This is a genomic window from Allobosea sp. GW823-FHT01F03 (assembly GCF_058798075.1).
Window position 1 is genome coordinate 2762061 of record NZ_CM179505.1, and the last position, 54576, is coordinate 2816636.

At 67.8% G+C, this 54576-nt stretch carries 56 protein-coding genes and 1 tRNA gene (2 of these 57 running past the window's edge); 35 read left to right on the forward strand and 22 right to left on the reverse strand.

Annotated elements, in window-relative coordinates:
• A protein-coding gene (locus tag AC3RCC_RS13315; protein ID WP_492258671.1) for a DMT family transporter crosses the window boundary here: on the forward strand, positions 1-587 show its 3' portion. Its footprint begins 292 nt before the window's first position; the window shows 587 of its 879 coding nt (coding positions 293-879); its start codon lies beyond the left edge, outside the window; the stop codon is at positions 585-587.
• 9 nt (positions 588-596) lie between these two features.
• On the opposite strand, the gene AC3RCC_RS13320 is transcribed toward AC3RCC_RS13315, so the two are convergent.
• Positions 597-1928: a hypothetical protein gene (locus tag AC3RCC_RS13320; protein ID WP_492258672.1), complete on the reverse strand. Its 1332-nt coding sequence runs from the start codon at positions 1926-1928 to the stop codon at positions 597-599.
• A gap of 156 nt (positions 1929-2084) precedes the next feature.
• Here AC3RCC_RS13320 and crcB point away from each other — a divergent pair, with 156 nt between their 5' ends.
• The 9 genes from crcB (at position 2085) to AC3RCC_RS13365 (ending at position 10553) form a co-directional block, all read left to right on the forward strand.
• On the forward strand, positions 2085-2468 hold the full coding sequence (gene crcB, locus AC3RCC_RS13325) for a fluoride efflux transporter CrcB (protein ID WP_452119854.1): 384 nt from the start codon (positions 2085-2087) through the stop codon (positions 2466-2468).
• Complete coding sequence (locus AC3RCC_RS13330) at positions 2465-3727, forward strand: RluA family pseudouridine synthase (protein WP_492258673.1); 1263 nt, start codon at positions 2465-2467, stop codon at positions 3725-3727. Before crcB ends, AC3RCC_RS13330 begins: the two co-directional genes overlap by 4 nt.
• Positions 3728-3833: 106 nt before the next feature.
• A complete protein-coding gene (locus AC3RCC_RS13335) occupies positions 3834-4340 on the forward strand; it encodes a hypothetical protein (RefSeq protein ID WP_492258674.1) in 507 nt (168 codons plus the stop codon).
• Between the two features lie 90 nt (positions 4341-4430).
• Positions 4431-5093 (forward strand): HAD-IA family hydrolase, encoded by a 663-nt coding sequence (locus AC3RCC_RS13340; protein ID WP_492258675.1) that lies wholly within the window; start codon positions 4431-4433, stop codon positions 5091-5093.
• 428 nt (positions 5094-5521) lie between these two features.
• Entirely contained in the window at positions 5522-5926 is a 405-nt protein-coding gene (locus AC3RCC_RS13345) for a hypothetical protein (RefSeq protein WP_492258676.1), read from the forward strand.
• A gap of 138 nt (positions 5927-6064) precedes the next feature.
• Positions 6065-8065: an acetyl-CoA carboxylase biotin carboxylase subunit gene (locus AC3RCC_RS13350; RefSeq protein WP_492258677.1), complete on the forward strand. Its 2001-nt coding sequence runs from the start codon at positions 6065-6067 to the stop codon at positions 8063-8065.
• Between the two features lie 210 nt (positions 8066-8275).
• On the forward strand, positions 8276-8896 hold the full coding sequence (locus AC3RCC_RS13355) for a glutathione S-transferase family protein (protein WP_492258678.1): 621 nt from the start codon (positions 8276-8278) through the stop codon (positions 8894-8896).
• 47 nt (positions 8897-8943) lie between these two features.
• Positions 8944-9456, forward strand: coding sequence for a hypothetical protein (locus tag AC3RCC_RS13360; protein ID WP_492258679.1), 513 nt, complete (start codon positions 8944-8946; stop codon positions 9454-9456).
• Positions 9457-9764: 308 nt separating this feature from the next.
• Complete coding sequence (locus tag AC3RCC_RS13365; protein ID WP_291640786.1) at positions 9765-10553, forward strand: YdcF family protein; 789 nt, start codon at positions 9765-9767, stop codon at positions 10551-10553.
• On the opposite strand, the gene AC3RCC_RS13370 is transcribed toward AC3RCC_RS13365, so the two are convergent.
• Both AC3RCC_RS13370 and AC3RCC_RS13375 read right to left on the reverse strand, forming a co-directional pair.
• Positions 10523-10831, reverse strand: coding sequence for a DUF3253 domain-containing protein (locus tag AC3RCC_RS13370; protein WP_492258680.1), 309 nt, complete (start codon positions 10829-10831; stop codon positions 10523-10525). The two genes, AC3RCC_RS13365 and AC3RCC_RS13370, sit on opposite strands and share 31 nt — an antisense overlap.
• Positions 10828-11547, reverse strand: a complete 720-nt coding sequence (locus AC3RCC_RS13375) for a DUF599 domain-containing protein (protein ID WP_492258681.1) — start codon at positions 11545-11547, stop codon at positions 10828-10830. The genes AC3RCC_RS13370 and AC3RCC_RS13375 overlap by 4 nt, the downstream gene beginning before the upstream one ends.
• A gap of 224 nt (positions 11548-11771) precedes the next feature.
• Here AC3RCC_RS13375 and AC3RCC_RS13380 point away from each other — a divergent pair, with 224 nt between their 5' ends.
• The 3 genes from AC3RCC_RS13380 (at position 11772) to AC3RCC_RS13390 (ending at position 14519) form a co-directional block, all read left to right on the forward strand.
• On the forward strand, positions 11772-12182 hold the full coding sequence (locus tag AC3RCC_RS13380; RefSeq protein ID WP_291640792.1) for a rhodanese-like domain-containing protein: 411 nt from the start codon (positions 11772-11774) through the stop codon (positions 12180-12182).
• Between the two features lie 19 nt (positions 12183-12201).
• Positions 12202-12378 carry a hypothetical protein gene (locus tag AC3RCC_RS13385; RefSeq protein WP_291640793.1) on the forward strand — a complete coding sequence of 59 codons (177 nt, stop codon included), beginning with the start codon at positions 12202-12204 and terminating at the stop codon, positions 12376-12378.
• 344 nt (positions 12379-12722) lie between these two features.
• Positions 12723-14519: an ABC transporter ATP-binding protein gene (locus AC3RCC_RS13390; RefSeq protein WP_492258682.1), complete on the forward strand. Its 1797-nt coding sequence runs from the start codon at positions 12723-12725 to the stop codon at positions 14517-14519.
• Positions 14520-14696: 177 nt separating this feature from the next.
• On the opposite strand, the gene AC3RCC_RS13395 is transcribed toward AC3RCC_RS13390, so the two are convergent.
• Together AC3RCC_RS13395 and AC3RCC_RS13400 are read right to left on the reverse strand one after the other, a co-directional pair.
• The gene (locus AC3RCC_RS13395; RefSeq protein WP_492258683.1) at positions 14697-15215 is read right to left on the reverse strand and encodes a gamma-glutamylcyclotransferase family protein; all 519 of its coding nucleotides are present in this window, start codon (positions 15213-15215) and stop codon (positions 14697-14699) included.
• Between the two features lie 177 nt (positions 15216-15392).
• Positions 15393-16565, reverse strand: coding sequence for an isovaleryl-CoA dehydrogenase (locus AC3RCC_RS13400; RefSeq protein ID WP_492258684.1), 1173 nt, complete (start codon positions 16563-16565; stop codon positions 15393-15395).
• Between the two features lie 214 nt (positions 16566-16779).
• Here AC3RCC_RS13400 and AC3RCC_RS13405 point away from each other — a divergent pair, with 214 nt between their 5' ends.
• Positions 16780-17787 (forward strand): hypothetical protein, encoded by a 1008-nt coding sequence (locus tag AC3RCC_RS13405; RefSeq protein WP_492258685.1) that lies wholly within the window; start codon positions 16780-16782, stop codon positions 17785-17787.
• A 296-nt stretch (positions 17788-18083) separates the two neighbouring features.
• Here AC3RCC_RS13405 and AC3RCC_RS13410 read toward each other — a convergent pair whose 3' ends face one another.
• Complete coding sequence (locus tag AC3RCC_RS13410; RefSeq protein ID WP_492258686.1) at positions 18084-19085, reverse strand: helix-turn-helix transcriptional regulator; 1002 nt, start codon at positions 19083-19085, stop codon at positions 18084-18086.
• Between the two features lie 244 nt (positions 19086-19329).
• On the opposite strand from AC3RCC_RS13410, the gene AC3RCC_RS13415 reads away from it, so the two are divergent.
• Positions 19330-20217: an acid phosphatase gene (locus AC3RCC_RS13415; RefSeq protein WP_492258687.1), complete on the forward strand. Its 888-nt coding sequence runs from the start codon at positions 19330-19332 to the stop codon at positions 20215-20217.
• Positions 20218-20292: 75 nt separating this feature from the next.
• Positions 20293-21327, forward strand: a complete 1035-nt coding sequence (locus AC3RCC_RS13420; RefSeq protein WP_492258688.1) for a DUF1254 domain-containing protein — start codon at positions 20293-20295, stop codon at positions 21325-21327.
• Between the two features lie 75 nt (positions 21328-21402).
• On the opposite strand, the gene AC3RCC_RS13425 is transcribed toward AC3RCC_RS13420, so the two are convergent.
• From AC3RCC_RS13425 to AC3RCC_RS13455, 7 genes are all read right to left on the reverse strand, one after another.
• The gene (locus AC3RCC_RS13425; protein WP_492258689.1) at positions 21403-22272 is read right to left on the reverse strand and encodes an SDR family oxidoreductase; all 870 of its coding nucleotides are present in this window, start codon (positions 22270-22272) and stop codon (positions 21403-21405) included.
• 92 nt (positions 22273-22364) lie between these two features.
• Positions 22365-23366, reverse strand: a complete 1002-nt coding sequence (locus AC3RCC_RS13430) for a CorA family divalent cation transporter (protein ID WP_291640813.1) — start codon at positions 23364-23366, stop codon at positions 22365-22367.
• A 248-nt stretch (positions 23367-23614) separates the two neighbouring features.
• On the reverse strand, positions 23615-24556 hold the full coding sequence (locus AC3RCC_RS13435; RefSeq protein WP_492258690.1) for a glycoside hydrolase family 25 protein: 942 nt from the start codon (positions 24554-24556) through the stop codon (positions 23615-23617).
• A gap of 151 nt (positions 24557-24707) precedes the next feature.
• Positions 24708-25640, reverse strand: coding sequence for a glycoside hydrolase family 25 protein (locus AC3RCC_RS13440; RefSeq protein ID WP_492258691.1), 933 nt, complete (start codon positions 25638-25640; stop codon positions 24708-24710).
• A gap of 94 nt (positions 25641-25734) precedes the next feature.
• Positions 25735-27141 (reverse strand): magnesium transporter, encoded by a 1407-nt coding sequence (gene mgtE, locus AC3RCC_RS13445; RefSeq protein ID WP_291640817.1) that lies wholly within the window; start codon positions 27139-27141, stop codon positions 25735-25737.
• A 176-nt stretch (positions 27142-27317) separates the two neighbouring features.
• Positions 27318-27402: transfer RNA gene (locus AC3RCC_RS13450), tRNA-Leu, on the reverse strand.
• Between the two features lie 274 nt (positions 27403-27676).
• Positions 27677-27946: a FliM/FliN family flagellar motor switch protein gene (locus AC3RCC_RS13455; protein WP_291640819.1), complete on the reverse strand. Its 270-nt coding sequence runs from the start codon at positions 27944-27946 to the stop codon at positions 27677-27679.
• 129 nt (positions 27947-28075) lie between these two features.
• Here AC3RCC_RS13455 and lipB point away from each other — a divergent pair, with 129 nt between their 5' ends.
• Both lipB and AC3RCC_RS13465 read left to right on the forward strand, forming a co-directional pair.
• Complete coding sequence (lipB, locus tag AC3RCC_RS13460) at positions 28076-28780, forward strand: lipoyl(octanoyl) transferase LipB (RefSeq protein WP_291640822.1); 705 nt, start codon at positions 28076-28078, stop codon at positions 28778-28780.
• 87 nt (positions 28781-28867) lie between these two features.
• Entirely contained in the window at positions 28868-29068 is a 201-nt protein-coding gene (locus AC3RCC_RS13465) for a hypothetical protein (RefSeq protein ID WP_492258692.1), read from the forward strand.
• A gap of 66 nt (positions 29069-29134) precedes the next feature.
• Here AC3RCC_RS13465 and AC3RCC_RS13470 read toward each other — a convergent pair whose 3' ends face one another.
• Complete coding sequence (locus AC3RCC_RS13470; protein ID WP_492258693.1) at positions 29135-29452, reverse strand: YciI family protein; 318 nt, start codon at positions 29450-29452, stop codon at positions 29135-29137.
• Positions 29453-29494: 42 nt separating this feature from the next.
• Entirely contained in the window at positions 29495-30076 is a 582-nt protein-coding gene (locus AC3RCC_RS13475; RefSeq protein ID WP_492258785.1) for a TetR/AcrR family transcriptional regulator, read from the reverse strand.
• 211 nt (positions 30077-30287) lie between these two features.
• Here AC3RCC_RS13475 and AC3RCC_RS13480 point away from each other — a divergent pair, with 211 nt between their 5' ends.
• Positions 30288-31895, forward strand: coding sequence for a carboxyl transferase domain-containing protein (locus AC3RCC_RS13480; protein ID WP_492258694.1), 1608 nt, complete (start codon positions 30288-30290; stop codon positions 31893-31895).
• A gap of 52 nt (positions 31896-31947) precedes the next feature.
• On the opposite strand, the gene AC3RCC_RS13485 is transcribed toward AC3RCC_RS13480, so the two are convergent.
• The gene (locus AC3RCC_RS13485; protein ID WP_492258695.1) at positions 31948-32913 is read right to left on the reverse strand and encodes a tripartite tricarboxylate transporter substrate binding protein; all 966 of its coding nucleotides are present in this window, start codon (positions 32911-32913) and stop codon (positions 31948-31950) included.
• Positions 32914-33275: 362 nt separating this feature from the next.
• Complete coding sequence (locus AC3RCC_RS13490) at positions 33276-34361, reverse strand: Kelch repeat-containing protein (protein ID WP_492258696.1); 1086 nt, start codon at positions 34359-34361, stop codon at positions 33276-33278.
• A gap of 157 nt (positions 34362-34518) precedes the next feature.
• Here AC3RCC_RS13490 and AC3RCC_RS13495 point away from each other — a divergent pair, with 157 nt between their 5' ends.
• The 5 genes from AC3RCC_RS13495 to AC3RCC_RS13515 all read left to right on the forward strand — a co-directional run bounded on the left by AC3RCC_RS13495 (position 34519) and on the right by AC3RCC_RS13515 (position 40729).
• The gene (locus tag AC3RCC_RS13495) at positions 34519-35280 is read left to right on the forward strand and encodes an SDR family oxidoreductase (protein ID WP_492258697.1); all 762 of its coding nucleotides are present in this window, start codon (positions 34519-34521) and stop codon (positions 35278-35280) included.
• A gap of 111 nt (positions 35281-35391) precedes the next feature.
• Positions 35392-36108 carry a cation efflux transmembrane domain-containing protein gene (locus AC3RCC_RS13500; RefSeq protein WP_492258698.1) on the forward strand — a complete coding sequence of 239 codons (717 nt, stop codon included), beginning with the start codon at positions 35392-35394 and terminating at the stop codon, positions 36106-36108.
• A gap of 167 nt (positions 36109-36275) precedes the next feature.
• Complete coding sequence (locus AC3RCC_RS13505) at positions 36276-37211, forward strand: sulfurtransferase (protein WP_492258699.1); 936 nt, start codon at positions 36276-36278, stop codon at positions 37209-37211.
• A gap of 19 nt (positions 37212-37230) precedes the next feature.
• A complete protein-coding gene (locus AC3RCC_RS13510) occupies positions 37231-38484 on the forward strand; it encodes a YeeE/YedE family protein (RefSeq protein WP_492258700.1) in 1254 nt (417 codons plus the stop codon).
• 259 nt (positions 38485-38743) lie between these two features.
• Positions 38744-40729: an acetyl/propionyl/methylcrotonyl-CoA carboxylase subunit alpha gene (locus AC3RCC_RS13515; protein WP_492258701.1), complete on the forward strand. Its 1986-nt coding sequence runs from the start codon at positions 38744-38746 to the stop codon at positions 40727-40729.
• A gap of 117 nt (positions 40730-40846) precedes the next feature.
• Here AC3RCC_RS13515 and AC3RCC_RS13520 read toward each other — a convergent pair whose 3' ends face one another.
• On the reverse strand, positions 40847-41692 hold the full coding sequence (locus AC3RCC_RS13520; RefSeq protein ID WP_492258702.1) for an aminoglycoside phosphotransferase family protein: 846 nt from the start codon (positions 41690-41692) through the stop codon (positions 40847-40849).
• A 3-nt stretch (positions 41693-41695) separates the two neighbouring features.
• Complete coding sequence (locus AC3RCC_RS13525) at positions 41696-42478, reverse strand: SDR family oxidoreductase (protein ID WP_492258703.1); 783 nt, start codon at positions 42476-42478, stop codon at positions 41696-41698.
• Positions 42479-42683: 205 nt separating this feature from the next.
• On the opposite strand from AC3RCC_RS13525, the gene AC3RCC_RS13530 reads away from it, so the two are divergent.
• Together AC3RCC_RS13530 and AC3RCC_RS13535 are read left to right on the forward strand one after the other, a co-directional pair.
• Positions 42684-43121 (forward strand): DUF1489 family protein, encoded by a 438-nt coding sequence (locus AC3RCC_RS13530; RefSeq protein ID WP_492258704.1) that lies wholly within the window; start codon positions 42684-42686, stop codon positions 43119-43121.
• A gap of 142 nt (positions 43122-43263) precedes the next feature.
• Complete coding sequence (locus tag AC3RCC_RS13535) at positions 43264-43746, forward strand: hypothetical protein (RefSeq protein ID WP_492258705.1); 483 nt, start codon at positions 43264-43266, stop codon at positions 43744-43746.
• A gap of 52 nt (positions 43747-43798) precedes the next feature.
• Here the strand turns inward: AC3RCC_RS13535 and panC are convergent, their stop codons facing one another.
• The gene (panC, locus tag AC3RCC_RS13540) at positions 43799-44647 is read right to left on the reverse strand and encodes a pantoate--beta-alanine ligase (protein ID WP_492258706.1); all 849 of its coding nucleotides are present in this window, start codon (positions 44645-44647) and stop codon (positions 43799-43801) included.
• 276 nt (positions 44648-44923) lie between these two features.
• Here panC and AC3RCC_RS13545 point away from each other — a divergent pair, with 276 nt between their 5' ends.
• Positions 44924-45673, forward strand: coding sequence for a VWA domain-containing protein (locus tag AC3RCC_RS13545; RefSeq protein WP_291648852.1), 750 nt, complete (start codon positions 44924-44926; stop codon positions 45671-45673).
• Positions 45670-46398, forward strand: coding sequence for a J domain-containing protein (locus AC3RCC_RS13550; RefSeq protein ID WP_452115940.1), 729 nt, complete (start codon positions 45670-45672; stop codon positions 46396-46398). Before AC3RCC_RS13545 ends, AC3RCC_RS13550 begins: the two co-directional genes overlap by 4 nt.
• Positions 46399-46416: 18 nt before the next feature.
• On the opposite strand, the gene AC3RCC_RS13555 is transcribed toward AC3RCC_RS13550, so the two are convergent.
• Complete coding sequence (locus tag AC3RCC_RS13555) at positions 46417-48081, reverse strand: SPOR domain-containing protein (RefSeq protein WP_452115941.1); 1665 nt, start codon at positions 48079-48081, stop codon at positions 46417-46419.
• A gap of 327 nt (positions 48082-48408) precedes the next feature.
• Here AC3RCC_RS13555 and AC3RCC_RS13560 point away from each other — a divergent pair, with 327 nt between their 5' ends.
• The 7 genes from AC3RCC_RS13560 (at position 48409) to rpiB (ending at position 54105) form a co-directional block, all read left to right on the forward strand.
• Positions 48409-48753 (forward strand): phasin family protein, encoded by a 345-nt coding sequence (locus AC3RCC_RS13560; protein WP_291639296.1) that lies wholly within the window; start codon positions 48409-48411, stop codon positions 48751-48753.
• Between the two features lie 217 nt (positions 48754-48970).
• The gene (gene clpS / locus AC3RCC_RS13565; protein WP_291639370.1) at positions 48971-49387 is read left to right on the forward strand and encodes an ATP-dependent Clp protease adapter ClpS; all 417 of its coding nucleotides are present in this window, start codon (positions 48971-48973) and stop codon (positions 49385-49387) included.
• Positions 49388-49433: 46 nt separating this feature from the next.
• On the forward strand, positions 49434-51950 hold the full coding sequence (clpA, locus tag AC3RCC_RS13570; protein WP_492258707.1) for an ATP-dependent Clp protease ATP-binding subunit ClpA: 2517 nt from the start codon (positions 49434-49436) through the stop codon (positions 51948-51950).
• A gap of 67 nt (positions 51951-52017) precedes the next feature.
• Positions 52018-52233, forward strand: a complete 216-nt coding sequence (locus tag AC3RCC_RS13575) for a hypothetical protein (RefSeq protein WP_291639300.1) — start codon at positions 52018-52020, stop codon at positions 52231-52233.
• Between the two features lie 210 nt (positions 52234-52443).
• Positions 52444-53190, forward strand: a complete 747-nt coding sequence (locus AC3RCC_RS13580; protein ID WP_492258708.1) for an AzlC family ABC transporter permease — start codon at positions 52444-52446, stop codon at positions 53188-53190.
• Positions 53187-53543 carry an AzlD domain-containing protein gene (locus AC3RCC_RS13585; protein ID WP_291639305.1) on the forward strand — a complete coding sequence of 119 codons (357 nt, stop codon included), beginning with the start codon at positions 53187-53189 and terminating at the stop codon, positions 53541-53543. The genes AC3RCC_RS13580 and AC3RCC_RS13585 overlap by 4 nt, the downstream gene beginning before the upstream one ends.
• A gap of 112 nt (positions 53544-53655) precedes the next feature.
• Positions 53656-54105, forward strand: coding sequence for a ribose 5-phosphate isomerase B (gene rpiB, locus AC3RCC_RS13590; protein WP_291639307.1), 450 nt, complete (start codon positions 53656-53658; stop codon positions 54103-54105).
• Positions 54106-54154: 49 nt separating this feature from the next.
• Here rpiB and AC3RCC_RS13595 read toward each other — a convergent pair whose 3' ends face one another.
• Positions 54155-54576, reverse strand: partial view of a sigma-70 family RNA polymerase sigma factor gene (locus tag AC3RCC_RS13595; RefSeq protein WP_492258709.1) — the final stretch only. It continues 469 nt past the right edge of the window; only the last 422 of its 891 coding nucleotides appear in the window; the start codon falls outside the window, past its right edge; the stop codon is at positions 54155-54157.

Sequence of the window (54576 nt, forward strand, 5' to 3'; positions counted from 1 at the left end):
CGTTGGCCCAGGCGACGGCGGTGTTCTTCGTGGCGCCGCTGCTGGTGATCCTGCTGTCGGTGCCGCTGCTCGGCGAGGTCGCGCGTGCCCGGCAATGGGCGGCCGTCTGCCTTGGCCTGCTCGGCGTGCTGATCATCGTTCGGCCCGGCTCGGCGGGCTTCCACCCGGCGCTGATCTTCCCGGTGATCTCGGCGGCGTCCTGGGCCTTCGCCTTCGTGATGGCCCGGAAGATGCGGGCCGACAGCCCGTTGCTGACGCTGGCCTACACCGCCGTCGTCGGGCTGATCGTCTGCACGGCGCTGCTGCCGTTCTCCGTCGTGCCGCTCGGCTGGCGCGAGATCGGCATCGGCCTGGTGACGGCGAGCTTCTTCGCTGCGGCTCAGTTGCTGCTCATCCTGGCCGTGCGCTTCGCTTCGGCCAACGAGCTCGCGCCCTTTGCCTATAGCCAGCTGATCTGGGCGGCCCTGTTCGGCCTGCTGATCTTCGGCAACCTGCCCGATGCCTGGACACTGGTCGGCGCAGTCGTCATCGTGCTGAGCGGGCTTGCGGCGACGAGCGGGGCCAAGCGCGCAACGATCTCGGCGTGAGCGAGGCCGTCAAAAGCTCCGCTCGAGGAAAATCTGCGTCGAGATCTGCCGCCCGGCCAGCCCGGCCTGGATCTCGCGGCCGCTGATCGCGATCTTTGCCCAGGCAATGGAGCTCTCGATCCCGGCCTTGAAGCCCTCGACCGGCGTCCAGACGATGTTCGCGGCGACGCGGTCGATCCTGATCTCGCCCTTCGTCTGCCCGGCGAGCGGCACCGCCAGCCAGTAGCGGCTGAGATAGGCGTTGGTCGCGATCTCATCGGTCCATTCGCGTCGCGTCGAGACCAGGGCCGAGAAGCCGCGCGTCGGATCGCTGCCGAGCAGCACGCGGTTGACCAGGCGCCCGTCGAGCTGCGAGCCGATATAGGGCGCGGCGTCGATGCCGCCGGCGATCTGGGCGGTCAGGCTGCTCGTCGCGCCGAAGAGTTCGCTTTCATAGGTCGCGCCGAGAATGCCGGCGCGGCCCGGCCGCGCCGAGCCGCTGGGCGCCTCGCGCAAGGCGAGCGCGCCGTGCACGGTCCAGTCCCCGGCTTCGTAGACCAGGCGCGCGACGCCGTCGGGCACGGAACGGCCGGGGGCGAGGGAGGTGACGGAAGTGGGGGGCTCGGCTCCGCTGGTCGTGCTGGTCGCGGAGCCGTTGCCCAGCGCCGTGTCCTCGAGGGAGAGCGTCGCCGTCCAGTTCTCGGTGAGCGGCAGCTCCAGGGCGATCAGACCGACGGTGCGGGAGGGTGCACGCGTCGAGAAGATGAACTCGTCGCCGGTCCAGAAGGAAAAGCGCGAGGTGTCGAGCCCGAAGGTCCAGGGGCCGATCAGGATCGTCGCCTCGTCGAGCGTGGTCTCGCTGACGCCGGAGACCGGGCTGTTGATCGTGAAGCCGAAGGCGGAGGCGACGCGCAGGCCCGAGGCGAGCTCGTGCGAAGTCGCGATCCGGAAGGCGGCGCTGGTCAGCATCGAGGTATTGGCGGAAGGCGGCGCGGGGACGGAGAGCGAGGCCTTGAAGCTGTCGTTCTGCAGGCCGGCGGTAACCGTGCCGCTGATCGAGAGGCAGGTACCGCTCTCCGGCAGGATCAGCCCGCGCTCCGGCGGATCGTCATCGTCGTCGTCGTCATCATCATCGTCATCCGAGTCGTCGGAACCGTTCTCGTCGTCATCAGCCGCGGCTGCCGCGGCGGCGAAGATCGGCTGTGTCTCGGGCAATGCGATGGTGCAGGCGCGGGCGAAGCTGGCCGCGAGCGGCGGGCGGGCGGGCAGGCGCGCCGGAGCGGCGACGGCAGTCGAAGCCAGGACGAGGCAAAGCCCGCCGAGCGGCAGGAACCCTGGCCGCGGCCGCATCGCGCCAGCCATGGCGGTGCCTGGGAATCGCTCGGTCACTGTCGTTGCCGTTCACCCGTTCCGGCAATTTCTGCGGCGGTGCCGGTGCCGAAGTCAATCGGGGGGCGGGCCGGGCATGCCCAGGTGATTTCGTTTGTGCCGACCGGCTGCGCTGGCTATTGCATGGTGATGACCTCCACGCTTCTCGTCTTCCTTGGCGCCGGCATCGGCGGCGTGCTGCGGCACGGCGTCAACCTCGCCACGCTGAGATGGCTCGGTCCCGGATTTCCGTTCGGGACGATGGCGATCAACATCCTCGGTTCCGGCCTGATGGGGCTGCTCGTCGGCTGGCTCGCCTTCCGGGCCGGAGAGGGCTGGACGCAGCATGGCAGGCTCTTCTTCGCCACCGGCGTCCTCGGTGGCTTCACCACTTTCTCCGCCTTCTCGCTCGATGCGGTTCTGCTCTGGCAGCGCGGCGATCTCGCCATGGCGGCATTCTATGTACTCGGCTCGGTCGTTCTGTCGCTCATCGCGCTGTTCACCGGGCTCGCTCTGGTCAGGGGACTGTCATGAGGTCGGGCGGCAAGGGCACCGGGGGCAAAGGCGCGCGCGGCAGCGGCACGGGCGGCAAGCCCGCCGGCGGCAAGGGCGAGGGCTCCCGTCCGCCGGCGCGGGCGGGCAAGCGGCCGAGCCATGATGCACGGCGCCAGGCGCAGGCTGCGGCGCGCAGCCGGCCGGAAGGCCTCCCGGCTGCGACCAGGCCGGCCCCGCGCCGGCCGGTGGCAGCGGCGCAGACCCGCGCCGAGGTCAAGGCCGAGACCGCCCAGGTGCTCTCGACCGGCGTGCAGCAGCTCGTGGTGACGCCGGACGAGAACGAGATGCGGATCGACCGCTTCCTCGAGGCGCGGTTTCCGCAACTCTCCTTCAGCCATATCCAGCGCATCGTCCGGAAGGGCGAATTGCGGGTGGACGGCAAGCGCGCCGACAGCAAGGACCGGCTCGAGGCCGGCCAGACCGTGCGCATCCCGCCGCTCAAGCTAGAACAGCAGGCCGAGCGGCCGCGCTCGGCCAAGGCCGATGCCGACACGATCGGCTTCCTGCGCTCGATCACGCTCTATGAGGACGACGACGTCATGGTCCTCAACAAGCCGGCGGGCCTCGCCGTGCAGGGCGGCTCGGGCACGACGCGCCATGTCGACGGCATGCTCGAGGCGCTGACCGGCAAGGACGGGCAGAAGCCGCGCCTCGTCCACCGGCTCGACAAGGATACGGCCGGCTGCCTCGTCATCGCCAAATCGCGCTTTGCTGCCGCGACGCTGGCCAAGACCTTCCGCTCGCGCTCGGCGCGAAAAGTCTACTGGGCGCTGGTCGCTGGCGTGCCGCGCGTGCGCCAGGGCCGGATCTCGACCTATCTCGCCCGCGAGGAGGCCTATGATGGCGACCAGCGCATGGCGGTGGCCCAGCATGGCGAAGACGGCGCCATGCATGCCGTGACTTATTACGCGGTGGTCGAGACCGCGGCACAGAAGCTCGCCTGGCTCTCGCTGAAGCCGGTGACCGGCCGCACCCACCAATTGCGCGCCCACACCACCCATATCGGCCATCCGATCGTCGGCGATCCCAAATATTTCAACATCCAGAACTGGGAACTGCCCGGCGGCATCCAGAACAAGCTGCATCTGCTGGCGCGGCGCATCGTGCTGCCGCATCCGCGCGGCAAGGGCACGATCGACGTCAGCGCACCATTGCCGCCGCATATGCGCCAGAGCTGGAACCTGCTCGGCTTCGAGGATGCACCCTACGACCCGATCGTCGATGCGCCCGACGAGTAGGGCTTCGCACCAATGGGTTGTGTGACCTAGCGTAAGAACACTTGCGGAACAAAGCGCGTTATGTTCTAAGTTTGTTCCTGTGAGGGTTCATCACGGGAGGCTTTCCATGTCGCGCACCGCCTTGTTCGCCGCCGGTCTCGTTCTCGCATTCTCCTCCGCCGGCCTGGCCCAGACACAGCCGACCCCGGGTTCGGCGGCTGCCGGGCCGCAGACCGCTACCGTTTCCGACGATCCGATTCCGCGCGCCGCCCGGGCCGAGGCGCGGCGTGACTGCTATGCCGAGAACATCGCGCTCTCGGGCGAGGATCTGCGCCGGGCGATGCGCGCCTGCATGCAGGAGCGTTTTCCGGGCGTGCAGCTCTATGCCGCCGACGGGCTGACCCGCGACGGCAGGCCGACCGCGGCGACCGCCCGCGCCCTCTGCAAGCAGCAGGCCGATGGGCGCAAGCTTGCGGGCAGCGAGCGGACCGCGGCGCTGGTCGCCTGCTTCAACGAGAAGCGGCCCGACCTCGCCCAGCGCGCCGAGTGCCGCAAGGAGGCGCGCGGCAAGGGGCTGGAGGCGCAGGCTCTGCGCGCCGCGATCGCCGAATGCGCCAGAGGCGGCCAGGGCTGAGAGGCCGGGGCGGGCCTGTCAAGGTGCAAGCATGAGGCCTCTGCGCCGGCGACGCTGGCGCAGGGGCGTCAAGCCGGCTAAAGCGCCGGCATGAACCTCGTGATCTTCGACCTCGACGGCACCCTGATCAATTCCGAAGCGATCATTCTCGAAGCCCAGTTCGAGACATTCGCGCGCTGCGGGCTCACGCATCCCGGCCGCGAGGCCGGACTCGGCATCGTCGGCCTGAGCCTGGATATCGCGCTGATGCGCCTCGCCGGACTCGAGCGGCCGGATGATGTGCTGACCGAGACCTATCGCCAGGTCTTCGGCGCGATGCGCCTTCAGGCGGAGAGCGATCCAAAGCTGGCCGAGCCGCTGTTTCCGGGCGTCGCCGAGATGCTGGCGGCGCTGGCGCAGCGGCCTGACACGGTGCTCGGCATCGCCACCGGAAAGTCGCGGCGCGGCGCCGACTATATCATCGAGCGCCATGGCTGGCGCGACCTGTTCGCGACGACCCAGACCGCCGACGACGCCGCCTCCAAGCCGCATCCGGAGATGATCCTGCGGGCGATGCGCGAGACCGGCGCTCGGCCCGAGGCGACCCTGATGATCGGCGACAGCAATTTCGACATGGAGATGGCGGTCGCTGCCGGGGTGGCGCCGGTCGCGGTGTCATGGGGCTTTCAGTCGGTTCCGGCGTTGAAGGCGGCCGGAGCTGCGCATGTGATCGAGGACTGGGCGGCGCTGCCGGGGTTGATCGGCAAGCCCTAGCACGCGGCCCGGGTGGACGGGCGCCGCTCGCCGTCATGCTCGGGCTTGATCCGAGCTCCCCGCGCGGAAGAGGCGCTGGTCGGCGCTGCCTCGTCACGCGCTTCTCGGATCGCCGCGGAGCTTGTCTTCGGGCCGTCCCAAGGTCGGATCCGAGGACCCCGTCCGAGCATGACGCGAGCGAGGACGCGATGGCCTTGCCGTGGTGAAGCGGCGCGCCGCAGGCCTTCAGTGGTTTTGGTAATAACCGCGCAACCACATCGACTCAGACCCGTTTAACCTGAACAGGCGTTCAGATTCTCGAATTAACCACCTGATCAGAAGCGTGGCTGCATCGTCTCCTCACAACAGGGACGTACCGGCACAAAACAACGCCGGACAGGGGTCGAACAATGATCAGCCATGAACTTCGTGAATTCGTCGATCGTGTGATGGACAGGCATGCGATCGACGACGAAGACGTCAAGATGCTTCAGCGCGAGATCTTGAGCGATGCTGTGATCAGCCGCGAAACGCTCGACATTCTTATCGCGCTCGACCGCGCCATTCTGGTCAAGGCCGCGTCCTTCGCCGATTATCTGGTGGCGCTGACCGTCGACTTCGCGGTCTGGGAATGCCGCCCGACCGGGGTGATCGATCGCGACAAGGCGCATTGGCTGGTGACCACGCTCTCGGCCGGCGAAGGGCCGACACAGACCGCCCAGCGGATCGGCTTCGAGATCGTCCGCGAGGCGCAGAGCTGCGACGAGGCGCTGGTCAGCTTCGCGCTGCGCAAGGGCGATGCCCGGATGCGCGGCGTCAGCTTCCAGCCGGAGCGCCTGTTCCTGGCGAGCTGAGCCGGAACTGGTACGAGGGCGGGTGTTCGAGCGCTGGCTGCTGCAGCCCGCCGGCCCGGCCGATCAGTGGACGGAAAGGTCCCACTCCCGTAAATCCGGCTATGCGCCATCAAGGCCGCCGGGCGGGGGAAACCAGCGATGTTCACGAAGATCCTGATCGCGAACCGCGGCGAGATCGCCTGCCGAGTGATCAAGACGGCGCGGCGGATGGGGATCGCGACGGTCGCGGTGTATTCGGATGCGGACCGCGAGGCGCTGCATGTCGAGATGGCCGACGAGGCCGTTCATATCGGGGCGGCGCCGGCCGCCGAATCCTATCTCCAGATCGAGAAGATCATCGCCGCCTGCAAGGCGACCGGCGCCGAAGCGGTGCATCCCGGCTATGGCTTCCTCTCCGAGCGCGAGGCCTTCGCCAGGGCGTTGAAGGAGAACGGCATCGTCTTCATCGGGCCGAACCCCGGCGCGATCGCGGCGATGGGCGACAAGATCGAGTCGAAGAAGGCGGCGGCGGCGGCCAAGGTCTCGACCGTGCCCGGGCATCTCGGCGTGATCGAGGACCCCGACCATGCCGTCAGGATCGCCGACGAGATCGGCTATCCCGTGATGATCAAGGCCTCGGCCGGCGGCGGTGGCAAGGGCATGCGCATCGCCCATTCCTCCGGCGAGGTCGCCGAGGGTTTCGCCCGGGCGCGCTCGGAAGCGGCCTCGTCCTTCGGCGACGACCGGGTCTTCATCGAAAAATTCATCGTCGATCCCCGGCATATCGAGATCCAGGTGCTCGGCGACAAGCATGGCACCGTGATCCATCTCGGCGAGCGCGAATGCTCGATCCAGCGCCGCAACCAGAAGGTCGTCGAGGAGGCGCCGTCGCCTCTGCTCGACGAGGCGACCCGGCGCAGGATGGGCGAGCAGGCGGTCGCGCTGGCAAGGGCGGTGAACTATGACAGCGCCGGTACGGTCGAGTTCGTCGCCGGCCAGGACAAGTCCTTCTACTTCCTCGAGATGAACACGCGCCTGCAGGTCGAGCATCCGGTCACCGAGATGGTCACCGGCATCGACCTCGTCGAGCAGATGATCCGCGTCGCCTATGGCGAGAGGCTGGCGATCAGCCAGGAGGATGTGAAGCTGAACGGCTGGGCGGTCGAATCCCGCGTCTATGCCGAGGATCCGACCCGCAACTTCCTGCCCTCGACCGGGCGGCTGGTGACCTATCGCCCGCCCGCCGAGGGGCGCGACGGCGAGGCCACGGTGCGCAACGACACCGGCGTCTATGAGGGCGGCGAGATCTCGATCTATTACGACCCGATGATCGCCAAGCTGGTGACGCATGCGCCGACGCGCGAGGCGGCGATCAGGGCGCAGGCGCGGGCGCTCGACGCCTTCGCGATCGACGGCATCCGCCACAACATCCCCTTCGTCTCGGCGCTGATGCAGCATCCGCGCTGGATCGCCGGCGAGCTCTCGACCGGCTTCATCGCCGAGGAGTTCCCGGAGGGGTTTGCGCTGCCGCAGCCGCAGGGCGAGGTCGCCTTGCGCATGGCGGCGATCGCGATCGCCTGCGACCACCGGATGAACCAGCGCAAGCGCAACGTCTCGGCGCAGATGCAGGGCTGGCGCAAGGTCGAGTTCGAGCGCGCCCGCATCGTCGAGCTCGGGGGCGAGCGTTTCGCGGGCGAGGTCTCCGAAGAAGGCGGGGCGATCGTGATCGCCTTCGGCGAACGTCGCGTCAGCCTCGCCAGCGACTGGCGCCCGGGCGAGCCGGTCTGGCAGGGCACGCAGGGCGGGATCGCCATCGCGGCGCAGGTCCGGCCGATCCTCAACGGCTTCGCCCTCGGCCATGCCGGCGCCTATGCCAATGCTCATGTCTACACCGCCCGCGAGGCGCAGCTTGCGGCGCTGATGCCGGAAAAGGCTGACGCCGATACCGGAAAATTCCTGCTCTGCCCGATGCCCGGGCTGGTCAAGGCGCTCTTCGTCAGCCTCGGCCAGGAGGTCAAGGCCGGCGAGCCGCTCGCCATGGTCGAGGCGATGAAGATGGAAAACGTCCTGCGCGCCGAAAAGGACGTCACCATCGCAAAGATCCTCGCCGAAGAAGGCGACTCACTCGCCGTCGACGCCGTCATCATCGAATTCAAGTGAGCGCTTCGTCATTGCGAGCCCCCGGGTCTTACCTTCGGCAAGCCCGAGGACAGGCTCCGCGAAGCAACCCAGAAGCATGGAGCTCTGCCGCCCCTGGATTGCTTCGTCGGCTGACGCCTCCTCGCAATGGCGGGGGCGCCTGACCGCGCCGCTTGCCTTCGTTCGTTCGCCGTCTGATTGTCGCGCCCCCATGAGGCGAAGGTGACGAACATGCTGACGATCTTCGGGCGGATCAGCTCGATCAATGTGCAGAAGACGGTGTGGGCGGCGGGCGAGGTCGGCCAGCCCTTCGAGCGGATCGATATCGGCGGGGCGTTCGGCGGCAACAAGGAAGCGGCCTATCTCGCCAGGAACCCGAACGGCCAGATCCCGACCCTGGAGGATGGCGAGGTCTGCATCTGGGAATCGAACAGCATCGTGCGCTATCTCGCCGCCCGCTACGGCGCCGGCTGGATCTGGGAGGAGGACCCGGCCCGCCGCGCCGATGCCGATCGCTGGATGGACTGGATGCTGGCCGAATTGCAGCCGGCGATGACGCCGGCCTTCTGGGGGCTGATCCGCAAGACGCCGGGCTATACCGAGGCGGCGGTGATCGAGGCCGCGATCGGCCGGACCGAAGCCAAGCTCGACATCCTCGAAGCGCATCTGGCGGGCCGCACCTATCTCGCCGGCGAGCGCTTCGGCATGGCCGACATCACGGTCGCGCCGGGCGCGCATCGCTGGCTGCATATGCCGGTGCCGCAGCGGGAACGACCCAATCTGGCGCGCTGGTATGCCCAGGTCGCGGCGCGTCCGGCCGCGCGCCCGGCGCTGCCGCTGCCGGTCACGTGAAGTGTCGCGGCCTTGACCGCGCCGCGCCGCCCGTCATGATCGTGACGATGCGTCAGACGACACTCCTCGCCACCGCGTTCCTGCTGGTTTCCGCTGTGCCGGTCCTGGCGCAGGCTCCGGGCAACACTGTGCAGCCGGCCGACCGGCTGCAGATCGCTTCCTGCATGCGCCGAGGCGCGGCAACGACCGCCGCCTGCATCGGTTCGATCGCCGTGCCTTGCGTGCGCGCCGCCAGCGGCGATCGTCGCGATGCCGAGATCGTCTGCGCGAGGCGCGAGGAGGCGGTCTGGCGCGAGCGTCTGACGCTGGCTACGCAGATGCTGGGCCGCTCGCTCGACGCCGGCGGGCGCAGCCAGTTCACAGCACTGCAGCTCGTCTGGGAAGGCTTTGCCGTGCAGAAATGCGCCTTCTATGGCAGCGCCCAGCCGGCGGCCCGCTCGGCCGGGCTGCAGGCCGGCTGCGAATTGCGCGAGGTCGCCCAGCGGGCCCTCGAAGTCGAGCGCTTTGCAGCCGGACGCGGGCGCCGCGCCCCGGCGAGCCCACCGCAGATCATCCGATAGGCCCCCTGCGGAGGGCGGCTACCGTGCCCGCGGAAGCAAGAAATCCCGTAGGCGTCGCTGCCAATGCTCCCTGGTCGTCCCGGGCGTAGCGCAGCGGAGACCCGGGACCCGTGCCAGAACCTTCATGGCCAAGTGCTCCGGCATGGATGCTGGAGCAGCGCGGCTTTGCCGCTCGTCCGGGATGACGCCGTTTCAGGTGTGAACGGCGTTGCCATGCGGTCAAGGCGAGGGGGGCGAATATTGGCGCATCGCCATAACCTCCCGTCAGCTTTCATCGGCTATGGAAAGGCCCGCGCAGAAAGGCCGCCATGTTCTTCGCTCTCTCCAAGATCGTCTGGTTCCTGGCTTCGCCGGTGAACCTCGCCATTGGCGGGCTCGCACTCGCTAGCCTGCTCGCCTTCACGCGTTTCGCCCGGCCGGCGCGCTGGCTCGGGCTGTTCTGCGCCGCGGTCCTGGTCGCGCTCGCCTTCAGCCCGCTGCCGCGCATCCTGATGCGGCCGCTGGAGGACCGCTTCCCGCAGCAGGCGGTGCATTCCGGCAAGGTCGACGGCATCATCGTGCTCGGCGGGGCGATCGGCGTCGCGCGCGAGGACATCGTGCTCAACAATGCTGCGGCGCGGATGACCAAGGCGGTGGAGCTGGCCCGCGCGCATCCCGAGGCGAAACTGGTCTTCACCGGCGGCGGCGCCAATCTGCTCTCCCCGGTGGTCCGGACCGAGGCCGATGGGGCGCGCCTGCTCTTCCTGGCGCTCGGGCTGCCGGAGACCCGCCTCGTCCTCGAGGACAAGTCGCGCAACACGCTGGAGAACGCGGTCTTCACGCGCAGGCTCGTCGATCCCAAGCCCGGGGAGCGCTGGCTGCTGGTGACCTCGGCCTGGCACATGCCGCGCGCCATGGGCGTCTTCCGCCAGGCGGGTTTCGACGTCGAGGCCTTTCCGGTGGATTTCCTCACCGGCGGCGAAAGAGCCGATTTCTTCCGGCCCTATCGCAAGGCGGCGCGCGGGCTCGACATCGCCGACGACGCCTTCAAGGAATGGGTCGGCCTCGTGGTCTATCGCCTGGCCGGCTATTCCAACGCGCTGTTCCCGGGGCCGTAATCCTCGCCCGCTTCCGGCAGGCGCAGGCGGTAGACGCCGCGGAAATCGTCGGGATCGACCGGCTTGCCCTTGCGGATGATGACGAGCCTGCCTTCTTTCATCAGGCGAATGGCGAGATGGCGGATCGGCTGCATCAGCGGTCCCCAGCCGTCGGGATGGTCGCCGCCGACCGCGCGCGCCGCATCGGTGGCGGAGATCGTCCGGCCGGAGCCGCGCTCGCCAAGGAGGTTGAAAATCGCCGCTTCCAGGGCGGCGTCGCGGTCCTCGCGCGGGCTCATCGGTCGGTCTCCGCATTCGGGGGCTGTGACGGCGTTGGCCGCCGGAAGACGCGGGTGGCGTCGGAGGCGAACTGGCGCCGCCACATCGCCGTCAATACCGCTCCGGTGAAGCCGATAAACGCGACCGGGCCGAGGAACCAGCCGAGATAGGCGAGGGCGAAGAAGAAGGCGCGCTGGCCGCGGTTGAAATGCCGACCGGCGGCGATGTTCATCTGGGTGGTCTCGTGCACGGCCTGCTCGATCTCGTCCAGCGTCGCTTGGCGCGGCGAGGGCAGGGCGCCGAGCAGGATCACGCAGTAATTGAACAGCCGGTAGCTCCAGGCGAATTTGAAGAAGGCATAGCCGAAGATCGCGGAAAGCCCGATCACCTTGATCTCCCAGACCGCCGCCGTGGTGGTGCCGGCGAAGGGCAGATCGGCGAAGAGCGCGACGACGCGGTCGGTCGACTGCAGCAGGGTCAGCGAGCCGCCGATGGCGATCAGCGAGGTCGAGGCGAAGAAGGCGGTGCCGTTCTGCAGCCCGCCCATCACCTGCGTGTCGACGATGCGGTTGTCGCGCTCCATCGCCTCGCGGATCCAGCGGGCGCGGCGCGAATTCATCACCACGTTGAGGCTCCGGCCGGAATGCGGCCCGATCTCGACCGCGAAATGATAGCCGAGCCAGGACAGCAGGAAGAAGGCGAGGGCGATGGTGTCGAGCGTGGTGAATCCGGCCATGGGTTCTCCTAGAGCCGGATCCGACCAGATGATCGGTGAAACCGTCTCTCACTTTAAGATAAAGGCCGCTCTGTCGGTCAGCTTGTCGTGCAAGCCGATCGGAACGGGCTCCAGCGGCGCGCAGATTGGCTGCGGGGCCGGCCTGCGGCAAGTGCGATTGACGCGGCCCTGCACAGGCGCCACCTTGCGCGCCGCGCCGGAGACGGGCGCATGGGGAGGCCGGGATGCCGCAGACGATCACCAAGGGCTACAAGGCGCTGCTGGCCGAGGCCGAAGCCAAGGTGAAGACGCTGTCGGTCGAGGAGGCGCAGGTGCTGTCCGGGCGCGACGACACGGTCTTCGTCGATCTGCGCGATCCGCGCGAGCGCGAGCGCGAAGGCAAGATGCCGGGCGCCTTCCATTGCCCGCGCGGCATGCTGGAATTCTGGATCGACCCGGAAAGCCCTTATGCCAAGCCGGTCTTCCAGGAGGACAAGCAGTTCGTCTTCTTCTGCGCCGGCGGCTGGCGCTCGGCGCTGGCGGCGCAGGTGGCGCAGGAGATGGGGCTGAAGCCGGTCGCGCATATCGCCGGCGGCTTCGGCGCCTGGAAGAAGGCCGGCGCGCCCTTCGAGGAGCCCGAGCCCAGGAAGGGCTGAGAAGGGCTGAGCGGGCGTCTTGTCGCATTTCCTGATCGTCCTGGCGGTCGTCGCCTTCCTGTTCCGCAAGCCGCTCGGCCGGCTGATCGCCCGGAAATTTCCGGACCGGGCGAAGCGCCAGCGCGTGCTCGGCACGATCATCGCCGGCTTCCTGCTGGTGATCGGGATCAGGCTGCTGGCGCTGTTCTGGAAGTAGGCATCTCTCGCGAATCGTCGCGCGCGGGTGACGGTTCATTTCGGCGGGAATGCGAGCGCTTCCTTCCCATGGGCTGCAACCACCCCATGCATCACACGCCGCTTGCACAATAAGCGGGCATGCGGCATTCTGTCTTTCTGGCTCCAACTCATGAAAGGGAGGGCTGAATGCAATTCTTCATCACCGCCACTCCCCCAAAGCGGTCCTTCCACTAGGTCGGACTCGCCCGTGGCCCGCCTCTTCGGCGGCCCGAGCCAATATTTCCATCGCTTTTTCTGAAGCCCGCGGCCGCGGTCGCGCTTCATCTTGATTTGGAGCCGGTCTCTCGCCGACCGGATGCTTTCATGTCTCTTTCCTCGAAACCGGGGCGGCGGGAGCCGTTCCGTGCCGTTCTCGGCTTCACTTTTTCACATTGGGCCCGCCAGCCCTGGCGGGTTGCGGGAGTCGTCTTGACTGTGATGGCGGCGACGGCCGCCGATCTGTTCATGCCGCTCTATGCCGGGCGGCTGGTCGATGCCGTCTCGGGCGAGCGCGCGGCCGGCCTCGATCCGGCCCTCTGGGCGCTCGGCATGATGATCGCGCTCGGTGCCGGCACGGTGTTCTTCCGGCACCTGTCCTTCGTCGGCATCACCGAGATGACGCTGCGCACCATGGCGGACGTTGCCGGCGAGGCCTTCGCGCGTCTGCAACGTTTCTCGACCGACTGGCACGCCAACAACTTCGCGGGCTCGACGGTGCGCAAGATCACGCGCGGCATGTGGGCGCTCGACCTGCTGACCGATACCGTGCTGATCGCGCTGCTGCCTTCGCTGGTGGTGCTGCTCGGCACCACGGTGCTGCTCGCCTGGCACTGGCCGGCGATGGGCGCGGTCGTACTCGCCGGCGCGGTGATCTACATCGCGGTGACGGTGGCGCTCTCGCTCGGCTATGTCGCGCCGGCGGCGACGCTCGCCAACAGCTGGGATACGAGGCTTGGCGGCGCGCTGGCCGATGCGATCTCGTGCAATCCGGTGGTCAAGGCCTTCGGCGCCGAAGGCCGCGAGGACAGCCGGCTCGGCAGCGTGGTGGCGAAATGGGCGCAGCGTACGCGGCGCACCTGGCTGCGCGGCACGACCTCGGGCACGGCCCAGCAGATCGTGCTGCTGGCCTTGCGCGCCGCGGTGATCGGCCTCGTGATCTGGCTCTGGGCACAGGGGCAGGCGAGCCCGGGCGACGTCGCCTTCGTGCTGACCAGCTATGCGGTGGTGCATGGTTATCTGCGTGATGTCGGCCAGCACATCCACAACCTCCAGCGTTCGGTGAACGACATGGAGGAGCTGGTCGCGATGCACGAGCTGCCCTTCGGCGTGCCGGATCGTCCCGGTTCGACGGCGATGAACGTGACGGCCGGCGAGATCGCCTTCGAGCGCGTGACCTTCCACTATGGGGGCCATGTCGAGCCGCTTTATCGCGACTTCTCGCTGACGATCAAAGCCGGCGAGAAGGTCGGCCTCGTCGGGCGCTCCGGCTCCGGCAAGACAACCTTCGTCAAGCTGGTGCAGCGGCTCTACGACGTCACGGGCGGGCGTATCGCCATCGACGGGCGCGACATCGCGACGGCGACGCAGGCCTCCCTGCGCGCCCAGATCGCGATCGTGCAGCAGGAACCGGTGCTGTTCCACCGCTCGCTGGCCGACAACATAGCCTATGGCAGGCCGGGCGCCTCGCAGGCCCAGATCGAGCAGGCGGCGAAGCTCGCCAATGCGCATGAGTTCATCATGCGCCTGCCCAAGGGCTACGGCACGCTCGTCGGCGAGCGCGGCGTCAAGCTTTCGGGCGGCGAGCGGCAAAGGGTGGCGCTGGCCCGAGCCTTCCTGGCCGATGCACCGATCCTGATCCTGGACGAGGCGACATCGAGCCTCGACTCGGAATCGGAGGCGCTGATCCAGGAGGCGATGGAGCGGCTGATGGAAGGCCGCACCACCATCGTCATCGCGCACCGGCTCTCGACGGTGCGCGCCATGGACCGGATCCTCGTCTTCGACCGCGGCACGGTCGTGGAGGAGGGGCCGCACGAGGCGCTGCTGACGCGGCAGGACGGGGCCTACCGGGCGCTGTTCGAGAAGCAGGTCAGCGAGCTGGCGAAAGGGCTGGTGGCGTAGTGCCTTCCTTCTCCCCTTGCGGGAGAAGGTCGCCCGAAGGGCCGGATGAGGGGTCGTGCCAACCTTGTCGGCTGGCGGCAATGCCGTCGGCAGCGTCGCGCGACCCCTCACCCCAACCCTCTCCCGCAGGGGGAGAGGGGGCAACTCGCGCTGATCCGGCCTGCGGCCTCGATGTCCTTACTTCGGCGCGACGGCCCGCGGGCGAACGCCCGGGACCGGGCCGGGCGGCAATGCCGCGCTGGCATCCTGATTCAGGGACTTCAGATCGAGATTCGGCTTGCTCAGGAACTGAGTCATGCCGGCGACGTAAGGCTCTGGCAAAGCCCAGTCTTTCGCTGCGGCGACGACCTGTTCGAGATAGCCGGGCCTGGGCTTTCCGGGCGAGCCGCTGCGCCCGATATAGATCAGCGCCCGCTTCGCCCCGCCCTCGACGATGACCGGTTGGCTGATCTTGACGTAGAGCCCGCTGGCGAGGTCCTCGAACTTGTCGAGCGTGCGGATGTCGCCGAGCGCGCAATCCCAGAGCACGCCATGGACGTTCTCGCGGGGATCGCGGATCACCGTCGCGTAGCCATCCGTGCTGACGATGAAGCGGTGGCGCGGCAGCCGGGCGAGGCCGAGCGGTTTTGCGCGCGGGCAGCGCTGCGCCATGCCGGCGACGTCCATATTGAGGCCATAGGCGAAATAGAGGGGCATCGCGCTTTCCGTCGTGACACTGCCGTCATGGTCGGGCTTGTCCCGACCATCCACGTCTTTCCGCAACCCGCGCGGTGGTCAAGACGTGGATGCTCGCCACAAGGGCGAGCATGACGGCGAGCACGCCATCGGGAGATGCTGGGGTCAAGCCCGAGCATGACGCACTCTGCGAATGCCTCACTTCGTCTTGTTGAACAATTCCCGGCCGATCAGCATGCGGCGGATCTCGCTGGTGCCGGCGCCGATCTCGTAGAGCTTGGCGTCGCGCAGCAGGCGGCCGGTCGGGTAGTCGTTGATGTAGCCGTTGCCGCCGAGCAGCTGGATCGCGTCCAGCGCCAGCTGGGTCGCCTTCTCGGCGGCGATCAGGATGGCGCCGGCGGCGTCCTCGCGGGTGGTCTCGGCCCGGTCGCAGGCCTTGGCGACGGCGTAGACATAGGCCTTGCAGGAGTTCATCGCGACATACATGTCGGCGACCTTGCCCTGGACGAGCTGGAACTCGCCGATCGACTGGCCGAACTGCTTGCGCTCGTGGATATAGGGCAGAACGATGTCCATCGCCGCCTGCATGATGCCGAGCGGACCGGCCGAGAGCACGACGCGCTCATAGTCGAGCCCGCTCATCAGCACGTTGACGCCGCGCCCGACCGAGCCGAGCACATTCTCCTCGGGAACCTCGCAGTCCTCGAAGACGAGCTCGCAGGTGTCCGAGCCGCGCATGCCGAGCTTGTCGAGCTTCTGATGGGTCGAGAAACCCTTCATGCCCTTCTCGATCAGGAAGGCGGTGATGCCCTTGGGACCGGCCTCCGGATCGGTCTTGGCGTAGACCACCAGCGTCTCGGCGATCGGGCCGTTGGTGATCCACATCTTGTTGCCGGTCAGGACATAGCGGTCGCCCTTCCTGACCGCCCTGGTCTTCATCGAGACGACGTCGGAGCCCGAGCCCGGCTCGGACATGGCGAGCGCACCGACATGCTCGCCGGAGATCAGCTTGGGCAGATACTTCTTCTTTTGTGCATCGTTGCCGTTGCGGGCGATCTGGTTGACGCAGAGATTGGAATGGGCGCCGTAGCTGAGGCCGACCGAGGCCGAGGCGCGGCTGACCTCCTCGATCGCGACGCAATGCTCGAGATAACCGAGGCCGGCGCCGCCATATTCCTCCGGGACGGTGATGCCGTGCAGGCCGAGCGCGCCCATTTGCGGCCAGAGATCACGCGGGAACTGGTTCGTCCTGTCGATTTCCTCGGCGCGCGGGGCGATCTTTTCCTGCGCGAAGGCATGGACGGTGTCGCGGATCGCGTCGGCGGTCTCGCCGAGGTCGAAATTGAACGGGCGCGGCGCGTTGGCGAGCATGGTGACCTCCCGGCTGGAAACAGGCGGGGCGCTGCCGCGCCCCTTTCCAGCATTATAGCGCGCGCCCGGCGAGCAAGTCAGCTTGCGGGAGCCGGCAGTTGGTTCTGCGCCGATGCGCAGGCGCTCGCGCGAATGGGACCGGCGATGCGGTCCTCCGGCTTCTCGGCGAAGCAGGCCGCTGCTATCCTGAGGGCGATGGCCGTGCCTGAGCGCGATGTTGTGCGCGTCGATTTGCTTGTTCTCCGAGACAGGTGATCAAATGGCGATCCGTGCTTCCATCCTCGAGCCCAATTACGACTCGTTCTTCGATCCGGCAGGGCCGGGGCGACCGGCACAGATCCGCATCAGGTTGAAGGTGACGCTCGTCCCGCTCGATCCCTCGACCGCGTGGGCGAGGACGGGCCACGGCGCCAAATTGCCGGGGACGCGACCGGGACCGGCGCCGCCATCGCATCTCGCAGCGAACCAGGCCGCCATCAAACGGGGCAGTGTCATCGATGCGAGCAGCCAGCCCGTGCCTTGCCGGAGTTGGCTCGCCAGCGAATGGCAGGCCTTTACCCCGCGCTTCAAGCACACGGTCGAAAATGCCTGGAACAACCAGATGGTGTTCCTGCCGGTCGAAAAAGGCGACACGCTGAGCGACGCGGAGTTCAAGCAGCTGATCGGCAACCCGAAAGCGCCGGCGCATGTCGTGGGCGTGCTCGAAGTCGATCTGCAGCCGGCCGGCGCGGACAGCCACGCCATCATCGAAGTCGCGCATCTGGCGAATCCGGGCGATAGCTTTCGCGATCGGATGACCCGCATCACCGATGAGAGCGTGCTGTTCACCGTGAACCGCTTCACCGCAGGGCGCGCGCGCGGAATCGGTGGCGAGACCGGCCAGATCGCTGCGGCCCATGAGGTCGGCCATTGGCTGCGCAATCCTGGAACCAAGGTCTTCGACCATGTCGATCGCAGCTACGCGCTGACCCTGCCGCGCGCGCAGCAGGACAATGCGCAATATGGCCGCACGCTGGGGCGATATTATTCGATGATGGGCGGTGGAAGCGTGGTGACGAACCATGATGCCACGCCATGGCTATCGCGATTGCGCCGGCACACGCCGATGAAGCTCGGCTGGGTGTATGTGCATCGCCTGCATTTCCGCTGGAGTCCGCAAGACGTGTCGGCACGTCAGAAGCGCATCCTGCTCGCAGCGCAGTTCATGCCGAAGATCGCCTGACCGGAGGGCAAGGGACCCGCAGCTCCGTCGGACAGGGCGCTGGGCATATTCAATACCGGCCTCGCCTCGGGGCGGTTCCTGGTGGGCTCCTGTTTCAGCCTATTGCCTTGCGCGGCTCGAGTGACCGGTAGATCGCCGCGCGTCCGTTCGGACGCGGGCACGGCGATCTATCTCATTGTTATTGCATCGGAGTTTTCCGAAAAGTGGAGTCCACTTTTCGGTCCGATGCTATAGACCGTGCCGCATCACGGCAATCACTCCGCCGCCCGAACGGGATCGCGCTCAACGCAACCAATTCAGCCCAGCCTCGACTGCTTGCGGAACTGACGCGGCGTGACACCCGTCATACGGCGAAAGGCGCGGCTGAAATGGGCGGGATCCGAGTAGCCGGAGGACAGGGCGACGTCGATGATCCGGCAATCGGTGTCGCGCAGCAGCCCGCTCGCATGCTCGTATCTGACGGTGTCGAGTATGTCCGAATAGGTCAGGCCGAGATCGGCGAGCTTGCGTTGAAAGGTCCGGGGAGAAAGGCCGGCAATCCCGGCGATGTCGGTGAGGGCGGTTCTGCCATCGTCGAGATAGGCCGGCAACATCAGCTTGAGCAGCTGGACGATGTCATAGGCCGCAGGGGCGTCCTCGCGATCCTGCAGCGGAGGGAGGCAAGCCGCCGAGCGGTTGGAGAGGCCAAGGAGCGAGACCGGCAGGCTGACCCAGGCGGCATGCTGGTTCGAGAGAAACCGGACATTCGGCCATGCGGCGCGTGTCGCGCGGCTCGGCGCATAGGACGATTCGAAGGCGATCGCCGCCGGCATCCAGTCCGGTTCGGCGAATTGCCTGATGATGTGGATCGGGAAGATGTTCTGGATCCATTGTGTGTGTTTCAGATGCAGCAGCCCCTGTGTCCCGGCGAGCCTGCTGCAGATCCGCACGTGATCATCGTGGTGCTCGATCCACATGCTCAGGATCGTATCTTCCCGCGACGCCCAATGGCAGGCGTGTCGCAGCGCGACGAGCAGCGTCGGGGCGTGGGCGATCAGGACCCGGGTCTTTTCCCTCAGATGGGAAAAATGCAGGCGCTGTGCGGCGAGAAAGCCGAAATCCTCGATGCCCTGGGAGCGCTGTGTGGTTTCCACGAAGCGCAGCGCCGGCAGGAGCGGAATGTAGAGCTCGCTCTTGTCCTCCAGAGAGGATGGCAGCCGGGACTTCTCCAGGAGCTTATCGGTCGGCGCGCCGATATCGTCGAGGATGCCGACGAAAGGGAGCAGAAACTGGCCGCGCGTCAGAGGGATGTCAGCCATTCGACCTCGCCGCGATCATCAGGGTGACGCCTTCCGCAAGGCCGGCTTTCGGGGGATTCGCCGCCGGCGAGATTGGAGCATAGCGGCTCGTGGTTGTCGCGAAATGGCAAGACCGGCGCTCTGCCCATGCGCGAAATGAGCGCGACGGAGTTCGCCTGCCGGCTCGAGGGCAATCGGCGGGGTGCCGGCACTCCGGCGGCTTTTCCTGAGAGGTGACGCGGCGCGGCCCCGCCCTGGCTGCGACATGCTGATTCTAACCGGGCTGTTCGTGAACTCGGCGATGTCGAAAGGGGTGGCAATGCTCGTGACTGGCAATACGGTACGCGCCGCGGCTGTTTCCGCGCTTGCCCTGCTGGCGCTTGGGGGGCGGGCTCTCGCGCAGACCGCCGAGGCCCAGCCCAAGGTCACGGATCCGCATTTCAAGATCGCGCCGGGCTATCTGAAGCAGTCCGACTTGCCGAACAGCCTGCTCCTGCTCGGCTCACCCCCTGAAAAGGACTCGGCTGCCCTGGCCCGGGACGAGGAGGCGCGCAAGGCGACGATCCCCCTGCGAGACAGCGCGCGCTGGAAGCTCGCCTTCACCGATGCCGATCTCGCCTTTCCGCAGGCCGCCGACAATTTCTCCTGCGCGATGGGCGTCAGGATCGACGCCGAGCAGACGCCGCGCCTCTACGCGATGATGCAGAAGACGCTCTCGGATTTCGGCCTCTCCACCTATGGCGTGAAGAACAAGTACAACCGGGTCCGTCCCTTCGTGGTTCACGGCGAAGCGACCTGCCGGGCCGATCAGGAGGCGATTCTGCGGAGCGACGGCTCCTATCCATCCGGTCATACCGCTGCTGGCTGGGGCTGGGCTCTCGTCTTCGCGCAGATCAACCCCGAGCGCTCGAACGCGCTGCTCCAGCGCGGTCTCGAATTCGGGCAAAGCCGCGTGATCTGCAACGCCCATTGGCAGAGCGATGTCGATGCCGGGCGGATCATGGGCGCGGCGACCGTGGCGCGGCTGCAGACAGACCCGGCCTTCCTTGCCGATATCGAGGCCGCGAAGGCCGAGGTCGAGGCTGCGAAGGCGAAGCGGACGGGCCCGGCGCCGGATTGCGCTGCCGAGATCGCGGCGCTGTCCGGGCAATAGTCGATTACCAGCCGGTGCTGCGCGCGATCAGAAACGCCTCGCCCGGCGCCATCCCTGAAAGAAGAGGTAAGTTCCATGTTGCGATTGGTTGGAATCGGTCTCGTGCTCGCATCGGCCGCGCTGGCGACCGGAGTGCTCGCCCAGGAACGCGGCGGCAAAGTGCCGGTGACCGTCGACAATTTCATCCGCGCCGAGACCGACCATTACCTCGCGGCGAACGCAAAGACCGTAGGCGGGTTGGGCAGGTTTCTGCACTCCCGGGAGCCGACGGCGATCGATCGGCAAACGGTCATTCGCATGAACCGGGATACGCTTTATTCGTTTGCCGTGTTCGATCTTGCCGCCGGGCCGGTCACGCTTTCACTGCCTGACACCGGCAAGCGCTACATGTCGATGATGGTCGTCGATCAGGATCACTACCTGCCGATCGTCGCCTACGGCACGCAGCCGGTTACGCTGACCAAGGAAACGGTCGGCACGCGATACGCGTTCGTCGCTATCCGAACACTGGTCGATCCGGGCGATCCGAAGGATCTCGAAAAGGTCCACACGCTGCAGGACGCCATCAAGGTCAGCCAGAAGGATTCAGGGAAGCTCGAGCTTCCGAACTGGGACGAGGAGAGCCTCACGGGCGTTCGCAATGCGCTGCTCGCGCTGGCAAAATACCAGACGTCGTTTCGCGGTTCCTTCGGAGCCCGTGGCGAGGTCGAGCCGATCCAGCACCTGATCGGCACAGCCGCCGGATGGGGCGGCATTCCCGACAAGGACGCCATCTACGCGAGCTTCACGCCCGCGAAGAACGACGGCAAAACGGTCTACACCATCAATGTGCCAAAGACCGTTCCGGTGAAGGAATTCTGGTCGATCAGCGTCTACAATCGAAAGGGATTCTTCGAGAAAAACCCCTACAATGCCTATTCGATCAACGACATCACCGCGAAGAGAAGCGAGGATGGTTCGGTGACCGTCCAGCTCGGCGGCTGTGACGGCAAGATCCCGAACTGCCTGCCGATCGTCGAGGGCTGGAACTATACGGTGCGGCTCTATCGTCCCGAGCAAGCCATCCTCTGCGGCAAGTGGGTTTTCCCGGACGCGAAGGCGGCAAACTGAGCCGAGACGGACCGCCATGCGGGGGGAGGCCGGTTGTCCGCCATGGCGGTCGTCCGTGGCGGGCGGCCTGCGCGGCTAAGCCGACAGGACCCGTTCAGCGAAGAGTTCGGGTCGGGCGGCTGCGATCCTCCAGTCGATCACGCCACCGAAGAGTTCGGCCGCAAGGCTGCAATCGAGGGCGCTGTAATGGGGCCGGCGGACGGTGCCGCCGAACTCCGCCATCGGAACCCGCACAAGCGCTGGCGTTTGCCGCCCGGCACGATGCAGCGCCTCGAACGCGGCGGCGACCCAGTCGGCGCGTGATACGGGCGGCGATCCGGCGATGTGCAGCGTTCTTGGCGTGGCTTCGCCGGCGCCGAGCCGGCCGGCCAGCGCCAGCAGGCGCTCGGCCAGCGGGACGATCGGCGTCGGCGAGCCGATCTGATCGTCGGCGACCCTGACGGTCTCGGTGTCGCCCCGCAACAGGGGCGCGATGAAATCCTCGCCATCGCCGAAGAGCCAGGCCACACGGGCGATGCAGGCCCTGTCGCTGGCGGAGAGGACGTTGCGCTCGCCCTCGGCCTTCAGGCGGCCATAGCTGTTGACGGGCGATACCGGATCCGACTCGCGCCAGGGCCGCAGGGTCTCGGCCCCGAAGACATAGTCGGTCGAGATCTGGATCAGGGGCAGGCCGCGCTCCGCGCAGGCTCGTGCGATATCGCCCGGCGCTTCGGCGTTGACGGCGCGCGCGCGCTCCGGTGCGGTGTCGGAATCCTGGACGCGGCTGAGCGCGGCGGCATTGATCACGACAGCCGGGCGCAGCCGATCGAGCGCCGAGCGGACGGCGGCGGGATCGGTGATGTCGAGTTCCCGGCTCGACAGGCCACGAACGCCCGGGCCTCCGACTTGCGACAAAGCGCGCCCGAGCCGTCCGCCGCCGCCAGTGACAAGCACATTGCTGCGCACAAGCTTTCTCCCGTGCAAGGCTCCCACTCCCGCAGATCCTACGCGGACCATCGGTAAAGGTTCGCTTGCGCCGGAGCAGACCCTCGCGCCACTCAACCGATCACGTTTCGGCGCTTGAGCAGCCAGAAGACCGCGCCCGCCGCCAGCCCCGACAGGCCGAGAATATAGAGCCAGCCGAACTCGGTCTCGAGGAAGGGCAGGGCCTTGGTGTTGACGCCGAAATAGCCGGTGACCAGCGTCGCCGGCATCAGCGTCGCGGTCAGGATCGAGAGCACGTAGAGATGGTGGTTGGTCTGGGCGCTGAGACGGGCGGCGATCTCGTCCTGCAGAAGCCTTGCGCGCTGCTGCACGAGCTGGACGTCGCCCAGCATGGTGTCGACGCGGTGAAGCAGCCTTGCGGTCGCGCTCCTGACCTTCTCGGGTGCTGCCCGCCCCGCGGCCGTCTCCTGGAAGCGGCGAAAGAGCTGGTGCAGCCCGTTGAGCTGGCGGTGCAGCCTGACCGTGCGCCGGCGGATCGCGCCGAGCTTGCGGGCCTCGTCGCCGATCCGGTCGTCGATGATGTGGTCCTCGATCGAATCGGCGTCGTCGGCGAGGCGGTTCACATCCTCGGCGACATCCTCGATCACGAATTCGATGACGCGCTCGAACAGCATTTCGGGGGAGGTGGCGCGAAAGCCCGCCTCCAGCGTGTCGCGGGTCAGCCGCGTCGCCTGCAGGGCCTGGCGGCGGCCGGTGATCAGGAAGCGCTCGCCGACGATCCAGTGCATCATGCCCCAGTCATCGGCGAGGCTGTCGACCTCGCGGACCTGATCATAGGTGATGCCCCAGACGAAATCCGGGTCGTGATAGAGCCGCTGATGCTCGTCCTGCGACAGGAAGACGGCCTGCGCCTCCAGCGGCAGCTCGCTGCGCTCGGCGATCCATTGCTTGGTGCGGCTGTGGACGAGATCGAGATGGAGCCAGACGAATTTGGCGCCGTCGAGGGCGAGTGCGGGGGCCCGGTCGCGCGGCACGAGGCTGGCACGGCCCTCATCGTCGAAGCGATAGGCCCAGATGAAACCGGCCCGGGACTGGATATCCTGAAGTATCGACACGCTGCTTCCGGCTGACGGGATGTCCGCCAGCATCAGCGCCCGTCATATGACGGTTTCGCGACAGTCCGTCTGGCATGTCTGCAAACGAGAGCCTGTTGATCGAAGTCGGGCACGCCGCCGTCATTCTGCGCGAGCCGCGAGGCGGCGCAGACCCGGAGTCCATCGTAGGATACCGAGCTCTACGATGGACCCCGGGCCGAGCTACGCTCGCCCAGGATGAGGGAAGCCACCTGTGAGAACGGCAGGCTCTAGTTTCGCTTGATCGAGCCCGTGCTGGCGACCTGGCGCGTCAGCAATGCCTTCGGCGGCCGCGGGGCCGGCACCAGTGCCGGTGGCGTACCGCGGGCGAGCTTCGTCTCGACGGCCGCGGGGCGTGCGGCCGGTTTGGGCGACGCGACCTTCGGCTCGCCGCCACGCCATTGGCGCGCGCCGATGTCGAAGCGGCCCTCACGCCAGGCGGTGAATTCGCGCTCCGTGCCGAAGAAGGCATTGCGGTCGACATCCCCGGTGATGCCGGGCACGCGGCCGGTCGCGGTGAACTGCCAGAATTCCCATTGCTTGCGCTCATAACGATGGCGCAGCGGCGCCGCGGTCGAGCGCAGCCAGTAGGGGTGGTCGTTGAACTCGCCTTCCAGCACGTCCTCGTGGAAGGTGATGTCGGTGTAGATGATCGGCTTCTTGCCGGTATGCTCCTGCAGGCCTTTCAGCATCTCGCGGATCTTGGCGAGCGCCTTGGCGCGCGGAATCTTCTTGCCGCAGGCTTCCGAATGCCCGTTCCACTCGACATCGAGCACCGGCGGCAATGCGTCGGCGTCGCGCGGGATGTGGCGTTTCATCCAGCGCACCTGATCCTTGGCCGGACGGCACCAATAGACGAAGTGGTAGGCGCCGCGCGGCACGCCGGCCTTCTTGGCGCCTTCCCAGTTCTTGCGGAAACTCGGGTCGATATGGTCACCGCCCTCGGTTGCCTTGATGAAGGCGAAGCGGGTGCCGGCGTCCTTGACCCTGGCCCAGTCGATGTCGCCCTGCCAGCGCGAGACGTCGATGCCCTGGATCGAGCGCCGGCGGGCGTCGCTGACGCCGGCATGCGGGCTGGAATCGCCCTTTTTCGGGTAGAGCGCCTGAGCGGGCGTGGCGCAGAGCAGGCCGAGCCCTGCCGTCATCAGTAGGCGGTAGCCAAGGCCGGGCATGCGCCGCTTTCCTGAACTGGTTTCAGCGCGGCGCGCCATACGGTCCTCCCTGTGTCCAGGCAGGATAGGCGGGCGCCGGGTTAAGAGGTGGTTAGCATTCGAGCGAGCGGCTTCAGCCTTGGTTAACCGGTGAGGCGCTGCCGCCGCCGGCTCACTCCGCCTCGGCTTCGCCCTGCTCGGCGGCCTGGCCGAGGCTCGCCGGATGGAATCGCGATGCCGCGATCGGGGCGGCCGCGCCCGGCAGCGTCGCGACCGGAGGATGTTCGGGGCCGGGGGTCGGATTGGGCGGGACGCCGCGTTCGCGCGTCCAGGTCCGGGTGCCGATGTCGAAGCGGCCCTCGCGCCAGCCGGCGAACTCGCCTTCGTTGCCGTAGAAGGCGTTGCGGTCGACATCGCCCTTGATGCCGGGAATGCGGCCGGTGGTGGTGAATTGCCAGAACGACCAGCGCCGGTTGTTGTAGCGCGCCTCGGGTTTGGCTGCGGTCGAGCGGATCCAGTAGGCGTAGTCGTCGAACTCGCCTTCCAGCACGTCCTTGTGGAAGGTGATGTCGGTGTAGATCACCGGCTTCTTGCCGGTGAGCTGCTCTAGCTCGGTCAGCATCAGCCGGATCTTCTCCAGCGCCAGCGAGCGCTCGACCTTCTTCGGGCAGGTCTTGGAATGGCCGTTCCACTCGACGTCGAGCACCGGGGGCAGGGCGTCGGGATCGTTCGGGATCTGCTGCTTGAACCAGACCGCCTGCTCATGGGCCGGACGGCACCAGTAGACGAAGTGATAGGCACCGCGCGGCACGCCGGCCCGGCGCGCGCCCTCCCAGTTCCTCTGGAAGGCCGGATCGATATGGTCGCCGCCCTCGGTCGCCTTGATATAGGCAAAGCGGGTGCCGGCGGCCTTGACCGAGGCCCAGTCGATCTCACCCTGCCAGCGCGAGATGTCGATGCCCTGGATCGGATATCGGCGCGCCGCCTCGACGCCGGGATGGGGGCGCGCATCGCCCTTGCTCGGATAATGGTCCAGCGCCACGCAACCACCCAGCACGGCGAGCGCGGCAGCGAGGACGAGCGAGGCTGAAAATCGGTGTGGCATGCGGCGGGGCGTCATCCTCGGCAAGATTGCGGAGAAATCTTGACGCCCGGTTTACGTTACCGGTTTTTCTTCCGCCGTCGCGGCTTTCCCTGGGTCAGCCCAGGCGCAGCAGGATCGTCGCGATGCCGAGGAAGGAGAAGAATCCGACGACGTCGGTGACCGTGGTGACGAAGGTGCCGGACGAGATCGCCGGGTCGATGCCGGCCTTGTCGAGCGCGAGCGGCACGACGACGCCGGCGAGCGCCGCGACCACAAGGGTCGCGACCATGGCGAGCGCGATCACCACGCCGAGCATCAGATTGCCGAACCAGAAGCCGGAGACCGTGCCGGTGATCACCGCGAAGGCGACGCCGTTCAACAGGCCGACGATCATCTCGCGCCGGAAGAAGCGCGCCCGGTTCCAGCTGCCGAGCTGGCCGGTGCCGAGGGCGCGGATCGCCACCGTCATGGTCTGGGTCGCGGCATTGCCGCCCTGGCTGGCGACGATCGGCGCGAGCACGGCGAGGGCGACCAGCTTGGAGAGCTGGGCCTCGAACATCGCCATCACCGAGGCGCTGATGAAGGCGGCGATCAGGCTGATGAAGCGCCAGCGGAAGCGGCTCAGCGCGACCTCGCGGACCGGGTCGGAGAGTTCTTCGTCGGCATCGACGCCGCCGAGCTGCTTGACGTCGTCGTCCGCCGCATCCTCGATGACGTCGACGACGTCGTCGATGGTCATCACGCCGACGAGGCGGCCGCTCTTGTCGACGACCGGGGCGGCGACGAGATCGTAGCGCTGGAACATCCGCGCCACGTCCTCGAGGTCGTCATCGGCCTGGACGATGCGGCGGTCGTCCTCGATCAGATCGGCGATGCTGACCGGCCGCTTGGTGCGCAGCAGCCGGTCGAGCCGGACCGTGCCGACGAAACGGTGGCCGGGGTCGGCGACGAAGATCTCGAAGAAGCGCTCGGGCAGGTCCTGCGTGTCGCGCAGATAGTCGATGGTCTGGCCGACGGTCCAGAAGGGCGGCACGGCGATCAGCTCGGCCTGCATGCGCCGGCCGGCCGAGCCCTCGGGATAGTCGAGGCCCTGTTGCAGCACGCTGCGCTCGGCCGGGCTCAGCCGGTCGAGAATCTCCTTCTTGTCGGCCTCGTCGAGGTCCTCGAGGATGTAGACCGCGTCGTCGGTGTCGAGCTCGCGCACGCCCTCGGCGACCGTTTCCGGCGAGAGCTCGTCGAGAATCTCCTCGCGGACGGCGTCGTCGACCTCGGTCAGCGCGGTGAAGTCGAAATCGCCGCCGAGCAGCGAGATCAGCTTCGGCCGTTCCTCGCTGTCGAGCGCTTCGAGCAAGCCGCCGAGATCGGCCTCGTGCAGGTCGCCGACGAGATCGCGCAGCGTCGTCAGGTCCGAGAGCAGGACGGCTTGCGAGACCTGCTCGACGAATCCTTCGTCCATGACGCCGTCTTCGTCGCGGATCGGCCGCGCCAGCTTTTCGTCGGGAGCGCTCTCGGCTTCCACCATCGGTCCGGCTCCAGGATTCGAGGCTGGGGATTCGCTTGCAGGCGGCGAGCCGTCCTTGTGTCAGCGGCGCGCCCTCGTGGCAACGCGGCATGACCGTTTCGCGACGAAAACACGGCAGCCGCAACGAAAAACGGCGACCCTTGCGGATCGCCGTTCCCGGGGCATCAGCCCAAATTTGGTGCGGTCAAGAGGACTCGAACCTCCACGGGTCTCCCCGCTACCACCTCAAGGTAGTGCGTCTACCAATTCCGCCATGACCGCAGCGGCTCGAAGCTCGGCCGCGCAGTGGCGGTGAACTCCGAGAGCGGCGTGGGTCTACCAAATGGAATCTCAGGCCACAAGAGGCTGTGAAGGAAAATCGGGATAAGTTTCGGCGGCAAACGCCGGGCTCCGGGAAAACCGGTCTCTTTCGGCGTGGAACAGGCGGAAAAGCGCGAAAATGGGCGACTCAAAGACCGTTTCCGGCAGGCGGGGCGCTGGGGACAACCCCTGAAGGCGAGGCCGGGGGCGCCCGGAGCTGTGCAATGCGCGCGATTCAGGCGGCTTCGGCGACGGTGTCGAGCGTGAACACGGTCGGGCGCTTCAGCATCTCGGTGATCTCGACCGAGATTCGGGTGCCGCTGACGACGACATGGCCCTTGGCGAAGGGGTGGTTGTTGGCGAGAATCTGGACTTCGTCGGTCTCGCTGGCATTGAGCTCGATGATCGCGCCGCGGCCCATGCGCAGCAATTTGTAGATCGGCATCTGGGTCGAACCGAGCACTACGGTCAGCTCTATCGAGACGAGATCGAGATCAGCCTTCAAAATCCGCCTCCGGGGACCTACTTCACAACGATTCTACGAACTTGCCAGCGACGTGGAAAACGGCGCATGAGCACGGCACGGCAAGGGCGAGCCGGTTACCGAGAGTTGAACGGACAGGGTTAATCCAAGGTGAAGACGCGCGAGGCGCTGGCGGTTTCTTTCCTGCCCGAGGCAGGTTCGCCGCCGGTCGAATGGGTGATTGCCGAGGCTCCGGTCGGTTACGAGGCCGCCGTCGCCGAAATGGAGGCACGGGCGGCGCTTATCGCCGACGGGCTTGCGGCCGAGCGGGTCTGGCTGGTCGAGCATCCCGCGCTCTACACCGCCGGCACCTCCGCGAAGGACGAGGACCTGTTGGCGCCGGGGCGATTCCCGGTGCACCGCACCGGCCGGGGCGGGCAGTTCACCTATCACGGTCCCGGCCAGCGGGTCGCCTATGTGATGCTCGACCTGAAGCGCCGCGAGCCCGACCTCCGGCGCTTCGTCGCCGCGCTGGAGGCCTGGCTGATCGGCACGCTCGATCAGTTCAACATCCGCGGCGAACGGCGCGAGGAGCGCGTCGGCGTCTGGGTGCGCCGCCCGGAGAAGGGCGCCGAGGTCGAGGACAAGATCGCCGCGCTCGGCATCCGCGTCCGACGCTGGGTCTCGTTCCACGGGATTTCGCTGAATGTCGAGCCGGAGCTCTCGCATTTCGACGGCATCGTGCCCTGCGGCATCGCCGGCCATGGCGTGACCTCGCTGGTCGATCTCGGCCTGCCGCTGACCATGCCGGAGGTCGACAGCGTCCTGCGGGCGCAGTTCGAGCATGTCTTCGGCCCGACCGTCCTGCCCGGTTGAGGTGCTGCGGCGGTCGCGGGCGCTGTTCACGTCCCGTTGACCATGCCCGCCCATCCTGGCCCCATCGGAGAATTCTTGAGGATGAAGATGAGGACATTTCTGTTGGTGGGCTGCCTGGCGGCCCTGCTGGGCGCCTGCACGACCACGGATCAACGCATCGCCGGGGCCGCGGCAGGCGCGGGCACGGGGGCGCTGATCGGCGGGCCGATCGGGGCGGTCGCGGGCGGCGCGATCGGGGCCGTCTCGGCGCCGACGGTGACCCGCTCGGTCAGGCGCATGCGGGATTAGTCGCCATTCCCAGGCGGCCGGACTTTCCGGCGGCCTGAACTCCGCCGGGGAGCGCGATCGTCCTTTTCACCGGTTGGCGATCCCGGCAGCCGCACCGCCGCCGAGGAGGAAAGCGAGGCGCTCATCGGCCTTGCCGGGCGTGATCGAGAGAATCTCGGCCTCGACGATGCGTTCCGCCACGAACGGATCTTCGCTCACGCGGGCCTGAAGCTCGGGCAGCGTCGTCGCATGCGCCAGGATCGCGCCGCCGAGCTGCGGCTGGAGGCTGCCGGCGAGCAGGAAGACGCCGTCGGCGAAGCCGCGTGCGAGCCAGGCGTTATGTCCGCCCATCAGTTCGGCGGCTCGGTCCTTCTCGCCGGAGAATCTGAGCAAGATGACAAACATGGCTGCGACCTCTCCAGGAAAACGACGGGGAATGGCCGGGCATCACGCGGCCGGTATGGGGCGGTCTTGCGCATCCAGCCAGGCGTGCATCCGTGCGACCTCGCCGCGGACGAACGTCTCATCCCGGAAGGCGCTGGCGAGCGTCGCGACGCCCTGGCTCTGGACCAGGAGCTGCATGGCAAGCGTATCGGCGTCGGCCGTGCGGCCGAGCCTGGCGAATTCGCGGGCCAGCCAGTCGCGGAACAGCGTGAAGACCTCGCCGGCCCGGGGGTGGGCGAAATGGTCGAGCTTCGCCAGCTCGTTGCAGAGCGTGCCGACCGGGCAGCCATGGGCCATGATCTTCGCCCGGTTGGCGATCAGCATGTCGATGAAGCTGCGGATGCGGGCTGCCGGGTCGTCGTCGCTATCCGCCCATTGCGCCAGCATGCGGCCGGTATTGGCGAGACGCTGCTCGATCACAGCGTCGAGAATCTCGTCCTTGGTCTTGAAATGATAATAGAAATTGCCGCGCGAGAGGCCGATCGGCGCGGCGATGTCGGCGAATGAGGTATGGGCGAAGCCGCGCTCGTAGAACAGCCGGTCGGCTGTCTCGACGATGCGTTCGCGGGTCGTCCTCTCGGTCACGGCCTTCAACCCCGTATCGATCCGGTGCATTCCCATGAATGTAGGTCAATCATCCTAATTCTGTCTAGGACAAATGTCCAACGCGACCGCGCTGGGCCATGACGCAGGCCGGCCCGGCTTTGCGCACGGCGCATCTGGGCGCGGGCGCCGGTTGGCGTTTGATGCGCGCCGCGCCATAACCCCGGGGAGAGAATTCGCCAGGGAGCGCGTCGTGCCGGTCATCGAGAGCAAGGTCGACCTGAATTCGGCCGAGACGCGCGCCAATGCCGAGGCCTGGGCCGCGCTGCGCGGCGAACTGCAGGAGCGCCGCGCCACCGCCGCGCTCGGCGGCAATGCCCGCTCGCGCGAACGCCATACCTCGCGTGGCAAGCTCCTGCCGCGGGAACGCGTGCTGCGCCTGCTCGATCCCGGCTCGGCTTTCCTCGAGATCGGCTCGCTCGCCGCATACGACATGTACGAGAAGGACGTGCATGGCGCCGGCATGATCGCCGGCATCGGTCGCGTCGCCGGGCGCGAGGCGATGGTGGTCTGCAATGACGCCACCATCAAGGGCGGCACCTACTACCCGATGACGGTGAAGAAGCATCTGCGGGCGCAGGAGATCGCGCGCGAGAACAATCTGCCCTGCATCTACCTTGTCGATTCCGGCGGCGCCAACCTGCCGCACCAGACCGAGGTCTTCCCGGACCGCGAGCATTTCGGCCGGATCTTCTACAATCAGGCGACGCTGTCCGGGCTCGGCATCCCGCAGATCGCGGTGGTGATGGGCTCCTGCACCGCCGGCGGCGCCTATGTGCCGGCGATGTCGGACGAGACGATCATCGTCAAGAACCAGGGCACGATCTTCCTCGGCGGCCCGCCGCTGGTGAAGGCGGCGACCGGCGAGGTCGTTTCGGCCGAGGATCTCGGCGGCGCCGACGTCCATGCCCGGCTTTCCGGCGTCGCCGACCATTATGCCGGCGACGACACCCATGCGCTGGCGATCGCAAGGCGCATCGCCGGCAACTTCAACAGCGTGAAGCGCCCCGATATCGACATCGCCGAGAGCGTCGAGCCGCTCTATGCGGCGGACGAGCTCGAAGCGGTCGTCCCGACCGACCTGAAGAAGCAGTACGATATCCGCGAGGTCATCGCCCGGCTGGTCGACGGTTCGGAATTCGACGAGTTCAAGCGCCTCTACGGCACGACGCTTGTCACCGGCTTTGCCCGCATCCACGGCATCCCGGTCGGCATCATCGGCAATAACGGCATCCTGTTCTCGGAGAGCGCGCTGAAGGGCGCGCATTTCATCGAGCTGTGCTGCCAGCGCCGGATTCCGTTGCTCTTCCTGCAGAACATCACCGGCTTCATGGTCGGGCGCGATTTCGAGACGCGGGGCATCGCGAAGGACGGCGCCAAGCTCGTCACCGCCGTCGCCTCGGCAAGGGTGCCGAAGATCACCGTGCTGGTCGGCGGCTCGTTCGGCGCCGGCAATTACGGCATGTGCGGGCGGGCCTATTCGCCGCGCTTCCTGTTCTCATGGCCGAACTCGAAGATCTCGGTGATGGGCGGCGAGCAGGCGGCGAGCGTGCTCGCGACGGTGCGCGGCGACAATCTCGAGGCGGCCGGCAAGCCCTGGACTGCCGAGCAGGCCGAGGCCTTCAAGGCGCCGATCCGCGACCAGTTCGAGGCCGAAGGCTCGCCCTATTACGCGACGGCCCGGCTCTGGGACGACGGCATCATCCTGCCCTCGGAAACGCGCCGGGTGCTGGCGCTCGCCTTCTCGGCCTGTCTCAACGCCGAGATCCCCGAGACCCGCTTCGGCGTCTTCAGGATGTGAAAAAAGGCGCGACGGTTTCCCGCCGCGCCTTCGGTCCCGCGGAATCCGGGGCTTAGTTCTTGGCGAGTCCGAGTTCCTTCAGCACGGCGTTGCCGCGTTCGCCGAAGGTCTTCACATAGGCCTGGAGCTCGGCCGGCGTGTCCCAGACCGGGGTGATGCCGCGATCGGCCATGCCCTTGCGGACGTCCTCGCGCTTCATCGTGCGCTCGGCCGCCTCGTAGAGGATCTTGCGCCGATCGGCCGGGACGCCCTTCGGTGCGGCGATGGCGAACCAGTTCTGATAGGTCCAGTCGAGACCGGCCTCCTTGGCGCCGGGCACGTCCGGGAAGTTCGGGTGCCGCTCCTCGGTCATCAGCAGGATGGTGCGCACGCGCCCGCCATCCAGCATCGCCTTGGCCTCGATCGGCGAGCCGGTGAAGGCGCTGATGCCGCCGGCCGCGAGGTCCTGCAGGGCCGGCGCGCCGCCATTGCTCGGTACCCAGCGGATCTGGTCGGCGGGAAGGCCGGCCGCCTTCATCAGGCCGCCGGCGGCGACATGCCAGGAACCGCCCATGCCGGTGCCCGAGGAGGTGAAGGTGCCCTTCGGGCTCTCCTTCACCGCCTTGATGAAGTCGGCGATCGTCTTGTAGGGCGAATCCATTTTCACCGTCACGCCCGCCGGGATCAGCGAGATGCGCGAGAACATGTCGATGCTCTCCGGCGTCAGGTCGCCGAGGCCGAGCGTCTTGAAGAAGGAGATTTCGGGGCTGGCGCCGCCGATGGTGTAGCCGTCAGCGGTCGCCGTCGCGATGGCAGTGTGGCCGGTGACGCCGCCGCCGCCGGTGCGGTTGATGACGGTGACCGGCTGCTTCAGCTCGGCCTCGAGCCCGTTGGCGAAGATCCGCATCACCGCGTCCATGCCGCCGCCAGCCGCCCAGGGCACGATCAACTGAACCGGACGGTCCGGAAAGGCGAAAGCCGGGCCGGCGGCGAGCGCCAGCGTTGCCATGGCCAAAGCGGCACTGCGGAATTTCGTCATGGTCGACCTCCCGAATGTGGTGATAATTCTTGTATGCAATTTCTAGAACGATCGCGCCTTGTCGACAAGTCGGTATGCGGAATTTTGTATGCAGTGTAATGGCGGGAATCGCGTGCCGGGCCGAGTCGAGGCGTTGCCGCATCGAGAGGTCGGGGCGAGCCTGCCTTCGCCGCGCAAGCACCGTGCCCCGCGATACGGGCAGGGCTTGCTTGGTGGAAAACAGTCCAGATGGCGAAAGCCTGCGCCGGAGCGGACGTGCGCGGGCACATCTCAGCGCCCCGCCGGCTCCCGCGGTCTCTGCTTGTCAGGCGGTCAGCCTGCCGGAACGCTTGCGGGGGCAGCGAGGGGCGCTGCCGGTGTTCTCATCCCAGCACGAACGCCTCGTGGATTGCGCTCTGAACGCCGCCGCCCATGATCGGGCCGCCGCCGGCGACATGGATGGCGTCGCCGACCAGAGCCGCGCCGAGGCCGTGGCGCGGTGTCAGCATCGGGGCGTATTGCTCCCAGCCATCGGTCGCGGGGTCATAGGCTTCCATCTGGCCGAAGACGCGGTTGGTGCCTTCGCCGCCCATCACGAAGACTTTTCCGCGATAGAGCACAGCGCCATGGCCGGAGCGGGCGGTGGGTAGCGGGTTGCGCGGCGCCCATTTGTCGGTCGCCGGATCATAGGCGTGATGCAGGTTGGAATTGGTGTGGAAGCTGTCGACCCGCCCGCCGATGACGTGGATCAGATTGCCGATGGCCAGCGTGCCGGAGTGGTCGCGCGCCGTCGGCATCGGCGTCCGTTCGCTCCACTTATCGGTCTTGGGATCGTAGACGCGGTGCCAGTTGACCGAGGTCTTGGTGTCGGTGGTGTCACCGATCGCGCCGCCGATCGAGTGCAACACGCCGTTCAGGCCGACGATGGCGGCCGAGCCGACCGGGCGGGGCAGGGGCGCGATCTCGGCCCATTTGTCGCTCTTCGGGTCGTAGACGAAGCAGCGCGGATGCGGCTTGCGGTTCTGCTCGAGGAAGCCGCCGATGGCGTAGAGCCTGCCATTGAGAAAGGCGACGCCGACATGGTTGGCGCCCTGCGGCAGCGGCGCGCCGTCGCTCCATTTGTCGGCCTTCGGATCGTAGACATGGTGATAGGGCCGGTCGGTGCGCTGCTCGCCATAGCCGCCGACGATATGCATGCGCTCGTCATGCGCCGCCGCCCAGGCCATTTCCGAACGGGGCAGCGGCAGCAGTGCCTTAGGCTGCCAGCGGCCGGGATCGGCGGCTTTCGGCGCGGGGGAATCGAAGACGTTCTGCGAGTCCGCCAGGGCCGGCTTCGGGATGCGGCCGGGCTGGTTCAGCCGCTCGTAATGGCCACCATGATGCTCATGGCCGGGTTGCTGGGCCAGCGCCGGCGCGACAAGGCTCGCGGTTCCGGCTGCGATGAAGCCGCGACGGCTCAGGCTGGTCATGGCGCTTCCTCCCTCGCTAGAAGAGTAAGGCAGACGCTGCGTCAGGCAAGTGACAGGGCGGAGCTGGTCTGCTGGAAAAGCAGTTCCGCATACTGCATACGCTGCTATGGTCCTGCCGCCTGAAACGGTTGAAAACACGGGAAACGCGAGGATACGCATGTCTGGGCACAATAAGGTCGCCATCATCACCGGTGCCGGTTCCGGCGTCGGCCGGGCCGTCGCCATCGCCTTCCTGAAGGACGGCTACCGTACGGTGCTCGCCGGGCGCCGCGCCGACGCGCTGGAGGAGACGATCAAGCTCTCGGGCGTCGATGCCGCCCAGGCGCTGGCTGTGCCGACCGACGTGACCAACCAGGATTCGGTCAAAGCGCTGTTCGCCAGGACCAAGGAGAAGTTCGGACGGCTCGACGTGCTGTTCAACAACGCCGGCGTCAACGCGCCGGGCGGCATCATGCTCGAGGATCTGTCGCTCGATGACTGGCAGAAGGTGGTCGACACCAACCTGACCGGGCCGTTCCTGTGCACCCAGGAAGCCTTCAAGTTGATGAAGGACCAGCAGCCGCAAGGCGGCCGCATCATCAATAACGGCTCGATCTCGGCCCATGCGCCGCGGCCGAACTCGGTCGCCTACACCGCAACCAAGCACGCCATCACCGGCCTGACCAAGACCTCGTCGCTCGATGGGCGCAAATACGACATCGCGGTCGGACAGGTCGACATCGGCAATGCGCTCACCGAGATGGCGCAGCGCATGACGACCGGCGTGCCGCAGGCCGACGGCTCGATCAAGGTCGAGGCGGTGATGGATGTCGGCCACGTCGCCTCGACGGTTCTGCACATGGCAAGCCTGCCGCTCGAGGCCAATGTGCTCACCGTCACGGTGATGGCGACCAAGGCCCCCTTCGTCGGCCGCGGCTGAGGCTGCTTGACCGACCCTCTGTCGTCATGGTCGGCCTCGTGCCGACCATCCACGTCTTGCGACGGGCGGATTTTCCGCGACACTGGGCGAGGCGGCTCTGGAGCGCCTCGCATGTCGGCTTTCGATGGGATTCGACGGCCTGAAGACGTGGATGCCCGGGACAAGCCCGGGCATGACGGGGAAGGCACTCGCAATCAGGGCGAGCCCGGCCATGCCGCCCCCGTGGCTCCCAGTGTGGAGCGGGCCTATCGGCTGACGATCTGGGCGATCGCGCTCGGCATCCTGATCTTCGCGGCCCTCGTCGTCGCCTGGGCGGTCGCCATCGGCAACAGCCAGCTGCTCAAGGACGGTGTCGACTGGGTCTACGACGTCGCGCTCTACGGCATCGCGGCGCTGGTCTTCGGTCGCGACGGGCGGGCGGAGAAGCTCGCGGCGCTCGGCATCGGCGCGGTGATGGCGGTCGCCGGGCTGCACACGCTCTACGATCTCTGGGACAAGATCCTGCGGCCCCGGCCGATCGAGCTCTTCACGCTCGGTTTCTCGGCGGGAAGCGCGATCCTGATCGCCTATCTGATCGTGCTCGCGCTCTGGCGCTTCCGGCGCGAACCCAACCCGGTGATCAAGGCGACCTGGCTTTCGAGCCGCAACGACACGATCTCGACCACCGGCTTCGCGCTGGTCGGGCTTGCGGCAAGGCTCGCGCCGGTGCGCTGGCCGGAATACCTGCTCGACCTCGTCGTCGCCGGCCTCTGCTTCCAGGCGAGCTGGGCGATCTGGCGTTCGGTGAAGACACAGGCCTCGGGCGCGAAACCTGCTCCGGAAGAATAATCTTCTATCGCTACCAAGGTCGTGCGACTGGCTTCTTCCGCCTTGATAGCAAACAAAAAAATCCTGTCCGGCTTCTCTTGGGCGGGGTGTGGCGAAATCATGACGGCTCCGAATTTCAAGCCGATCCAGCCCGCGAAAACCGGCCGGTCGGCAGCAAGGAGCCGAGAATGTCCGTGATTTCCCTTCTTCGTCGTGGCGCCCTGGCGCTGGCTGCGGGCCTCCTGGCCAGCACCGCGGCCTTCGCCCAGTCGGGACCGCTGGTCACCACCGAATGGCTCGAAAAGAACCTCAGCGATCCCAAGGTCCGCATCGTCGAGGTCAGTGTCGAGCCGGGTGTCTATGAGCGCGGCCATATCCCGGGCGCCCAGAACGTCGTCTGGCACACCGATCTCGTCGAGACCGTCTCGCGCGACATCGCCGGCCCCGAGAAGTTCCAGGCGCTCGCCCGCAAGCTCGGCGTCGACAAGGACACGACTGTCGTCCTCTACGGCGACAGCAACAACTGGTTCGCCGCCTGGGGCGCCTGGGTGTTCGACATTTACGGCCTGCGCGACAATGTAAAACTGCTCGATGGCGGCCGCAAGAAGTGGGAGCTGGAGAAGCGCCCGGTCGCGACCAACCCCGTCGCGGTCAAGGCCTCGGCCTTCACCGTCGCCGAGCCGAACCGCAAGCTGCGCGCCCGCCTGACCGATGTCGTCGCGACCGTCGAGAAGAAGTCGGGCGCCCGCATCCTCGACATCCGCTCGCCCGACGAGTTCTCCGGCAAGATCATTGCGCCGGCCGGCTTCCAGGAGCTGGCGCTGCGCGCCGGCCATATCCCGGGCTCGGTCAATGTCGCCTGGGCCCGCGCGGTCAACCAGGCCGACGGCACGATCAAGCCGGTCGAGGAGCTGAAGAAGCTCTATGCCGAGGCCGGCATCGACGGTTCGAAGCCGGTGATCACCACCTGCCGCATCGGCGAGCGCTCGAGCCATACCTGGTTCATCCTCTCGCGTGTGCTTGGGTACCAGGTCGCCAATTATGACGGTTCCTGGACCGAGTACGGCAACGTGGTCGGCCTGCCGATCAGCAACCCGGCCGGCACGGTCTGGACCGGCAAGTAAGCGGCGGCGCTCCAGAGCCATGAGCATTTCCGACGATGGCGGCGCGCTCGACTATGAGCAGGCGCGCCGGCAGAGCGGGGCGGTGGAGGCGAACACGCTTCCGCCGCTGCGCCTTTTCATTGCGGCCGCCGTCCTAATCGGCCTCGCTGCGGCAGTCCAGCTCGTCGGCCGCCATGCCGAGCCGGCGGCGCAGCTCCAGCTCTCGTTGATCCTCGGCGTCGCCTTCGGCTTCGTGCTGCAGCGCTCGCGTTTTTGCTTCTTCTGCATCTGGAAGGACTGGCTCGACCGGCGCGATCCGCAGGGGCTGCTCGGCATCGTCACCGCACTCGCGGTCGGCCTCGTCGGCTACACGCTGATCTATGGCGCCTGGCTGCCCGACCCGTCGGGGACGCGCCTGCCGCCGACGGCCCACATCGGCCCGGTCGGCCCGGCGCTGCTGCTGGCGGGCCTGGCCTTCGGTGCCGGTATGGCGATCTCCGGCTCCTGCATCAGCGCTCATCTCTACCGGCTCGGGGAGGGCTCGCCGACCTCGCCCTTCGCGCTGATCGGTGCGGTCGGCGGCTTCATCCTCGGCTTCCTGAGCTGGAACCCGCTCTATCTCGGCACGATCTCGGAATCGCCGGTGCTCTGGCTGCCGCGTCAGCTCGGCTATGGCGGCGCGCTGATCGCCGGGCTCTTCGTGCTCGGGGGGCTTGCCTATTGGCTGCTGCGCACCGGCCGGCGCGCCGCAGCCCCGGACGCGCCAGCTGCCGCTGCCGATCCGCTGGCCGCGATCTTCCTGCGGCGCTGGCCGTCCTGGCTCGGCGGGCTCTTCGTCGGGCTGATCGGCATCGCCGCCTATTTGCGCCTCTCGCCGCTCGGCGTCACCGCCGAGATCGGCTCGCGCTCGCGCCAACTCGCGGCGCATTTCGAGCTGCTGCCGTCGCGCCTCGAAGGGCTCGACAGTTTTCGCGGCTGCGCCACCGCGATCCGCGACGCGCTGCTGACCCCGAACGGCCTGTTCATCGCCGGCATCGTCGCCTCGGCTTTCGCGGCGGCGCTCGCCGCCGGCGAGTTCAAGCCGAAGCGTCCGGGTGGAGGCCATGTGCTGCGCGGGCTGATCGGCGGGGCGCTGCTCGGCTGGGGCACGGTGATTGGGCTCGGCTGCACGGTCGGCACGCTGCTCTCCGGCATTTCGGCGGGGGCGGTCTCGGGCTGGGTCTTCGGCATCGGGCTACTCGTCGGCACGACGCTGACGCTGAAGCTCGGGCGGCGGCTGGGGCTGCTGGCCTGAGGCTCGGCGTCATTCCGGGGCGCGCCGAAGGCGCGAGCCCGGAACCCATGAACACCACCTTCCAGAATGGGGCACGTCGAGGCCGGCGGTCTGCCTGGCTGCGCCGTGTCCATGGGTTCCGGGCTCTTCGCTGTGCGAAGCCCCGGAATGACGAAGAGGTGCAAGCGCCCATCCGCACCCTGCGCAACATGGCGCAGACAAGGGCCGCGGCTGGGCTATAACGGGGCATCGGTTCGAGGATGTCCCCGAGGAAGCTTGTATGTCGATTGCCGCCAAACTGCCCTCCATCCTGATCGCCAATCGCGGCGAGATCGCCTGCCGGGTGATCCGCACCGCCAGGCGGCTCGGCCTGCGCACCATCGCCGTCTATTCGGACGCCGATGCCGAGGCGCTGTTCGTCGAGATGGCTGACGAGGCCTACCGGATCGGCCCGGCGCCGGCCCGCGAGAGCTATCTCGATGCCGACAAGATCCTCGCGGTGGCGAAGCAGGCCGGCGCGGCCTGCATCCATCCGGGCTATGGCTTCCTCTCCGAGAACGCCGACTTCGCCGATGCCTGCGCCGCCGCCGGCATCGTCTTCGTCGGCCCGCCGGCCTCGGCGATCCGGGCCATGGGCCTGAAGGACGCGGCCAAGGCGCTGGTCGAGAAGGCGAATGTTCCGGTCGTTCCGGGCTATCACGGCGCCGAGCAGGGCGTCGATTTTCTCGCCAAGGAAGCCGAGCGCATCGGCTATCCCGTGCTGATCAAGGCGGTCGCCGGCGGCGGCGGCAAGGGTATGAAGAAGGTCGACCGGCCCGAGGACTTTGCTGACGCGCTCTCCAGCGCCCAGCGCGAGGGCAAGAACGCCTTCGGCGATGCGCGGGTGCTGGTCGAGAAATACGTGCTCTCGCCGCGCCATGTCGAAATCCAGGTCTTCGGCGACAGCCATGGTAATGTCGTCCACCTCTACGAGCGCGACTGCTCGCTGCAGCGCCGCCACCAGAAAGTCATCGAGGAAGCCCCGGCGCCGGGGATGACGCCTGAGGTGCGCGCCGCCATGGGCAAGGCGGCGACCGAGGCGGCGCGCGCGGTCGGCTATGTCGGGGCCGGCACGGTCGAGTTCATCGCCGATGGCCGCGAGGGGCTGAAGGCTGACCGCTTCTATTTCATGGAGATGAACACCCGTCTCCAGGTCGAGCATCCCGTCACCGAGGCGATCACAGGGCTCGATCTCGTCGAGCTGCAGCTCAAGGTCGCGGCCGGCGAGCCGCTCGGCTTCGCGCAGGAGGATGTCCGCGCCGAAGGGCACGCCGTCGAGGCGCGGCTCTATGCCGAGGACCCGGAGAAGGGCTTCCTGCCCTCGACCGGCAAGCTCTGGGCGCTGCAATTCCCGCAGAGCGAGGACATCCGCATCGACACCGGCGTCGAGGCCGGCGATTCCGTGACGCCGCATTACGACCCGATGATCGCCAAGGTGATCGCCCATGGCCGCACCCGCGACGAGGCGCTCGACCACCTCGCCTTCGCGCTCGGCGAGACCATCGTCGCCGGCCCGCGCACCAATCTCGCCTTCCTGAAGAAGCTGGCGGAGGCCGAGGGCTTCCGGAAGGGGCCGTTCGACACCGGCTTCATCGACCGCAACATCGCGGCGCTCGGGGCCGAGCCGCAGCCGCTCGACGCGGCCGCGGTCGCGGCTGCCGCCTTGCAGCTCGAGGAAGAACGCCAGCTCGCCGGGCTGGAAGCCGCGGCCGTCCGCGCGGAAGGCGAGGCGCGCTCGCCCTGGCTCGACGCCGACGCCTTCTCGCTGATGCCGCGCCCGGCGCTCGGCCTGCCGCTGCTGGTCGATGGCGAGCGCATCGAGGCGAAGATCGAATGGAGCGGCGGCGATGCCCGCGTCTCGCTGCCGGGCCATCCTTTGGCCGAGGGCGAGCATGAGGTGACGTTGGCGCGGGCCGAGGGCGGCACCTATCTCGCGCTGCACCGCGGCCGGCAGACGGCGGTTTCGCTGTTCGACCCGTTCAGTGTCGATCTCGATGCAGTCGGCGGCTCGGGTGGTGTCATCAAGGCGCCGATGCACGGCAAGCTGATCGCGCTCTTCGTTCGGGCGGGCGAGGCGGTCGTGAAGGGCCAGCGCCTCGCCATCGTCGAGGCGATGAAGATGGAACACGTGCTGACCGCCCCGCGCGACGGCACGGTCACCGAGCTCGGCGCCGAGCCGGGCGCGCAGGTGGCCGAGGGTGCGAAGGTGGTCGTGCTCGGAGAGTGAAGGGATCGCGATCACCAGGCGATCCCCCATCCGACGAAGAAGGCGCGGGGATCCCTCTCCTGTAAGGAGAGGGATCCCCGCGCCAATATGCTCGGCGCGGCGCGCGGAACGACGGTGCTAACCCGCATCCAGCGCGACGATCGCTCGCTCCGCCACGGCGAGGTTGATCTCAGCGAGAGGATCCTCATCGCCGAGGAACCAGGCGGCCGAGAGTCCGCACCAGGCCAGGATCCATTTCAGCAGGCGTTCGCGCTCCAGCCCGGATTTCGCCAGCACGATCTCCAGCCGGCGCTCGAAGCGGCCGGGCAGGGTGGCGACCGGCGGCTCGGGATCGGCGAGATCGGGGTCGCAGAACAGGATCGTGTATTCGAAGGCGCGGTCGCCGATGACGCATTTCGGGTCGATGGCGAGCCAGCCGCGCGCGCCGAAATCGAGCACATTGTCATGGTGCAGGTCGGCATGCAGCGGCAGAATCTCGCGCTGCGCCGCGAGCAGCTCCCGGGCTTCCGCAGCCGAGCGGGCGAGGATGCCGCCACGCTCCCGCGCCATCGGGAAGAGGTCGGCGAACCAGGTTTCGAACGGGATCAGGCCTGACGGCGCCGGGCCGCGCGGCTTCTGCAGGGCGGCGATGGCGTCGCAGAGGATCGCGGTCGCCTCATCGTCGCCCTCCGCGCCGCTGCGGGCCAAGGCGGCGAGCGAGCGCGGGCCGGTGGCGCGCTCGATCAGCATGGCATCGCCCGAGTCGGAGCGGGCGAGCAGGCGGGCGGCGCCGTCGCCATTCCAGTATTCCAGCGGCAGGTAGCCGAGGCGCTCGTCGGGCGCGTCCGGCAGCTTCAGCATCGCCGGCTCGTCGCCGCGCCGGACCGGCAGCAGGCGGCTGGAATGCGTGGTGATCGGCGCGCCATCGGGAACGAGCCCCCAGCGTGCCAGCCAGGGCGCGTATTCTGCGGACTGCGCGGTCACCTCTCAGCTCATCTGCGACCGGTTGCGGCCGATCAACGGGTACTGTTCGGCCTCGTAGATCTGGCCGGAGACCGGGGCGCTGTCATCCGAGAGCCAGAAGGCGGTATGAGCGGCGATCTCCTCGGGCTGCATCAGCCGGCCGGTCGGTGCGAACAGGGCGGAGACGTCCTTCTCCCAGCCGGGCTTGCGGCCATGGCGCTGCTGCGTCGCGTCCTCATTGGCGGTGAAGGTCCAGCCGACATTGAGCTGGTTGACGCGGATCCGCTCGCTGCCGAGTGCGTCGGCGAGATTGCGTGTCATGGTCGTCAGCGCGCCCTTGGACATCGAATAGACCGTGAGGTCGGACTGGCCGCAGAGCGCGTTGATCGATCCGACGGTGACGATGGCGCCGCCCGATTTCTGCAGGCGGAAGGCGCGGATCGCGGCCTCGGCGCAGAGCAGGGGCGCGCGGGTGTTGATGGCGAAGACATGGTCGAAGAAGGCCGCGGTGCTCTCGCCGATGACGCCGCGCGGATAGATGCCGGCATTGTTCACGAGCCCGTCGATGCGGCCGAAGGCCTTGCAGGTCGCGTCGACCAGCGCTTGGGCCGTCGCGGGCTCGGCAAGGTCGCCGGCGACCCCGTGGCAGCCGCTGCCGAGCTTGCTGCAGGCGGCCTTGACCTCATTCTCGTCGCGGCCATGGACCAGCACCCTGGCGCCTTCGGCGAGGAGCCGCCGCGCCATTGCCAGGCCGATTCCGGTCGAGGAACCGGTGACGAGAATGGCCTTGCCTGCGAGTCCTTGCATGTCTTGTCTCCGTTCGGGTCGCCGATCTTAGTAGCCTGCAGTCGCGGCGACGTCATGACCGCGAGGCCGCCTTGGCCGGCGGCCGGTGCCTGCTCCGATCCCCGCGAGGACGAGCGAACATGCCGCACCCGTCAGGGCGGCCGGCTTGTGGGAAACGGGCCGCGGCCTCTGGCCGGGCCGCGCCGAGGGGACTAGGTTGCCGGCCATGCCGCTTCATCTGCTCAAGCTCTGCGTCGGCGCCGAATCGATCAGCGATCTCGAGGAATGGATCGCCGAGCGGCAGGCGCAGCGCCGCGCCCGCGGCGAGCCGGCCGAACAGCTCCACACCACCCGCATGGTGCCGAAGCGGATCGAGGAGATCGTCTCCGGCGGTTCGCTCTACTGGGTGATCAAGGGCCAGCTCAGCGCCCGCCAGCGCCTGATCGACATCCGCCCCTTCACCGATGCCGAGGGTATCGGACGTTGCCATCTGGTGATGGAGCCGGTGGTCGTTCCGGTCGAGCCCCGGCCGTACCGGCCGTTCCAGGGCTGGCGCTATCTGCAGGACAAGGACGCGCCGCGCGACATCGACGGCCGCAGCGGCGACCTCAGCGCCATGCCCGAGCAGATGCGGCGCGAGCTGGCGGAACTCGGGCTGCTGTAGCGCGGGCCCCGCAGCCGCGCGATGCCGGGCATGCCGGCCGCAGCAGAGTACGGTATTTGACTCTCGCTGCGCGACTCAGGCGTTCTCGGGCCGGAGGCCGCCGAGGGCGGTACTCCGCGACGACAGCCTGGGGGAAACAACGATGATGCCGATCCGCTTTGCCGCTGCGGTCCTGGCCGCATGTGTCGCCATGCCGTTTCAGGGCCTGGCGGCGATGCCGCTCTCTTCCGCCGCTCCGCTTGTCTCGGCTGCGGCACCCGATCTCGTCATCAAGACCAGCGGCGCGGTCGTCCGAAGCGGCGCTGCCGCCGGCCCGCGGGGCGGCGCTGTGGCGGGGCGCAGCTATGCTGCCCGCGGGCCGCAGGGCAATGTCGCCGTGGGCAGGAGCACCACGGTGGTGCGTCCGGGCCGCCGGCCGCCCGCCGCTGCGGGCGCGGTTTGGGTTCGCCCGACGAGCTACTGGTGGCATCCGGGCATGGCCGTCGTCTCCGGAGCGGCGATCGGCTTCGTCGCGGCCACAGCGGCCACGGCCTATGCGACCTCGCCGGCGCCGGCGCCGGGCTATTGCTGGTACTATACCAACCCCGAGCGCACCCAGGGCTTCTGGGACGTCTGTCCGCGCTGAGCGCTTCGCGCGGCGCCTCCCCGGCGAGGCGCCTGCCGGTCCCGGCCCGGTCTCACACCCCGATATTGTCGATCAGCCGCGTGCCGCCCAGCCTCGCCGCCACGAGGATCCGGATCGGGCCATCGGCGAGCGAGGTCACGGGGGCGAGCGTCTGCGCATGCCGCGCCTCGAGATAATCGAGCTCGAAGCCGGCGGTGATGATCTCGCTCTGGGCCTCGCCGACGGCGCGGAACAGGTCGTCGCGGTTGCGCAGCCGTGCCGCCAGCGCCTGCATGACGCGGTGGAGCAGCGGCGCCAGCGCCCGCTCCTCGGAGGAGAGGTAGCGGTTGCGCGAGGACATGGCGAGGCCGTCGGGCTCGCGGAAGGTGGCGAGCGGCACGATCTCGATGCCGAGATCGAGATCGGCGGCCATGCGGGTCACCACCTTGAGCTGCTGGTAGTCCTTCTCGCCGAAGACCGCGAAATCGGCCCGGCTCTGGGTGAAGAGCTTGCAGCAAACCGTTGCGACGCCTTCGAAATGCGTCGGCCGGAAACGGTCGTCGAGGCCGACGGCCGCCGGTCCGAGCAGCAGGATGCGCGTCGCGAAGCCCGCTGGATACACCTCCTCGACCGGCGGGAAGAAGATCGCGTCGGCGCCGACCTCGGCGAGCTGCGCCCGGTCACTCTCGAAAGTCCGCGGATACTTCTTGAAGTCCTCGTGCGGGGCGAACTGCGTCGGGTTGACGAAGATCGAGACGATGACGTGTTTCGCGTGCTTCTGCGCCTCGGCCACCAGCGCGATATGGCCCTGATGCAGCGCGCCCATGGTCGGCACGAGCGCGACCTTCTCGCCAGCGGCGTGCCATCCGGCTACCGCGGCGCGCATCGCCTTGACCGACTCGAAAACCGCGACCTGTGACATGCCATCCTCCCGCCGGACCGTTTCGTGACCGGTCTGACCCACGAAGCGGTCATCCCGGGCGTAGCGAAGCGAAGACCCGGGAGCCATGCCGGAACCCTTCTCGGAAAAGTTCGGACATGGATCCCGGATCGGCGCGGCTGAAGCCGCTTGTCCGGGGTGACCAGGCCCAATTCAGTCCAGACACACAACGCTAGCGGCAGGACGGGTAGCAAATGCCGGCGGCGCGGCCAATATCTTCGGAAGAGGCGAATCCCGGCGAGCGACTTGGCGAGGGACATGGCGAACGAAGACGGCAAGGCAGTAGGCAAGGCGAGGGAGACGCGACCGAGCGAGGGCGCGGCGCGCTCGAAGCCCGGCGAGATCGACCGCTTCCTCGGGGCGGCGAAGCAGCTCGCTCCGCTCGCGACCGGCCAGGCCGGCCGGCTGGTCTTCGCGCTCGACGCCACGATGAGCCGCCAGCCGAGCTGGGATCTCGCCTGCTCGCTGCAGGGCAGGATGTTCGAGGTCGCCGACAGGACCGGCGGCCTCGCGGTCCAGCTGGTCTATTTCCGCGGCCTTGCCGAATGCCGGGCCTCGGGCTGGATCGGCGAGCCGCGGCGCCTGACCGGTCTGATGAACGGCATCGCCTGCCAGGGCGGGCAGACCCAGATCGGCCGCGTGCTGGCCCATATCCGCGACGAGGAAAGGCGGGTTCCGATCCGCGCCTTCGTCTATGTCGGCGATGCGATGGAGGAGGAGGTCGACAGGCTCTGCGCGCTCGCCGGCGAGCTCGGCCTGCGCGGGGTACGCGGCTTCGTCTTCCAGGAAGGCTTCGACCCGGCGGCGAGCGCGGCCTTCGCCGAAATCGCGCGGCTGACCGGCGGGGCGCATGCGCGCTTCGACGTCAACGCCCCGAACTCGCTGCTCGAATTGCTGCGCGGTGCCGCGGCCTATGCCAGCGGCGGCCGCGAGGCGCTGCTGCGGCTGGCGGGCGCGAGCCCGGCCGCCCAAGGTTTGCTGACGGCGATGGAGGGCCGCAAATCGTGACGCTGCTCTACGGCATCGCAGCCGTCATCCTGGTCTGGTATTTTTCAAAGCTCTTCGCGGGTGCCGACCCGAAGAAACTGGTCAGGCTCGGCAAGGTCGTCGGCGGCACGGCGGCGCTCGCCGTGGCCGGGCTGATGATGCTGCGCGGGCGCCTCGACATGGCGATCTTCATGGGCGGCCTTGGCGCCTGGCTGTTCGGCTGGAGCGCCTATGGGCCGGGCGGGCTCAAAATGCCGGATTGGGCCAAGGACTGGGGCGGAACGAAATCCGCAGGCCGCTCCAAGGTCGCTTCGGTCTTGCTCGCCATGGAACTCGACCATGACAGCGGCGGCGTCACCGGAAAGGTGCAGGCCGGCGGTTTCGCCGGCCGCGATCTCGACGAACTCAATCTCGGCGAGCTCGGCGTGCTGATGCGCGAATGCCTCGCGACGGACCCGGACGGGGCCCGGCTGCTAGAGGCTTATCTCGACCGCCGGGCGCCCGGCTGGCGTGAAGACGCTGATCGACACCGAGACCCGGGGCAGGGCCGCGCGCCTGGCGCGGGCGCGATGACGGATCAGGAGGCCTACGAGATCCTGGGGCTTCAGCCGGGCGCGGGGGAGGAGGCGGTTCGCGAGGCCCATAGGGCTTTGATGAAACGCATCCATCCTGACGCCGGGGGTACCAGCGGCCTTGCCGCCCGCGTCAATCAGGCCAAGGATACCTTGCTGAAGAAACATGGCTGAGTTCCTTCCCTGGTCCGGTTAGCCGCGGGTCGCGAAGCAGGCGAAGCCGCCGCGCTTGAGCTGGGCGCAGGCCTTCTCGGCGTCCTTGGACTCCTCGAAGCCGGCGAAGCGAGCGCGATAGAGGGTGGTGCCGCGCGACTCGACCTTCTGGGTGAAGGGCGATGCGTCGGCGAGCGGGCCGGCAGCCTTGGCGCGGGCCCGGGCAAGGATGTCCCTGGCCTTCGATTCATCGTCGGTGGCGCCGAGCTGGATCACCCATTTCGAGGCCGGTGCGGCCTTTTCCACGGGGCGCGCGGCGGGCTTGGGCTCGCTCGCCTCGATCTTGCGCGGCTCGGGCTGGGCCAACGCGACCTGGGCGGCGGGCGCCGGCTCGGCGACCTTGGCGATCGAGGAGGTGGTGTCGACATTCGCCGGCGGGCGCAGGACCTTGCCATCGGCGGCGGGGGCGCCGATCGACCAGCGCATCGCGGACGGGGTCGTCGTGGCGCTGACCGGGCGCATGCCGGAGAGCTGCAGCGGCTGGCCGGCGCTGGCCGAGATCGCGCGCGGCGGCGCGATCGGGGTGGTGGTCGGCGTCGCGGCATAGGCGCGGGCGGCGGCGGGCAATTCGGGCTCGATGCGCGGGCGCGGCACCGGCATCGGGGCCGGCTCGGGCGCCTGGGCGACGACAGCCTGCGCGGCGGCAGCCTGGGCGATAGCCGCCGGCCGGGCCGGCGGTTCCGGCGCGACGGCGGGCGCCGCGATGCGGGCGCGTTCCGGTTGCGGCTCGGGCGCTTCGGCGACCATCGGGGCGCTGCGGCCGCCGCTGGTGGCGCGGGGCAGGGCGGCGACCACGAGATCGGCCATCACCTTGTCGCGGGCGGCGCCGGAGCGGCCGCCGAGCACCACGGAGACGACATGGCGGCCATCGGCCTTGGCCGAGGTCATCAGGTTGAAGCCCGAGGCCCGGGTATAGCCGGTCTTGATGCCGTCCACACCCTCGATGCGGCCGAGCAGCTTGTTGTGGTTGCGGTAGGCGCCGCCGGCATAGTTGAAGACGCGCGTTCCGAACATCGGATAGTAGCGCGGGAAGCGCTCCTGGATGGCGCGGGCGAGGATGGTCAGATCGCGCGCCGTCGTGATGTTCGGCGGATCATGCGGCAGGCCGTGGGCGTTGTAGAAGGTCGTGCGGCTCATGCCGAGCGAGCGGGCGCGGGCGGTCATCATCCGCGCGAACTCGTCCTCGGAGCCGCCGACATTCTCGGCGACGGTGGTCGCGACGTCGTTGGCGGATTTCGTGATCAGGGCGAGGATCGCGTCCCGGACGGCGATCGTCTCGCCCGGCTCGAAGCCGATCTTCGACGGCGCCTCGCGGGCGGCGTTGGCCGAGACCCTGAGCGGGGAGTCCATGCTCAGCCGGCCGCGCTCGAGCTGCTCGAACAGCAGATAGAGCGTCATCACCTTGGTGATCGAGGCGGGGATGCGCGCCGCATCCTCGTTGACCGCGTGCAGGGTGCGGCCGCTCTTGGCGTCGACGACCATCGCGGCATAGGGCGGGGCGTAGCCGCCGCTGACCTGGCGCCGCTTCTTGCGGGCCGCCTCAGCGGGGGAAGCCGTCGCGACCAGGGTCACGGCAGCGACACTCACCAGACCGATGAACGCGAACCAGCGTCCGCGCCCGGTACCAACGCAACCAGAAGCCATGAAACCCGCCTCAACTCGACACTACAGCCCCCGCAGCGCCTGAAACTCGACGTGGCGGGAAGGACACACTCAGAGAGGTTAGAGCGATGCGGTTACGGAGGTGTTAAGCCTGCCGGCCGGTTCTCGGTATGGCTGCGAACCATTCCTTCGACGGGCTGGGCAGCCTTGCATTTGATGCATTGCAATGTGTTCTTGACTTTTATGTTGCGTTGCACAATATGAAGACGGTCCCCGGTGATGAGCGTTTCATCCGACCTTGGGGCGAGGAACCTGGGCCGCAAGGCTCGCCAGCAAGAGGCGGCGTCCCCGAGGCGCTGTGGGAAAAACATGATCCAGCAGTTCGAGACCATCCAGAAGGCCTCCAAAGAGAACGTCGACGCCGCTCTGAAGTCGTTCGGCGCCACCTCGAAGGGCGTCCAGACGCTCGCCGTCGAGGCCACCGACTACGCCAAGAAGTCGTTCGAGGCCGGCACGGCCGCGATCGAGAAGCTCGCCGGCGTCAAGACGCTGGACAAGGCCATCGAGATCCAGAGCGACTACGTCAAGACCGCTTTCGAGGGCTATGTCGCCCAGGTCACCAAGATGGGCGAGCTCTTCTCGGCCATCGCCAAGGACGCCTACAAGCCGTTCGAGGGCATCGTCGCCAAGTCGGTTCCGACCCCGGCCAAGTGATCTGCACGGCATGAGCCGCAGGCCGGCATCGCGCCGGCCGCAGCAACGCGATCTTCGAAAGCCCGGCCAAAGGCCGGGCTTTTTGCGTGGCGGATACAGGTTGTGGGCGTTCGTGCGGAACGGGCTGGCGAAGCCGGCGCGACGCCTGTAAATTCTCGGGCGAAGCACTATCTTGGGGTCTAGCGCCGAAAGAGAACTCTTGAGCCAAGCAGCCATCATGCCGATCGAAACGGACCTTCCTGCCGGCGCCCGCCCGGTGGAGCGCCTCGGCCGGATCGAGCCCCGGCTGGCGAGCAAGCCGCGCCCGCCGGCGATCCCGGTGGATGGTGGCCGGGACGGCAGCGGCACCGGCGCCGCGGTCCTGACCCGGACGCGCACCCGCAAGCCCAATCTCTACCGCGTCCTCATCCTCAACGACGATTACACGCCGATGGAATTCGTCGTGCATGTGCTGGAACGCTTCTTCAACAAGGACCGGGCCGAGGCGACGCGGATCATGATGCATGTCCACCAGAACGGCGTCGGCGAATGCGGCGTCTTCACCTACGAGGTCGCCGAGACCAAGGTGACGCTGGTGATGGATCTCGCCCGCAAGCACATGCATCCGCTGCAATGCGTGATGGAGAAGAAGTGATCTTGAACGCCACCATTTCCCGAGAACTGGATCAGGAGCGCTGACCGTGCCGAGCTTCTCGCGCAGCCTCGAACAGGCGCTACACCGGGCCCTCGCGCTCGCCAATGAACGCCATCACGAATACGCCACGCTGGAGCACCTGTTGCTGGCCCTGGTCGACGACCAGGACGCCGCCGCGGTGATGCGGGCGTGCAGCGTCGATCTCGACACGCTGCGCCGCAATCTCGTCGATTATATCGACGCGGAGCTGACCAATCTCGTCACCGACGGGCGCGACGATTCCAAGCCGACGGCGGGCTTCCAGCGCGTGATCCAGCGCGCGGTGATCCATGTCCAGTCCTCGGGCCGCGAGGAGGTGACCGGCGCCAATGTGCTCGTCGCGATGTTCGCCGAGCGCGAGAGCCACGCCGCCTATTTCCTGCAGGAGCAGGACATGACCCGCTACGACGCGGTCAACTATATCAGCCACGGCATCGCCAAGCGCCCGGGCGCCGGCGAGACGCGCGCCGTGCGCGGCGCCGACGAGGAGCCGGAGCAGCAGCGTGAGCAGCGCTCCGATTCCGGCAATGACGGCGACAAGGACAAGAAGAAGAAGGAAAGCGCGCTTGAAGCCTATTGCGTCAATCTCAACCGCAAGGCGCGCGACGGGCGCATCGATCCGCTGATCGGCCGTGAGGCCGAGGTGCAGCGCACCATCCAGATCCTCTGCCGCCGGCAGAAGAACAATCCGCTGCTGGTCGGCGAGCCCGGCGTCGGCAAGACCGCGATCGCCGAGGGGCTGGCGCTGAAGATCATTCGCGGTGAGGTGCCCGAGGTGCTCGAGGACGCGACGGTGTTCTCGCTCGACATGGGCACGCTGCTCGCCGGCACGCGCTATCGCGGCGATTTCGAGGAACGCCTCAAGCAGGTGATGAAGGAGATCGAGCAGCACCCGAAGGCGATCATGTTCATCGACGAGATCCATACGGTGATCGGCGCCGGTGCGACCTCGGGCGGTGCGATGGACGCCTCGAACCTGCTGAAGCCGGCGCTGGCCTCGGGCTCGCTGCGCTGCATCGGCTCGACCACCTACAAGGAATACCGCCAGTATTTCGAGAAGGACCGGGCGCTGGTCCGGCGCTTCCAGAAGATCGACGTCAACGAGCCGTCGATCCCGGATACGATCGAGATCCTGAAGGGGCTGAAGCCCTATTTCGAGGAGTTCCACAAGCTGCGCTACACCAACGACGCCATCAAGGCGGCGGTGGAGCTCTCGGCGCGCTACATCCACGACCGCAAGCTGCCGGACAAGGCGATCGACGTGATCGACGAGACCGGCGCCTCGCAGATGCTGGTGACCGAGGCCAAGCGCAAGAAGACGATCGGCGTCAAGGAGATCGAGGCGGCGATCGCGACGATGGCGCGCATTCCGGCCAAGACCGTCTCCAAGGACGATGCCGAGGTGCTGCGCAATCTCGAGACCACGCTGAAGCGCACCGTCTACGGCCAGGAGAAGGCGATCGAGGCTTTGTCCTCCTCGATCAAGCTCGCCCGCGCCGGGCTGCGCGACGGCGAGAAGCCGATCGGCTGCTATCTCTTCGCCGGACCGACCGGCGTCGGCAAGACCGAGGTCGCGCGTCAGCTCGCCTCGTCGCTGGGCGTGGAACTCGTGCGCTTCGACATGTCGGAATACATGGAGCGCCACACCGTCTCGCGGCTGATCGGCGCGCCTCCCGGCTATGTCGGCTTCGATCAGGGCGGGCTGCTGACCGACCAGATCGACCAGCACCCGCATTGCGTGCTGCTGCTCGACGAGATCGAGAAGGCCCATCCCGACCTGTTCAACATCCTCCTGCAGGTGATGGACCACGGCAAGCTGACCGACAATAACGGCAAGCAGGTCGATTTCAGGAACGTCATCCTGATCATGACCACCAATGCCGGCGCCGCCGACATGGCCAAGAACGCCTATGGCTTCACCCGCACCAAGCGCGAGGGTGACGACCAGGAGGCGATCAACAAGCTGTTCGCACCGGAATTCCGCAACCGGCTCGACGCGACGATCTCCTTCGGCCATCTGCCGAAAACGGTGGTGGCGCGGGTCGTCGACAAGTTCGTGCTGCAGCTCGAGGCCCAGCTCGCCGACCGCAACGTCACGATCGAGCTCTCGGACGAGGCGCGCGACTGGCTGGTCGAGAACGGCTATGACGAGGCGATGGGCGCGCGCCCGATGGCGCGGCTGATCCAGCAGACGATCAAGACGCCGCTCGCCGACGAGGTGCTGTTCGGCAGGCTGAAGAATGGCGGCGCGGTCAAGGTCGTGGTCGTCCAGTCCGAGACCGGCATCAAGGTGCTCGGCCTCGAATTCCCCGACGGGCCGGCCAAGCCCAAGCCGGAGAAGGATGTCGCTGCCGCGGCCGAGAAAAGAACGCCGCGCAAGCCCCGCGCCAAGGGGGGCGCCAAGGCCAAGGCCGGCCCGGCCGGCAGTCTGAAGCGCGGCCCCAAGCCGGATGCGCCGGTCTCGCCGCCGAAAGCGGCGGGCAGCGTCCGCACCGTCCCGAAAGTCCCGTTGACGAAGGCCTGAGACCGTGTGGTTCCGACGCAAATCCGAGAGCGCATGGGCGCAGGATGGTGAAGCCACGGCTACGGCAGTGGCCGCCGCCGCGCCGAAGGAGAAGCTCGGCTGGTTCGAGAAGCGCGCCCGCCGCCGCCGGCGCCGCATCGTCTTCGAGGAAGTGCTGGGCTGGATCCTGGTCCCGGCATTCTTCTATCTGGGTTGGCTCGCCTATCAGGCCGTCGGCGGCGTGCCGAAGGAGATCGTCGACTTCGGGAACGAACTGCTCGGACTGGCGCTGAAGAGCTTCTGACCGCGCCGTCGCTTGCGCCCGGCGCAGGTCCGAAGCGCGGCAAGGCCTCTGCCCCGCCGTGGCGGGAATGCGCATTAAGCATTCCTCGCTGGCCGGCCCGGCCTGCGTATGTCCGGTTCTTCGAGCGTCCATGAGTCAGTCTCCTCCCGAGCCGCCGCTCTCGACGCGCGCGCCAGCGCCGATCCGGCCGGGCTCCGGCGCGGTGTCCGCATGAGTTCGGCTGGCCGCTGGCAGCGGTTTCGTCCGGCGCTGATCGGCTTCCGCGATGCGCTGATGCTGCCGGCCTGGGTCGTCGGCCTCGGCCTGGTCGGCGTCGGCTCGCTGGCGCGCGATGTCGGATACCCTGTCGAGGTGGCGGTGCTGTCGACCCTGCTGGTCTGGGCCGGGCCGTCGCAGGTGCTGTTCTTCGCCTCGATCGCGGCCGGCGCCGCCTGGAGTGCGATTGCGCTCGCGATCGGTTTTGCTTCCCTGCGCTTCCTGCCGATGACGATCGCGCTCCTGCCGCTGCTGCGCCGGCCGGGGCAGGGCGTCGGCATGCAGATCCTGCTCTCGCACTATGTCGCCGTCACGGCCTGGACCGAGGCACTGCGCCGCCTACCGGCACTGCCGCCGGAGCAGCGGCCGAGCTATTTCCTCGGCTTCGCCAATGCGCTGATTGTGGTCTCGGCGCTCTGCACCTATGCCGGCTACTATCTCGCCGGCGCTGTGCCGGTTCCCATCGCGGCCGGACTTCTCGCCCTGTCGCCGATCTTCTTCATGACATCGCTGACGGTCGGGGTGCGTGGCTTCGGCGACGGGCTCGCCATCTTTCTCGGCCTCGCGCTGTCGCCGGTCGCGAGCTGGGCGATCGGCGGCGGCTTCGATCTGCTCGCCGCCGGCCTCGTCGGCGGGACGATCGCCTTCGCGGTGCAGCGCTGGCGTCGTCGTGCGATGGCAGGCGCAAAGGCCGGGACATGACGGCGCCGATCGCTTTTCTCGACGGTCCCTGGTGGCCTTATCTGGCGCTGCTGCTCTTCGCGGTGATCCCGACCGAGATGTGGCGCTGGCTCGCGGTCGCCTTCGCGCGTCGCCTCGACGACGGCTCGCCCTGGCTGGAGTGGGTGCGGCTGGTCGCGACGGCGTTGCTCGCGGGCGTCGTCGCCAAGCTGATGCTGACACCCCCCGGCGTGCTGGCCGATGTGCCGCTGCTCGTCCGCCTTGCCGCGATCGCTGTCCCGGTCGCGATCGTGCGCCTGACCAATCGCCGGGTGATGCTGGCGGTGGTCGCGGCCGAGGCGGTGCTGATCGGCGGGGCCTGGTGGCTGATATAGTGCGGCATCGCCACTTGTCTCGGCGAGCGCGGATCGATGATCCGCCGCCCTGCAACACGACCGGTTTCAGCCATGAAGCCGCACCGCCCTCCGAAACCGGGACGCGTTCTCCATGTCAGCCAGCAATCGCATCGTGCTTTCCAGCGATCATGCCGCGATCCAGTTCCGGCAGGCCATCGCCGCTCATCTCGCGGCACTGGGCTGGGTGGTGGTCGACATCGGACCGTCGAGCCCGGAAAGCACGCCCTATCCCAGGCATGGCGAGGCGGCGGCGCGGCTCGTCGCCTCCGGCGAGTGCCGGTTCGGCATCATTCTGTGCGGCACCGGCCAGGGCATCATGATGGCGGCGAACAAGGTGAAGGGCATTCGTTGCGGCGTCTGCGCCGACACGTTTTCGGCCCGGATGATCCGACAGCACAACGACGCCAACATGCTCTCGATCGGTGCGCGCGTGGTCGGCGAGGGGCTCGCGCTCGATATCGTCGACGCCTTCCTCTCCGCCGAATTCGAGGGCGGCCGGCATGCGACGCGGGTCGCGATGATCGAGGCGCTTGAAGGCTAGCGCTTTCGTTGCGCTGGAGACGCTGATTCTGTCGCGTTTCCGGGCGAGCCTAGCCGTCCGACAGGTCGAGATGCCTGAGCTTGTCGGGATTGCGCACGATGTAGATCGCCTGGACGCGTCCGTCGCGGATATCGAGCGCGGTAGCCTGCAAGGTCTCGCCGCGTTCGAGGCTGAGATAGCCGGGCAGGCCGTTGATCAGCACCGGCTTGAACAGCGTGGTCGGCTTGTCGCGGTGGGCGAGCTTGGCGTTGATGCCGGCGAAGAAGCGCGAGACCCGGTCGATGCCGTAGAGCGGGTTGATCACCGCCAGAACCTTGCCGCCGCCATCGCTGTGGAAGGCGACATCCTGCGCCAGCAGGGCCTGGAGATCGCTCGGATCGGCCTTGTGGGCCGCCTTGAAGAAGGCGTCGACGAAGCGCTTCGCCTCGACCGGGTCGACCTTGTTGCGCGGCGGCATGTCGATGCGGACAT

Excerpts from the sequence above, each read along its gene's own strand:
- AC3RCC_RS13465 (WP_492258692.1), top strand. The coding sequence starts at position 28,868 with ATGAGGACATTTCTGTTGGTGGGCTGCCTGGCGGCCCTGCTGGGCGCC.
- AC3RCC_RS13560 (WP_291639296.1), top strand. The coding sequence starts at position 48,409 with ATGATCCAGCAGTTCGAGACCATCCAGAAGGCCTCCAAAGAGAACGTC.
- AC3RCC_RS13510 (WP_492258700.1), top strand. The coding sequence starts at position 37,231 with ATGAGCATTTCCGACGATGGCGGCGCGCTCGACTATGAGCAGGCGCGC.
- AC3RCC_RS13420 (WP_492258688.1), top strand. The coding sequence starts at position 20,293 with ATGTTGCGATTGGTTGGAATCGGTCTCGTGCTCGCATCGGCCGCGCTG.
- AC3RCC_RS13490 (WP_492258696.1), bottom strand. The coding sequence starts at position 34,361 with ATGACCAGCCTGAGCCGTCGCGGCTTCATCGCAGCCGGAACCGCGAGC.
- AC3RCC_RS13585 (WP_291639305.1), top strand. The coding sequence starts at position 53,187 with ATGACGGCGCCGATCGCTTTTCTCGACGGTCCCTGGTGGCCTTATCTG.
- AC3RCC_RS13535 (WP_492258705.1), top strand. The coding sequence starts at position 43,264 with ATGATGCCGATCCGCTTTGCCGCTGCGGTCCTGGCCGCATGTGTCGCC.
- AC3RCC_RS13530 (WP_492258704.1), top strand. The coding sequence starts at position 42,684 with ATGCCGCTTCATCTGCTCAAGCTCTGCGTCGGCGCCGAATCGATCAGC.
- AC3RCC_RS13500 (WP_492258698.1), top strand. The coding sequence starts at position 35,392 with ATGTCGGCTTTCGATGGGATTCGACGGCCTGAAGACGTGGATGCCCGG.
- AC3RCC_RS13360 (WP_492258679.1), top strand. The coding sequence starts at position 8,944 with ATGCGTCAGACGACACTCCTCGCCACCGCGTTCCTGCTGGTTTCCGCT.
- AC3RCC_RS13415 (WP_492258687.1), top strand. The coding sequence starts at position 19,330 with ATGCTGATTCTAACCGGGCTGTTCGTGAACTCGGCGATGTCGAAAGGG.
- AC3RCC_RS13405 (WP_492258685.1), top strand. The coding sequence starts at position 16,780 with ATGTTGTGCGCGTCGATTTGCTTGTTCTCCGAGACAGGTGATCAAATG.
- AC3RCC_RS13525 (WP_492258703.1), bottom strand. The coding sequence starts at position 42,478 with ATGCAAGGACTCGCAGGCAAGGCCATTCTCGTCACCGGTTCCTCGACC.
- AC3RCC_RS13470 (WP_492258693.1), bottom strand. The coding sequence starts at position 29,452 with ATGTTTGTCATCTTGCTCAGATTCTCCGGCGAGAAGGACCGAGCCGCC.
- AC3RCC_RS13485 (WP_492258695.1), bottom strand. The coding sequence starts at position 32,913 with ATGACGAAATTCCGCAGTGCCGCTTTGGCCATGGCAACGCTGGCGCTC.
- AC3RCC_RS13495 (WP_492258697.1), top strand. The coding sequence starts at position 34,519 with ATGTCTGGGCACAATAAGGTCGCCATCATCACCGGTGCCGGTTCCGGC.
- AC3RCC_RS13390 (WP_492258682.1), top strand. The coding sequence starts at position 12,723 with ATGTCTCTTTCCTCGAAACCGGGGCGGCGGGAGCCGTTCCGTGCCGTT.
- AC3RCC_RS13365 (WP_291640786.1), top strand. The coding sequence starts at position 9,765 with ATGTTCTTCGCTCTCTCCAAGATCGTCTGGTTCCTGGCTTCGCCGGTG.
- AC3RCC_RS13555 (WP_452115941.1), bottom strand. The coding sequence starts at position 48,081 with ATGGCTTCTGGTTGCGTTGGTACCGGGCGCGGACGCTGGTTCGCGTTC.
- AC3RCC_RS13410 (WP_492258686.1), bottom strand. The coding sequence starts at position 19,085 with ATGGCTGACATCCCTCTGACGCGCGGCCAGTTTCTGCTCCCTTTCGTC.
- clpS (WP_291639370.1), top strand. The coding sequence starts at position 48,971 with ATGCCGATCGAAACGGACCTTCCTGCCGGCGCCCGCCCGGTGGAGCGC.
- AC3RCC_RS13545 (WP_291648852.1), top strand. The coding sequence starts at position 44,924 with ATGGCGAACGAAGACGGCAAGGCAGTAGGCAAGGCGAGGGAGACGCGA.
- AC3RCC_RS13400 (WP_492258684.1), bottom strand. The coding sequence starts at position 16,565 with ATGCTCGCCAACGCGCCGCGCCCGTTCAATTTCGACCTCGGCGAGACC.
- AC3RCC_RS13350 (WP_492258677.1), top strand. The coding sequence starts at position 6,065 with ATGTTCACGAAGATCCTGATCGCGAACCGCGGCGAGATCGCCTGCCGA.
- AC3RCC_RS13335 (WP_492258674.1), top strand. The coding sequence starts at position 3,834 with ATGTCGCGCACCGCCTTGTTCGCCGCCGGTCTCGTTCTCGCATTCTCC.
- AC3RCC_RS13340 (WP_492258675.1), top strand. The coding sequence starts at position 4,431 with ATGAACCTCGTGATCTTCGACCTCGACGGCACCCTGATCAATTCCGAA.
- AC3RCC_RS13330 (WP_492258673.1), top strand. The coding sequence starts at position 2,465 with ATGAGGTCGGGCGGCAAGGGCACCGGGGGCAAAGGCGCGCGCGGCAGC.
- AC3RCC_RS13320 (WP_492258672.1), bottom strand. The coding sequence starts at position 1,928 with ATGGCTGGCGCGATGCGGCCGCGGCCAGGGTTCCTGCCGCTCGGCGGG.
- AC3RCC_RS13375 (WP_492258681.1), bottom strand. The coding sequence starts at position 11,547 with ATGGCCGGATTCACCACGCTCGACACCATCGCCCTCGCCTTCTTCCTG.
- AC3RCC_RS13505 (WP_492258699.1), top strand. The coding sequence starts at position 36,276 with ATGTCCGTGATTTCCCTTCTTCGTCGTGGCGCCCTGGCGCTGGCTGCG.
- AC3RCC_RS13345 (WP_492258676.1), top strand. The coding sequence starts at position 5,522 with ATGGACAGGCATGCGATCGACGACGAAGACGTCAAGATGCTTCAGCGC.
- AC3RCC_RS13395 (WP_492258683.1), bottom strand. The coding sequence starts at position 15,215 with ATGCCCCTCTATTTCGCCTATGGCCTCAATATGGACGTCGCCGGCATG.
- crcB (WP_452119854.1), top strand. The coding sequence starts at position 2,085 with ATGACCTCCACGCTTCTCGTCTTCCTTGGCGCCGGCATCGGCGGCGTG.
- AC3RCC_RS13380 (WP_291640792.1), top strand. The coding sequence starts at position 11,772 with ATGCCGCAGACGATCACCAAGGGCTACAAGGCGCTGCTGGCCGAGGCC.
- AC3RCC_RS13440 (WP_492258691.1), bottom strand. The coding sequence starts at position 25,640 with ATGCCACACCGATTTTCAGCCTCGCTCGTCCTCGCTGCCGCGCTCGCC.
- AC3RCC_RS13515 (WP_492258701.1), top strand. The coding sequence starts at position 38,744 with ATGTCGATTGCCGCCAAACTGCCCTCCATCCTGATCGCCAATCGCGGC.
- mgtE (WP_291640817.1), bottom strand. The coding sequence starts at position 27,141 with ATGGTGGAAGCCGAGAGCGCTCCCGACGAAAAGCTGGCGCGGCCGATC.
- AC3RCC_RS13370 (WP_492258680.1), bottom strand. The coding sequence starts at position 10,831 with ATGAGCCCGCGCGAGGACCGCGACGCCGCCCTGGAAGCGGCGATTTTC.
- AC3RCC_RS13355 (WP_492258678.1), top strand. The coding sequence starts at position 8,276 with ATGCTGACGATCTTCGGGCGGATCAGCTCGATCAATGTGCAGAAGACG.
- AC3RCC_RS13580 (WP_492258708.1), top strand. The coding sequence starts at position 52,444 with ATGAGTTCGGCTGGCCGCTGGCAGCGGTTTCGTCCGGCGCTGATCGGC.
- panC (WP_492258706.1), bottom strand. The coding sequence starts at position 44,647 with ATGTCACAGGTCGCGGTTTTCGAGTCGGTCAAGGCGATGCGCGCCGCG.
- AC3RCC_RS13435 (WP_492258690.1), bottom strand. The coding sequence starts at position 24,556 with ATGCCCGGCCTTGGCTACCGCCTACTGATGACGGCAGGGCTCGGCCTG.
- rpiB (WP_291639307.1), top strand. The coding sequence starts at position 53,656 with ATGTCAGCCAGCAATCGCATCGTGCTTTCCAGCGATCATGCCGCGATC.